We start from the raw sequence: 57,671 nt of genomic DNA, 5'->3' as shown, positions 1-57,671 counted from the left end.
TGTTTTTGGATTTACGAGTATCGCTTCACCCGATTCCATAAAGGCTGAAGTTAATTTGATTTCGTCAAAATTAAAATAATACTTGTTTTGCTGAACATAAGTTTTCTTTATTTCATCAAGAAGTTTCTTCATATCTGTTTTCTTAATAAATGACCCTTGCAATCGCTTATCCCTTTCATGGGAATCAAAAATCATTTGACCTTTCCCTAATAGTTTATCTGCACCCTTTCTTCCGAGTATTGCTACAGAGTTTTGATAATGGCCACACTTCAACGCTATCCTTGCGGAAATGTTTCCGATGCCACACACCATATGCTTTTTTACCGGATCTTGAGCCGCCAGCACCAAATGAATTTTAGCGTGCCTGCCTCCACTTAACAACTCTGTCATGGCTCCTTTAAGGCTTTCGATAGACCCGTTCACTATATCTGCAAACAATCTCGGAAATTCATCTATAACACAAACGATATACGGCATATTGGGTAAGTTCTTGTCCTGCAATCTTTTTTGCATTTCTTCGTGTAATCTTAGAATGGCTTTTAATCCTACCATTGGGCTTGTTATAACTGGGCAAGATAGAAAGGGCTGATTGTTAAATATTGCAAAATCAGAATCCGTTTTACCTAAAAAGTCCATAATCAATACATTGACGTCGCCTGTCCAATGCTTGTACGCTATGCTCATCAATAAACTCATCATAGCAGTACTTTTACCTGAACGGGTCGCTCCAGCCAATAGAAGGTGTGGAAACTCAGATATATCCTCTATGCATATGTCTCCCGTTTCATCGAAGCCTACGGCATAAGGTATTTCCATCTTGCTATTCGCAAAATCCTTATGTTTCAATATTTCAATCAAACTATTGTCTTCCAATGGCTTCTCAGCCACAATTAGCTTTATCGACTTTTTATCTCGTAAATCTACTCTAAAACATTCGTATTTCTTCATACGCCGTTGAACTGTTCCTATTTTCCCACTAACATCGGTATCTTTCGTTCCCTGTAATGTATCTACAGTGAAGATATATCTGTCTTCTTTTACGGCTGCAAGTGCTACACGGATAAACACTTTCAACGCCCTGTAGTGTTTTTCGATCTGTTTTGCTAATCGTGATGCTTCTTTATCATGAATGCATGCTCCACTCGGAGAAGGAAGATAACGTCGATGAAACTCAACTAGATCATGTTCGGATAGATCGGTCAGCATAGCTATATTTTTTTCTCTGGTTTGTGAAATCATTTCTCCCTTACGCTCAAAGCAAGCAAATTTTTCGTCAAGGGAGAAAGTACACAATCGATTAAAAACCCTCAAATATCCCTTGAAAAAGAAATTTAATAAACCTATATTTTTCGCATTATTTAATGTTACATCCGGATAATTCTGGCTAATATAATTTATGTAAGCCTTTATTTTTCCTGAGAATGGGTGCTTTCTTGATATGCTATATTCATTCATTTGAGGGAACAACCGGTCTTCAGATTCTTTCACAAGATCTAGAACCCATGAAGCTAGCATTTGTTCGTTTTTTCTCAACAGGGTTAAATACGTTTTACTCACTTCTAAATCCGTTAAATCTATGTCAAAGACATTGTCGAAACTTGATTTAATCATTGGGCAGATAAAGATTGGCAGGAAATTAAACCTGTCCTTCAAACCAAGAACATTTTTCTTGTTTGGTATATTTGCGATTTCCCTAAGCAAAGCATTGTAATAACGTTCATTCTCATGACCGGCAATAATAACGGGAATATCTTTATTATTATGAATCAAATCGTCTAAGTCTTTTGCTGTTGATTGGGTAGGGTAATAAGTTTGATGTATATATCCACAATAAGCGTGATCATCATTAGTGCAGTTACTAAATAAACCTGCATTTACATCACATATTTCAACAATTTTCTCTATGAGCTGGTATAGAACAGAATCTCTATCACACGCTATTTGCAGAAAAAACGGCATAGAAAAGCCGTCCTGATTTAGTCTTTTTATAAATAATGCTGTAAGACAGTAGTTGAAAATAAATAATGTTATTTTCCCATATTCTTTATCAAAAAATATGTCATATATTTCACCGAATATGTCCACAGCCATTTCTACGTCGCATACACTGGATTTCCTTTTGCAGTGATTCAAAGGATGAAAACGAAGGCATGAATTGTTTAAAATATATTCATTACCATGCCAACCGTACTCTATTGATTCCAAATAGGACAATATCCTTTTTACATCAGCACAAGAAAGATTCATTAGTGAAACAAAGACCTTCAACTTATCCATATCCATCGCTCTTTCTTTATGACGGCTTATAAAAAGAGAATGAGCATACTCATTTAATTCAACAACGTCTTCTTCTTCCAAATCCTTAATAAATGTAGCAAAAGAGTTGAGGTCTTTATCGATGCCTGTAATAAGCCTTTGGTGGAATCGTTTAATATCACTGTCAGATAACTTACTCATTGTAGCTCTCCTATTTGGTTAAATTTGCAAGGTCAAATTCTGGCTGTTTGAAATATCAGGAACCATAAATGATCGCTTTCTACTTTTCTTCTTCTGCCATTAATCTATCATATAAATTATATCACAATATATATATATGTTTTTTTGATAATCTTATAATAGAATAGCAGAAGAACATAAGTAAGTTTGAAGATTTTTAATATAAGCTACATCTGAAATTAGATAATTCTTATCATGAAACAAAGCAAAAAAACAGTCCCTGTGCTATGGCACAGGGATTCAGCTTATAGTGGAGAGGTTTAGAAAATCGCAATAGTAAGAAGGCAGCTCTACCAGCTTTTCAACAAAAAAATCTTAGATATTCAAATATTCCCCTATTCAACATGTTGACACCATTTAAAGGTATCGCCGTAAGACGTAGGAATCTGATTCCTTAAAGCATCATCTTTACCCCATATATTCAGTATTGCGGCACTTAATGTTTTTTGTAATACGAGGCTACCATTGCGGGCATAGTCAAACCAGTTATACAACGTTTTCCAAAACACAATGGAACGATCCTTGGCTGGGTTACTATTCGAATTTACACTTTTGAGCTGTTCCGCAATGACAGTTCCATCAAGTTACTCGATAGCAACATCAGCAAGCTTTTCAATACTAACAACTATATCATCAAAAGAAATAAGCTCAAAGAGCATATGCCTTACTTGAAGCATATAACCTTGCATTTCCGACAGCGTGCGTCTTGTTACACATTGATTCCCACCCAATCTGGCATTACGGTTAAGCTGAACATCTGGTATTATATTACTCCAACACTTTACCTTGAATAATACATTCTGTACTTTCAGTAATCTTTATAGAAGTAAATTGATCCGATGTATTATCAGGTGTTAAAAATACCCCTTTACTAGATTTACTGTATCTCTTACACATAATGTTTCCATCAACATAAAAAATCCCAATATCGCCATCAAAAAGTTCATTGGCACATTTAACTAGAACAATACTTTCATCTTCGATAGTAGGTTCCATGCTTTTGCCTGAAATTCTAACAGCATAATCGGCTTCCATATTATCAGATGGATAATCTGTTGCAGGAACGCCTTCCTGCCCGAAGGAAAACCCATCGCCTGCGCAAGCCGCCCATTCATAAAGCTGTATAATTTTAGAACTAAGGATATCCGTTCCGTTATTATCAACTAACGCTTCTTCCGTTCCTGAAATTTCTTTTCTAATAGATTCAATAATATCACACAACCAGGTATAGATGTAGATACCTTTTTTTAATGGGTCACTAGAAATATCATTAATCAAATCTATTGCAATAGATTTGTTTTCTCCAGCATAAACGCCATTATAAAAATCCAGAGCTACAAATCGCAAACTACTACCGTCAATCGAAAAGAGAATTTGATTATTCTCTGCAATTGCATACTTTCCATCTTCATATCTAAATGACAGGTGTCTTTTCATAACGTTTCCACCTCTTTCTAATAGAATCTAGTCCGCCATCTATATTCTGAGCAACAATCTCTAAAACATTATACTCCGAACAGACATATTCTAATGCACCAGATTGTACCTCTAATGTATTTCCTGCTTTTGAAAGAAAAATCAAATTATCAACATCCAAATTCACAATGAATTGCGCATTGTGAGAAACCATTAAAATCTGGCGATTTTCGCCCATATTCTTGAAACGTTCTAATAAGTAGTCTCGAATGGCACTTTGTGAAATATTATCTTCTGGCTGATCAATTATATAGATCCCATCTCTGTGCGTTTCATAAGAAAGTAAATCAAAATATATTTTAGCATCAAGTCCAGATGACATTTCGGCATATTTATCCATTCCTTGATATATAATAGAGTTCTTTGGAGCAAAATCATCATCCATAATTGAATTGAGCGCCATTTTAAAAAATTGCAAAACCGGCGTTTCATCATACCTCAATAACATTTCTTGCAATTGTTTTTCTGTAATTGATGCCCAATCAATTTTCTTTCCAGCTTTTAAAACCTTGGCTATGAGCGAATTGATATATTCTGTACCGACCTCGTCAACATTAAGCTTAGAAATAAACTCATAATCATAAATACTTTCGCTGTTAGGTTTTACTTTGATTACGTTGCTGCTAATCACGAATGGCTTAATTTCTTTCGTAAGTCTAATAATATCAGTAAGTCGATTTTTAAGTTCTGATGTATTTTCTGTAAAAGCAGATCTTTTTTTCTGAGTATCGCTTATGCTCCGGCGGTGCCGATCTGCATATTTTTTTACTATTTTTGCAACACTCTCCATTCTAAAATTTTCATTTTCAATAGCACTTGCCCTTTGACTATACCGTTTTTCCATTTTTGTAAATTCATCAACTGTTTGCTTTGTATACTTTTCATCTGATTCATCAATTCCAAGCTCTAATAACTGTTGAAGTTGTAATACTATATTTTTTATTTGCGTAGAAATTGCTATCATAGAATCCGGCTTCTTTTTTGCATCTCTAATATTATTAATAAATGTCATACTTTCAGCATTGTCTTCACTAATAACAATTCCAAATGTCGAAAGTTCTTCTATCTTTGCATCAAGTGTAAACTTTTTTTCTAAGTAGCTTATCATCCGTCCAATTTCAGCATCAATAATATTTCTATAAAGCGATGCATTTACAGGCGGTGGAAAGTAGCTTTTTAAAAAATCAGTTGCATTCAGCTTATTTTCCTCAAATTTCGATCTCACTTCACCCTGCATATCAAAGTTAAATATATTTTCTGACTGCAACTGTGGCTTTATATCTAAATTTATTTTAGATAAATATTTTTTATATCCGGTCTTTATCTTTGAAGGTAAAGCAGCACCTTTCTTCTCATAGCCAGTAATCGCATGTAACAATAATGACTTCCCTATAGAATTGTCTCCTATTATTACATTAATTCCTTTTGAAAGAGGAATAATGATTTCCTTGGCGTTATGACAAAGGGTTATTTTTTCTAACGAATTTTTATCAACATTGAAAAAACTATTAACCCAGTTCAACCTGGTATGATCAGTTATTGCCATTACTAAGCCTTTGAACGTCGGTAAACACTTGGCGTATGTGTATGGAAATGCATCTATAATTTCTGAAGGTGTTTCAGAAGGATATACAGACCAGTCATGACAGTCAGTTCCCGTTACAAAACGCAATTGCTCTTCTAATCCGTTTTGCACCAAAAAACTTTTGTTTAAAACCTCATTGCGTCGATTCTTAAATTCAAATGCCTCAAAATAGTCCGTATAAACAAATTCAAGGAATTTTTTATTACCTAAAGTATTGGCATCGTTTTTCCGTGATTTTTCACTTGTCAACGTATTTTTTTGATGAGCAATCAATATGGTGTTAATATCAATTTTACGAAGGAGAGCTAAAAAATCCTCTTCTTTATATGCACTTTTATAGTTTGGCCGATTCTGACTTAATATTGTTTCAATTTCTTTAACTTTATTATCATCCTCATCCGAAAAAATAGTTACAACATGAATGACACTCTCATTTTGACCTGCAGAAAAGCAAACTGAAAATTCTACTCCGGGAAGAACTTTCTTTATAGAATTTTCATGTTTCTCCGCATTTTTAAGTGTTGAATACATAGCATATGAAAAGGAATCATGATCCGTTATCGAACAAATATTCACACTATTTTTACTAAGCTTATCAATTAACAAAGGAATATTCTCCAATGTATTGTTATTCACTTTTGCACCATCTTTTCCTGATGATGCTTTAGAATGAATATGCAAATCAAGTTTTAAGCCCGTCTTAACAACTTGCTCCATCGTTCTTCACTTCCCTCATAGCTCTACTTGTAATATTTGTTTTACCACGTGAATTCTTTGCCATTATTCGTATATTGCTATCCTTCCAGACATCAGTGGGTTAATTTGTCATATTATTTAAATTATATCACTTATATTGGAGCTATACTATACACTTTATCGAAACAAAGTGGGTTTTGATATAACAGCTATACAAACATAACGGGGCTACAACATCTTTTTAAAAGAACAATTTTATCAAAAGCTAAAAAATAACTGACGCAACCAAATGGTTGCGCCATTAAAATAGATTGCAGATTTAATCCTTATCGTAATCAAAGTCACAAATCATCTTAGCTTGGTTCAAAGGAAAATTCGAGAACAAATTTACTTTACACTGATTTCGGAGAAGCCGTGCTCGTCCCACGGCTTGTTCTAACTGCGATTCAATTATATAAAACTGAATCGCTCTTAACACCTTATCGTCAAAGGATGTAAAACGGAACCTCCATCCGTTGTGTTCGACTGTAGTACCGAACTTTATCTTCGCTTCCGTGTCGAACCCACAGCCAATAGTGTAAGCGAATAATTTGTATATCCAATCAGGTATGTGGGGCGTTCCGATTACATCTAAATTCTTTCCTTTTAAATAATCACACCCCGCAGAGTTACCAAAATGTAAGTCACCCAGATAACATTCCATGAATTGTTTAAAAGAAATGGTATTATCAAACCCCGACCATTTCTTGATTTGCTTAATAATGCCCCTGTTTTTAGAAAGGTAATCCCTGCTCATAGGGCGGCAGTAATCTTGATATAAATCGCCTTCGTACCTAGCTTTTTTGCAATCATGAAACTCCATGTTATCCTTACCAAAAAAATATTCACAGACCGTTTTATCGACAGTTGCCGATACCATGATGTACTTAGTGCTTGGCTTGAATTTCACTGGTTGGATAAAAGTGATGCAGTCTTCACTTATGTTATTTTCCTTATCAGATACCTTACGATAGAGAAATCGCGTGGCGGAACAAAATGATGGTATATCGACCCCAATCGCTATATCATCGTCTGTTTTGTCGTAATCAATAGATGGCAGAGAAAAAAAGTCACTTATTTTTTCATCTGCTTCAATATATTTAAGAACTTTATTAACTTTCGTTCTGACTGTGCTCCTGGGCGCAGTCTTCTTTTTCAATCTTTTTAAGTCGGAAATGCTGATGTCTATTTTATTCTGTATAATGCTGCCGATAAGTATATCCTCATCAATGATAACGAGATCATATTTACTAACATCCATTGTTAGAAATCTTTTGTGAGTCGTAATAACGTGACCATCAAAGTTTCTGAATGCGTCCAACTCCTCTAAGTACTTCTTAAACAATTTAGCACATTCAGGGTGGTCTTCACGTATGAGCTTTTTCAAGTAGGGAATCACCGATTTCCCACAAGCATAAAGGTATTGAATATGTTCCCAAACAACATCCGGGATATAATCTTTTATTTCACGTAGCGACGGGGATTCTATCATCTCAATCCCCATCGATTCTGCTCTTAGACTTCGTATTTCACTTTTCAACTTATTAGTCGGAACGACGATTAGAATTCGTAGAGATGTGTCCTTAATAAGCTTTAAATAAGTCTCTGTTTTTCCTATAGCCGTCTGTGCTTTGATGATAAACCACATCTTTCTAGCGTCATCCATAGCGTTACGAAAAGTTTTCTGAAAATCCTTTTCAGCTTCATCTAATGTATACAGTAGCTCTGTATATCTGGCAATACGCTCCATCTGATGGTACTTCAACTTAGCAGTCGATAGGAGATTTGTAACATGAGAACAGCTATTACAGTATCGGCAGAAGCTATTACAAGACTGAGGCTTATACCCTCCGATGTATTTCTTCAGTTGATGAACCCAATATCCATATTGTCCGATACGACCATCCGCATAGGAATTCGCTTTAAAGATATCTAAAAACAGTTGATTACCAGTTTCTACATTTGTCAGATTAGTTGCTAAACCGAATAATTCATCATGACTTAATCTTATACTACCAGTCTCAAACTCTCGTAATAACTGGCAGACAGAACGAAGTCTAGGGATGTCCCGTGACCTAAGATCTGCATGGTTCCTTGATGTTTTATTCTTCGCTGAGACATTGGTGCCATCACTATATTTAATTAAGTAATATTTTTTTGATAATTCTTCGCCAAATCCTTCTATTATAGATAAAGAATATTCTATAGTAGAGTTTGGCGAGATTTTATCATCATGAGGAACACCAGTAATCTCAGCGATGTTCTCTGTTTCTGGAAGTTCATTAGCAATCGAAACATCAGGCATCCCTTTACTGTTTTCTCTCAAACCATGATTCCTAATGAATTCCGATACTTTTCTTCTATAGTTATTTTTATACCGTTCCTCAAGATAGCTTGTCATACCAGTAATGGCAGATACTACATTCATATGGGAAGCTTCTTTATCAAAAAACAATATTTTATCTTTTCTCCCCCCAAAGTACATCTTGGATATATCTTTGCTACTCTTGTCACACTCGGGAAAAATCGTCACCAAAGCATCTTGAATGACCTCTGCGTCCCTGTTTGATTGAATTGGCACATCGTTGAGAAAGGCTACTCGGAAGCGATCTTTGTTTTTACTGCTAAAACTTTCGTATGCAAATAAAACTGGGAGATTATATCTGTCAGCTCTCTCTTTAACGCTATCAAATGATAGTTGCTTATCCGGAGTATCATTGTCAAAGTCAAGAACAAATAATTGCATTTGCTTAAAGTTTTCTTTATTCCGTTTACCATTCTTAAAGGTCGCAGGGCAGAAGGTATGTCCATCTAAACCCACATCCCCTACAAAACCTCTGATGTTCTCTGAGGTTAGCGGTATTGTTTGCTGAGCTATCCTATCACTTATTTGAGCGATCTCCTTACCCTCTGGCTTCGAATAATAACTTACCCTATCTAGGCAAATCCTTATGCTATTCATTTTATCAACTCCTACAAGAAAAATATTTTTATTTCCCTGTAGGAGTAATTACAAAAAAATATTGTAAAAAATAAAAGACGGTTTTTGGCCGCCCTTTATTTTACGCGTTTGTTTCCTGGGTGATTCTATGCTTATTTTAGTAACATGTTTTCCCGCTATGCTACCACTGAGAAATTTCAAATTTTCTCTGTAAAATATAAATAATATCTAAAGTTTATTACCAATAAAATGGTGGTATAAATGGTACAGTACAAGTGGTATTGTATTGATTTTGAGTTACGAATATCCATAAAAAAATACAGCAGCCATCATAATAAAATAGCTACTGTAATACATTGTTTTTTAATTAGGCAATCCAGTAACTTTAGAAGGTTGCTCCATATTACAACATTCCCCTTTCTTTTAAACTCTCAAATTTCCCCTTGCCGATAATAATATGATCCAAAATGTTAATATCCAATAACTTACCTGCTTCAATCAGTTTTCTAGTAATAGCAATGTCTTCTTGACTTGGCATGGTATCACCGCTTGGATGGTTGTGTACCAAAATGATGGATGCAGCCAATAGGCGCACTGCCCGGCGAAAGAGTTCTCGACATCCTACTATGGTAGAGTTAATTGTGCCTTGGGCAACTACCTCTTCAGCAATAATACCATTTTTGGTGTTCAGGTAAATTACCCGAAACTGTTCGACAGCAAGAAACTGCATATCCTCCATCCGCTTAAAGGCATCGCCAGGAGCCTTGATGACTGGCGGTAACTCATTATTAATTCGGTAGACCCGTTTAGCTATTTCTGCTATACATTGAATTTTTCTGGCTTTAGCATTTCCAATTCCTTTGATTTTTTCTAGCTCTTGTTCTGAGGACTGGAGCAGTATATTCTGAACACTGCCATATTCCGCTATCAATTCACGTACTACCGATTTTTCCAGAATAGCTGTCAGCAGTTCTTCATCAGCCATGCCGGAAAGGTTGGTTTGGTTCAGCATCATATTTCCCTTACTTTCCGATAAAATGTAGATGGTTTCATGTTCAGCCTGCGCATAGCCTCGACCGCTGTCATGCTGCCCGATTTCCACTTAGACACGACCTTATCAAAGTCCTGATGCATGATAGGCTTACGCCCCTTGTATTTTCCCTGCGCTTTGGCAATCGCTATACCCTCCCGCTGGCGCTGCAAGATATACTCGCGTTCCAATTCTGCTACAGCGCCAAATATAGTCAGCATGAACTTTCCTGTCGGTGTTGTCGTATCAATAGCCTCTTTCTTAGATATAAATTCAACATGTTTGACAGCTAGTTGCTCAATGAGTTCCAGTAAGTCGCGTGTATTACGGGCAAAACGGCTGATTGATTCAACGATCACGGTATCACCCTGGCGGACATAGGTGAGCATCCTTTTCAGCTCCGGTCTGTCGGTATTCTTGCCGCTGGCTTTATCGATAAAAAGCTCATCCACACCAAGTTCTTTTAACAGAACCTCCTGTCGCATCGTGTTTTGCTCGGTTGTGCTTACCCTGATATAGCCTATCTTCATTCAAATTCCCCCATAAACATGTGCAATTAGACTGTAGCCTAACGGCACATTGGAAAAGTGTCCCAATAACATTGTTTTCGGATTTTTGGCATGTGCCATTGCTACAGACCACCCTATTGGTCCAAATAAAATAAGCCTCCCGATAGGGAAGGCGCTGAGTGAATATCAATATTCGGAAGGCAATAGGATAACCCCATCAATCAGGTACAGCTTTACTTCTCCGGGCGGGAAGTCGGTGTATGGTATCTTTTGCATAACAATAAGCGTCCTATCATTATACCCTCGAACAACCGCCGTACTGTTGTTATCTGTATTGACATTCAATGTCCATACCTGGAAAGCCTTATCCAGCTTCCCGTTGCTCTGATAGCTTCCGATAATGTCAAGAAGCCAATAATACCCTGCCGCTTCCGCCAGAGCAAGAACACCGTCTGTAATAACCGGAAAGCCGGGTATTGGCGAAAACTTGTGATAGTTCTCCGTGCCTGTGGAGTTATTGCTCATATCAAGTATCGTTTCTATTGATTTCATCGGCTGCAATTCTCCCTTATTTTCAGACATAAAAGAACAGAGCTTTCCTCAGTGGGAAGCTCTGTTTTAGGCTGTTTTGCCGGAATGATATGGAATAAAAGTTTACGCAGTTTCTGTCTTCAACTTATTGATACAACCAATAAAGTCGATGACAGCTTTTGCTGCAGTGAGTACCGCCGACAATGCCGACAGTATAATCCTCGCTATTTTGATTTTGCCCATGGTAATATCCCTCCTCTGTTTTATGCTTTTTTATGCTTGAATAGCATAGGGAAGCTGTTGATTTGGCTTGCGCCTACTCATCTTCATAATATATAAAGGAAAGAAAGGGGGATGCGATTACCGAAACAGAAATGGTCAGACAGTTACACCAAAATAGTCAAAAAAAGACGAGACCAATGAACGGTCCCGCCCTAATCGTTATTAGCCTACCTTTGTAAACACAATGTTGCCATTATTACCGAAAATGATAAGCTTAAAGTTTTCCATAGTATAATCAAATACACGTTCTTGGATATACGTTCTCGTTAAATATCCATCTTCTGTTGACCAAGTAAATTTTCCCAAACGATTAATTTGGTCATTTCCTGTCTTGTCTTCAAAGAACTGAATACCACCGCCACCGCTATCAATAGGCATCCACGTTCCGTATAGTCCATTTGTACCCTCTGTACGTTTGAAATTCCCATAATGATCCATAGTTAAAACATCACCATATCCTTGCTTTCCTAATGAATATTTACTCTTTACGGTGCGCTTTGCTGCAATTATTAAACGACCATTTTCTGTTCTCCAAGTTATATTTTTATCCCCAAGCCCAAATTCATAAGACCATAAATCTAGGTTGGTTATTCCGATTCCATTACTGGAAAAATCCAGTCTGGCACCATCGTCTGCTACCCATCTACCAGCCAAACGTGAATCAGTTGAAGTCTTATTTGCACCCTTATAATCTTTCCGATACTGACTATACCATGTGTTTAGTGAGTATGGTTTAATCCCTACATCATTGAAGAGTAAATCTCCTGTATAAGGATCTACAAGAATATCCACCGCACGAGGTAATCCTGTTAATGTAAATAAGTAGTATTTCTTACCATCCGTTTCATAGAAGCTGCCATCTGATTTTCCTTTACTGATAGAAACTGTGGGGTTATTGGGAAATTGATGTTCCATGCACCAATCTCCAACACGCATCTCTGCGCTGTCATATGTATATTTTGTTTCCGATTCTTTATTTACTGCCTCTTTAGCAGATTTGCTTCCATCAGGACTACTAGCTTTTTCACTATTGGGGCTTCCCGTCATTCCCAGGACTATTAGAAAAACTATAAATAAACCACCATAAATCACCAGTACCCTCGGTCTTGTTTTCTTTTCTCCCCACCGAATTACCAGACCTGGTTTGACAAGACCAACAACCATAGCAATTAAAGAAACCAATAGCAATATTACTAATAACGTGTTCATATTCTTCTTGCCCCTCCTATATAATATAATCCGATGGATTATTTCCAAATTTAATTGAATCGTCTATTTAAGAATCCAATCCGGCAAATGAAATTCCACCTCGGTAAGCCAGACATAGCGATGTATACTGTACTTGTTCCTTGGGCTTTGGCGCACCAATTTTAACGATACACTTAAGCGGTTCACAAAGAAACGATACAAGGGGACATTCCTTATTTGTCAACCTGTTAGTGACAATTAGTGAACGTCCCCCTTCTCATTCATGTGTGTTACCTTAAATTAGACCGCGTTCTTTTAGCACATGGCATACTGCTGCAAAAGATCCTTTTATGACTATATTTGCCGATGGAGATGCTGCCTTTTCCTTAAGTTCATTGTACTTGAGCTTAAGTTCTTGATTACTCATGTTCTCATATTCTCTCTTAAGCCCATCTGAGCCGGAGAGTGCTGAACTGAAAAACCCCATATAAATAACCTCCTTTCGTTCATTTGTTGCCGCTTTAGAACCAAAAGTTTCATTATAGAGCCACACCAAAATCATAAATTCACAAAATAATAGTAAAGACAGTGCTGCCAGCACCGTCTTTACTTTGCACCCGTTATTAGCGGAACTGTCTAGCTGTTGCGATATAGAGCAGAACTCACAGTAATAACCATAACAGAAGATAAAGAACCAACGCCAAAGGCTTTTAATTCTATAATCTCCCAAGGCAAATAGAACATGCCTTGGATTTTTTAAAATTTATAAGTTACACCAAACCCAAAGCCTTTGGAGCTTGCATCAAACTTTTCGCCGTCAGATTCTAATTCTTTCACTTTGACTCCACGATAGTCTACGTTAAAATCAATGTTAGGGCTAATCTCTTGCGATAGGCCAACTTTCCAATTTGTAAAGTTAGAAGCAACTCCAACAGCAGCATATGCTGTTGTTTTATCAGCTATCTTTGTGCTACCAACAAAACCAAATTGCATTGCCTTTTTAGTTTTGCTAGTATAGGTTTCATTCTCAGTAGGGCTTCCATCAGTATAAGTTATAGTTGCATTTTCCTGTGCTTTAACTGAAACTAGGCCTGTATAAACGGATAGGTTTTTATTTAATTTATAAAGTACATTAAGTTCTTGGTTTTTTAGTTTTAGGTTGGAAATACCAGTTTCATCAGCAGCACTCCAGGAAACTGCATCTTTCGATTTTGCATTAAACCCATTATATTGAATAGCAAAATTATTCCCTAGACCGGTTGTAATTCCCCAATCAAGATTACTTTTTTTACCAAACGATGTTTCCCAGGAGCTTCCATCATCGTTTGTTCCACTCGTTTTAATATCTGAGGATCTCCACGTTAAATCAATGGCGGTTTTTCCTGCTGAATAATCGGTTAGCGGTGCAGCAAAACCAATACTGGTTGTTAAGATAGTAGCTGCCGCCATTGTAAGTATAGCTGTTTTTTTCATTGTTCTTTTGCCCCTTTTCACATATTATATTTGTTATTTAATCGCTTACGCGAATAACATCACCAACTTTATACGGTATCACCTTCAAGAGCCCATAGAAGCGCCTGTGCTAATAATAAGAAATGCATTTTTACTCAGACTCGTTTTCTTTTCTACGTTTGCCCAGTACGCCTTCTATAAACTTTATGGTATATCCGCCGGCTCTGGCTATCTTAGCGCGTTCACGTCTATCTGTTGTTTGGTTTACTAAATCTGCTATAAAATCAGGACGATATAACCTCATAGGGCAGTCAATTTTATCACCACGAAAATATTTGAACAATTTAAGCATAGCCTCACGGCCAATAAGCTCATAAAGTTCTAAGTAGCTGTCATTTAAAGCTTCGGATTCATTGCCATCAACACTGAATGCCTTATAGACAGTTTCTTCATTTTTATTATCTAAATCAATGCTAATTATAATATCGCCTCCCTACGCGTTAAAAGTATAGCAATTCTTATTTCCTTAAATCCATTCGCATGAAGCCCCTTATTAAGAGCCTTTAGATTCTCCTCTGAAAGTCTCTTTTTCATTCCCATATAAAGGAACTTTTAAATTTTACAAGAGCGGATATTTGCTTTTGAAACAATCAGAAGCCCCTTAGGTCTAATCTCGAATAGGCATTTTAAAGTTCCATAAAACGCACCTTTTAGAACCGTAATAAGGATCTATTTATTCTGCTGAAAATCGAAACTTTATTACTGACAATTAGGAAAAACCCTTTCCCATTTAATCGGAAAGGGTTTTGAGTTGACATCTTTACTTTTGTTTATGAGTTCCCTGCTATATGAAGCATGACAATTTGGGCACGCTGCTTTCCATAACAGGCGAACATCCTGCCGCACACCGTGCAATCATCATATTCGTCGTTGACATAGTCTTCTTCAAGCAGAGTCACCAGATCTGCCAGTCTACATGCGATTCTGCTAATTTTCCGTCCTACTATTACCATTTTCTAAACCTCCCAATATAAAATGAATCCCCATGCCGTGATTGGCATGGGGATTGCTATGGTGTCAGTTTAATAATATATCGTTTCAGATACAGCTCATTTGATAGCCCATATTGGTTCAAGCTATTAAATCACTGACATTCGTTGTAAACGATTTGTTTTTATAGCGGAAGAGACAAGCCCGCCTTTTGGTAAATCAATTCACATAGGGGAACAGAAATAATTTTTTAATTTTTCCTGAGAACCAAGTATAACCAAATTGCTTAGAATCATAAAACACTCTTTATCAATAAATCATAAAATTCATGCATAGATACTACTTTACTAAATTGCTATTTAATTGATAGGAATATCGGTCAATTTCCATTTTATAAATATTATCTTTTAAGTGTGTCAATTGTGAATTACTATGAACGAACTTCTTTACTTGATCCTCATCACACCTATGACCACAATAAATCCTGCTAATTGCTTCAGGATTCAATCTAAACAAATTTATGTTGTTCGCATTCTCTGAAAAAATCTGTAACGCAATCTCTTGCTTTAAGCTTTGATCCCCCATGTCTTCATGCATTTCATATCCACTCGGATATATTATCTGTATCTTATCTTGATCAGGATTCTTTACTTTAATAGTTTTATCTTTAGCTAAAGTCTTAGAAAGAAGCTCATTTTTTCTACATATAATACTATCCGCATCGCTTAACTGGACGATAGACCTCCACTCTTTTTCATATAACCAATCATTTGATTTAGTGAAAAATAAATCGTGAAGAAATTCTCTAAAAGGATATTCTCCATTTACTTGTACTTGCTCATATCGTTCAAAGCTAAGAATTTCCCTTCGATACATAACCTTCTCAGGAAATTCGTAAAAACCCCCAAGATAATTCTCTCCAAACCGTGATTCTCGTTTTCCTAATTTTCTTGTTGAATCTTGAAAAAGAGGTTTATCATAATCAAATTCCAACACAATTCCACGATGTTGATCTGCATAATGTGCCCACATTAATGAGCTTGTATAATCTTCTGTGAAGGATAAGACGCCTACAGCATCAAAATCCAATTGAATAAAATCCATAACTCCGTTCAGAAAATTGTCTGAAACATCTTCGACAGGAATACCTTGTTTTTTTGCAAACTTCTGCACCCCTTTGTTTGCAGTTTTAAATTGTTCATCATTATAAAGTCCCTCATACGGATCATTAAGAGCTGCAAAAGGCGTTGCTCTTATCATTAAATTATCAAAAAACTCTTTTCTTAATGGCATATATTTATAAAGATATTTCATCACAAAGCTACTTCCTTTCATCAACTATAATTTTTTGTTTATATCACAAACAAAAACACAATAAAAATATTTGTAAAAATTTTCTCAATTTAATTATATCGTGTTTATTATTCCATTAATTCAAAACCGCCCGTAAATAAGCTTATTTTACCATCAAATTGACATTTTCACAAACGAAGCATAAAAAAGAACGATAAAAATGATTCAACAACTTACAATGTTTTAATACGTTCACCATTCTTATACAATCATTGACTAATTTACAGCAAGTGCAGTATCTGCCCAGCAAGCTCACTCTCTGCATAATCAGGAATATACGCCAGACAAGCTTCAAAGTCCTCACGGCGCATATTCGTCAAATCCCGTACCTTGCGCCATGTCAAAGTGACACCACGATCTTCTACCTGACGTGCAGCCCAAGTTACTTCTCTAGCCCAATATTGCTCCTGTGATTCCTCCTGCCGCTGTATGTCAGCAAGGCATTTTGGTAGATGCAAAGATATTTTTTTACTGGAAAGATGCAAGATTTTCTCAACAGCAAAAGTAGTAACCTTTTTAGGTCTGGTTGATCCATCACCCTGTAGCTGGCTGATAGCTTCTTTTACAAGTGGTAGGGTATTCTCATCAATCTGATCCCAGTTTTGAGGCTTCGCGCCGCTTTTAAGTGACGCTTTAGGTGGCTTATGATAAGTTCCATACCTCCGTTCACCGATAGCTTTAACAGTCGCATATGGGGCACTGAGAGCTTTCGCAATAGCTGGATACTTCAAACCTTGTTCATGAAGTCTGTAAACCTCTTCATCAAAGAGCTGTTGTTGTGTTTTCTCCGGCAGTTCCATATGTACCAGTTCATCAGCGGTAATACCAAGAAACATAGCCATGAGACAGATTTCATAGAAGTTCACCCTATCATTCGTCAACACCTTCTGTGTCTGCCATAACTCCGTAAACCAGTTTTGGGACAAATCCCTATAATACTCTGTAAAATCTGCATGAAAGAGTGCAATATTACGCTGTTCTCCACGTACAGACCGATATTGGGTATTAGCCATTTGAGAATGAAGAAAATCACCAACCGTAACACATGAATCCATGTCAACATCAGCCTGAAAAACCTCTGCCATATAAACAACTACGCGGATTTCAATTTCGTTATCCGCAAATATGCACAATTCCGATTGTGGTATTATTTCCTCTGCTGTTTTTAAAGAGGGCGTAGCTTTCCCACGGATCATCACACTGCCATCCATCAAGTAACATCTATGAGCAGGGCAAACATGAATCCCTATTAGTTGATGAATCCGATGCCAATATGCTTCTCCATATTGTTCTCTGTCATTAGCTGCACAAGCCGGACAGTAGCGCAAACAGCGAACTTTGCCATTCTTGCTTTGAGGTATCGGCAAGAGATTATAGTAATTTCCCATCATAGATACCAATGATTGAAATGCTTTTTGTCTGCGTTTTCTCGGCAAAAACCGCCCATAGCAAGGGAACATGGTATGCTTTTCAATGACTGCTTCCATGGGCATATTCCTTGTTATGAACTGTACTGCGGCGGGCGTGTAACTATTGATAAAATCCATATCCGGGCGTACAGTCTTTGATGTAAACAGTTCTTCAGCCGCAAAGGTGTAGGCCATATATCCTGATTTCGTGTAGTATCGTGCCAACTGGCTATAAAGTAGCTCATCTGGATATGCGGTAGGAAAATAAGCTATCATACAGCTACTTCCACAACAGGCATATTGGACTTTAAAAGCTGCATAATATCTATACTTTCATTCTTAGCTTTGGCAACCAAATCAGCAATACTAATACGATCATCTGAAGTTTCATTCTCAGCAGTAGGGACAGGCGCTTTTCTCTTGATTTTAGAAGTCTGCTTGCCTTGAGAAATAGATGGTTGAATATACCCATGAAGGAAAGATAGCCGCTGTTGATAGGCTGCGTTTAAAGATTCCAGATTCAAGATTTCTTTGCCACTCAAGATAGCGATTTCCTGTGCATCATGAATCAACGCTACCACAACCGATGCAATTCCTGCGCTATGTTCATAAAGCCATGCAATGATTCCATCCGTGATTTCCGTTCGTTGCTTCACGTACTGATATCTGAATATGACCTTGCAGAATTCTTGAAAATATTTATCATAGCCCATAGTCGCATACTGCAATCCCACTGAACGTCGTGCAAGCTGCATCGCCGATTCAAAAAACCTGCTGCTTTCAAGAGTGCCTACCATGCAGATACTGATTCCGCTATTATTGATGAGCTGCGTTAAAGATCCTATCAGGCTTTTGCCATTTTTGCTGTTGGCTACGTTTTGAATCTCATCAACCACCAACATACCGATATGATTAAGAGCAACTTGGCTGACAGAGCCAATAAGCATATCCGTTGTAGCCCTTGCCCTTAAAGCATTCTGATAGTACTTACTATCTAAAACTTCATCAACTTTACGCAGAACCTCTAGCAACAACCCTTTTACTGACGAATCAAAAGGGCATTGCACAATCACACATGGTACAACCTTGGTATAGGGATTATCAGCTTCAATTACTCGATTCCCTGTAATTAAATTAATCGCCTTGCTAATAGCAGAGCTCTTACCTATTCCAGATGTGCCGATAATGGTAAAGCTATCAGATCCGCCCATGATGCCGCTGTATTCCTGTTGCATGATGGCTTTGTAGTTCTGGTTCTGCTGCTGTACCGCCAGCCTCGTTCCCTTCTTCTGCATAGAGCGTAAGAGAGCCAAGTACAATTTGCTATAGATTTCTAGCGACATTTGCGAGGGGATATACACCTTATATAAGTCCGATAACGCCATAAGCCTTACGGAAGCATCACCATTACAGCGTTCAGGATTGTACCCTGGCAATACTTCCAATGCATTCCTCAACGAGTCCCCTGATTTCATACGAGGCAGGATGTTGATGATATCTGAAAGATTTATCATGGCTTGGCTCCTTTCATATAGTTTCTATGGTGCTTACGCTGTTCACGCTTGCGGCTATCTTGGATATTCTTAACGCTTACATCGGCACTGCTCCTGACGCTGCCAGCGATTGCCTCAATATGCCGCGCAAGATTAATCTGAGCCTGTAGATTATCCTGGTTGGCTCCTTTTGCAATGTCTCTCTGAGCTATCTGTAAACTCTGTACAGCAGTCAAATCTTTACCCTCAAATCTGGATTCAATAATGGTAAACTTAGCATATATTCCATTTTTCAATAGCCATACAGAAGTAACATCCGCTGGATTATAAGCAACTGTAGCCTCACCGCCTTTAAGATACTGCTCTGTATACCCGTCACAGTGATAGCGCATTTTATTGACTTTCAGGCCAAACCTGCTGAACTTACCCGTAGTTCTCGGCAGAAGGGTAAGAACAAGCTCTTTAGTGCCTACTTCAATTAAATAGGCTCCCATTTGGGATTTACCCCAGTTCCAGATACAGCTTGCATATGGTTTCACATTCGCGGCAATCATGGCTTCGGTATAGGGAAAATTTTCAACGATTCGTTGGGAATTGTAATAGATAATACAATGAATGATAATTTTCTCAAAGTCCGTCATGGTCATGCAGGCACCTTTCCTATAATCATGTGCTCCCCGTTCTTGATAATCAGGCTCAATCACACCTTTGCCTTTCAGGTGCTTTTTATATGTTGCCTGAATCACATCAAAGAATTTTTCCACCATGCCTTTCAATTCAGGTCTATACGAGGGAAGATTAATTACTTTAATGCCCAACTCTACAATTTGCTCAAAGTTTTCAGATTTGTATTCACTCCCCATATCGGTGACCAACGTAGCAGGAAGTTTATCACAAGACCAATCCTCTGCATTTATAGAAATACCAAACTGCTTACACCAAGCGGCTTTATCCGCTATAATGTTCAACATCAGCCCTCTAAGGCTATACACGCCACCCGCCCATGATAGGACATACCCGCAACATAAACCGCTGTAAGCGTCAATACAGGCCGTTAGAATGGGTCTGCCTACAAGATTGCCCGCATCATTGATGAGGTAAATATCGCATATAGTAGAATCCAGCATACCAACGCCAATGGCAGGAGCAAACGACTGTATCCCATCGCCAATAAGAGGCCTGTTGTTTCTCTGGTAATTCTTTAATCCGTCTCTGGAAATGTAAAAGTTCTGCATCTTTTTTGTTTTACGATAGAAGTAACGGAATTGATAGAAAGACGGATATGTATCTCTCAGAATGCTCATACCATCACAATATTTTTCTTTCAGCATCATGGTATATGCAGTCATAAGAGATTGCTTTTTCGTGGTATAAAAGAATTTATTCAAAGCCCATCGTATGTTTTTTTCATCTTTTGTGAGCTCTGCATCATCATCCAGCCGCTTCCTTGAGGCAAGAACTGTTATATTCATATAGGCCAGATACAGGCATAAATAGATCCTAATGGTTTGCTTTGATATGTTGTGTTCTATAGCAGTGGAACCGATAACTTTAGAACGCATTCTTTCATCCGCTATAAAAGGGAGACTCGGTGCAATCAACGTGTAACGGTCATACATTGCTTTTCTCTGGTCAGCATCCAAAGCATCAATGAAAGTGACTTTAAAATTCGTTACCTCGTTCAGCACCTCATCAATGCAGCCAGAGAAGGAATCCAAAGCCGAAGATTCCACCCATACAGGCATAGTCCTTTTGATGCAGTCGATAATGAGGATTTTATCAGGCTTTACCTCTAAAACCCTGATAATGTTGTCACCGTCCTTCAACAAATCATGCTTCTTCATCAATGACTAACCCCCAATCTGTGACCCCATGCCTTAACCAGTATTCCCTTGAAGCATCTAGCAGTTTGACCGTAAGTGGCTTTGTCAGAAACTTGCGGAACACACATTCACGCACCATCAAATCATTGTCAGACTTGACGCAGACAAAATCCGATGTGTATTCGCTAATGTCCCGCCCATTAAGCGGAACATTACACCTGATTTCTTTTACTTCATCACTTGCTTGCAAAATATCCGCATAAGCGTACTGGATGGCGTCATATGTCCTGCATACATCACTGCACTTGGTAATGACGCGCTTCTCACAACGACCTTTAAAGTTTTTCTTCCTCACCTTGCAAAACCTCCTTGTATGGAACGCTCCGCTGCTTGACCCCCTTTTCCCAAAAACACTTCCCAAAAATAAAAATGGGCGATTTTGGGGGAATTGGAGATTCGGTTTTGGGGAAACAGAAAATCATGAATATACTCTCCCGCCCCATGTTACGGGCGTTTCAGTGCAATGTTCATGAAAGTCATAGCGCTATGCCTTTTCCCAAAAAGCATAAAAGAAAATATCACCATGTCGTGGGGCACTGCCATTTATTCTCCAAAGGGCATTTTCCTGTATTCTCCCTGGCTTTGCCAGGAATGCCCGCCACTCCATGGTGCCCGCCTCTTTTAGCAAGCAGAAATTCCTGTATTTACGCGGGTTGAGGATAAAAAAAGGACCTTGCACAAGCTTCGAAAAGCTTTAATGCAAGGTCGTTTTTTCTATGTCGGCAGGTTAAGCCATTTTGCCCTTTGGCGAATAAATGGCAGTGCCCTACGACAATCTAAATTATTCCCATTCGATTGTGGAAGGTGGTTTGGAGGTAATATCGTAAACAATCCGGTTTACACCTTTAACCTCATTAACAATTCTGCGCGAGATGCTGTCAAGGACTTCGTACGGCAGACGCACCCAGTCTGCCGTCATGCCGTCTTCACTTTCTACAATTCTAAGGCCAACGGTATAGGCATAGGTACGTTCGTCCCCCATGACACCCACACTCTTCATAGCAGGCAGCACGGCGAAAGATTGCCATACTTTACGGTAAAGATCGGCATTTTTTATCTCCTGGTAGACGATTGAATCGGCTTCACGCAGAATTTCCAGGCGTTCTTCGGTAATCTCGCCAATAATCCGGATCGCCAGCCCCGGGCCCGGGAATGGCTGACGATAGACAATATCATCAGTCAGACCAATTTCACGGCCTAACGCCCGCACTTCATCTTTGAATAAGTCTCTAAGCGGTTCGACAAGCTCAAATTTCATGTCTTCCGGCAGCCCGCCCACATTATGGTGACTCTTGATAACAGCGGCAGTGGCCGTACCGCTCTCGATAACGTCAGGGTATAGCGTGCCCTGTACAAGGTAATCAATTTCACCCAGTTTGGCGGCCTCAGCTTCAAATACCCGGATGAACTCTTCGCCGATTATTTTACGCTTCTGTTCCGGTTCAGTTACACCATTCAGGCGGGCCATAAACCGGTCCACTGCATCTACATACACAAGATTCATCTTGAAGCCGTCACGGAACGTTTTTACCACCTGCTCCGCTTCGCCTTTACGCAGAAAACCATGATTTACAAATACACAAGTCAATTGTTCCCCTATGGCCCGGTGCACCAAAACAGCGGCTACCGAAGAATCAACACCGCCGCTCAGGGCACAAAGCACCCGTTTATTGCCCACCTGAGCCTGAATCTTGGCAACGGACTGATCAACGAAAGAACCCATATTCCAGTCACCGGTACAGCCGCAAATAGTAAACAGGAAGTTTTTCAGCATTTTCATGCCTTCAGGGGTATGTACCACTTCCGGGTGGAATTGTACGCCATATATACGGCGCTCATTGTTTTCCATAGCTGCCACCGGCGTGCTATTGGTATGGGCCGTAACGGTAAAACCGGCGGGGGGCTCGGCAATATAATCCCCGTGGCTCATCCAGACCTGAGTCTCGGCCGTAATCGCTGCAAAAACGCCTGCAGTTTTATCAACATACAGTTTGGTGTTGCCATATTCACGCGAATTAGCATGAGCTACCTTGCCGCCAAGAGTATGAGCGGTAAGCTGCATGCCATAGCATATACCCAAAACCGGCAGATTAATTTCAAACACCTGCGGGTCGCATTTAGGCGCTCCTTCTCCATAAACGCTGGAAGGTCCGCCGGAAAAAACAATTCCCTTAGGAGCCATCTCACGAATTTTATCAACACTGATATTAAAAGGCACTATCTCGCAATATACTCCGCATTCGCGGATTCTTCTGGCTATTAGCTGGCTGTATTGGCCGCCAAAGTCCATGACCAAAATCATTTCTTGTTTGCCGGTCGTCATTAGAAATCCTCCTTTAATTTGCTCCAATTATTGTATAAGGCTGTTGTTAAGCCTTTGGCAGCAGTTTTTGTTTTTAACCTGCCACGGGATTACAACCGTTACTAAGTAATAGCAGCAACTACTCTACCGAAGCAAAGTTAAGTTCCGGGACGCCGTCAATAAATCCCATCTCCTGTGCCAGCTCATAATAGGTTAACAGCGCCTGCAGATGAGCCGGTGTTAACGTATAGTTTAACAACTGCAAGTAATCGGTTATTTGTCCTGCTGAAAATGGGGAAACATAGGTTTCGCACGCTGCTGCAGCCTGAATATTAGCAAGGCCATGCGCAAAACCGGCAGTCAAGCGTTCATAAACCTTTTGCAGCAAGCCGGGCTGGCTTTCGGCAAATTCCCTGGTTACCACCCACAAGGCATATACCATGGCTTGTCCGGTAAGCTTCCGCCATTCCTGTCCAATATCATAATAATAGCAGCCCGGAATTTTGTTGTGATAGGCATATAAGGCATCATCCCCGATAAACAAAGCCGCATCCGCTTCTTTGAGAACCTCTGTTTGGAGTCCCACCTCGCTTGGGAAATATTCGGGCGTAAGCTGATAGGCCTTATTCAGGATGATTTTCAATAGTATGCGCGAAGTAGCCGATTTGGTTGTCAGCGCAACCCGGGCATTGTTCAATTCAGTAATAGGTCGTTTCGAGGCTAGTAAAATACTTTGCAAAAAACCACTGGCGCTTATGGACAGATTAGGCAATATAAAAAGTTTATCCCTATTTAGGGCGTAGATAATCGAAGATACCGGGCTGATATCAAGCCGGCCCTCTATTATCAATCCATTCAGCACAGCAGGTGCAGCAGCAATCATATCTACCCCTTGCTCCATGCCCCTGTATTTAAGGCCATAAGCTAATGGTAAACAATTTATAAAATTAATGTTGCCTAATCGTACCTGGATACTTTGTACCATTAGCCACTCCACAATACAATATTACTGACGGCATACGAAATCACGCATGAAAATAGTTTGCGGCATTAGCAGTGAACTTTATGCAATCACATCAATTTCGCCGTATATCGTCAAATTCCTGCTATACAAAGAAAATATATGTAAAGAAAAAACGGCTCGCATCTACCTTTGCGGAAAATGCACGCCGCCGTTATACTTATCCGGGCCAAAAGATCATTGGGAACAGGATAAAAACAAGATTGCCTTATTTGTCCTCACCGGTCTTCATTGAATCAGGAGAACGAGTCGTGGCAATTCCAGCCTTTCTAATGTCGCTGTATACCCTTTTCACTGCATTTTTCCAGTAACTCTCCCACCGTTACAAAAGTATACCCCTCAGCTTTGATCTTCTCAATGAGAATAGGTAACGCGTCAGCTGTCTGTACCGGGGTATCGGAGGCATGCATAAGAATAATGGCTCCCGGTTTAAGGCGTTTCATGACCCGATCGACAATAACATCCCGCCCGGGATTTTTCCAGTCCAGAGAGTCCACATTCCAGATAATAGTCTTATAGCCAAGTTCATCGGTAACCTGCAGCGATTTCTGGCTGTAATGACCGTTGGGCGGCCGGAGCAACCGTGGTTCAACACCTGTTACCTCTTTAATCTGCTCATGCGCCTTGCTAATGTCTTCTTTTACCCATTCCGGCGACATGTCACCGTAGTTTTCATGACGGTACCCGTGGCTGGCAATTTCGTGCCCGTCTTGTACCATCCGCTGAGCCACCTCAGGAAACTTCTTAGACCAGGGCCCCATAATGAAAAAGGTACACTTAATATTATTCGTTTTCAATGTATCTAAGATCGGCGGAGTATATTTGTTGCCCCAGGAATGATCAAACGTGAGCGCTACTACTTTCTGCTCAGTTCGAGTCCCCGCAATAGCAATCGGTCCGCCAGAAATTACATCAGCCACTTGTACATACAGGGCCGATATGGCGAACAGGCCGATAATACTATAAAAAATATTCCGGTGATCAAACAGGCGACGCAAGCTGATAATCATATATTTCCCTCCTTCCGCAGCTACAGTAGTATGTATGCGTAAGAAGGAACGTTTATGCTACCGGTCTTGCCACTTTACGTATGGGTATTTTTCCATACAAAAGAGTATCAGTTTGTCAGATACAGTATAGGCCAAACGCAACGTGATAACAACCGTTGCAGCCGTTATCCACCATAGCCATTCACTGTGCCTTATATGACTGGGAATAAGCAAGCCGGCTGCCGCCATAACAAAAATAAACATGCTGCCGAGGGGAATAGCTGTTTGAATCACGCCAAAGCCAAGACGGGTATAAAGCAATGTGTTGAATGTCTCTTTGCGCTCTGTAAACAATGTCATACAGTTATGAAAATGTTTATCTACCCATTCTTCTTCCTGGCCAGTAACTATGAGCTTACCCCCTAGCGGAACATAATTTTTCAGTGACAATGCCATAGTTCCCTTGCCCTCCACTTCTACGGTCAGCGACAATTGATCAATGCGCGGCAGTGACCGCGCCATTTGAATCAAATCTTGCCAATCGCTGACAGTCTGGGTGGGATGCTCTTCCAGCTTGCCTAAAGGATCGCTGCTGTGCCCCACTTCAGCGTGCCACAAAAACTCACCATCCTTGGAAAAGACATCCCAAAGCCTGGTAAAAAACCGTTCATCCAGAGTGCATGCCGGTATGCGGCTTTGTTCAATATGCTTGTATTCCAGATCAATACCCCCTTAACCTGTAAATGAGTTTTCTCTCTTAGTATGTCAATTTATAAAAAAAACACGGCTTGTGCCAAGCCTCTGATGAAAACAGAAGCCGATCTTTTATTTATTCAGGCGAAAGTATAATTCTAGGAGGATAAGAAATCCCCTTCACAGGGAAGGGGATAACATAAACTTGGCACTACTTATTTATAACGGGCTACATATTTTTCCAGCAGTTTGGCACTGGCATTAATCCGCTCCAATACAGCGGTTATTTCCTGTGTGGTTGCGGCTTGTTCCTGGCTGATTGCCCCTGTCGCCTCAATCGATTTATTCAGTTCAGTAACGGCACCATTCATTTCCTGTAGTGTACTCTGGATTTTTTTTGTGGCCTCCTGAGATTGATCGGCAAGTTTTCTTACTTCTTCGGCGACAACCGCAAATCCCCGGCCGTGCTCACCCGCTCTGGCTGCTTCAATAGCCGCATTTAAGCCCAGTAAGTTCGTCTGGGCAGCTATATTTTTGATAAAATCCAGAACTTCGGCTGTATGCTTGTTTTTTTCCGCCAGATCTTTGGCTAGTTGCAGCACTTGTTGACTTGATGAAGCCAGTTCGCCGGCGCTTTGCGCAATCTGCCGCACACTTTCAGTCGTTTGCGCTGTTGAGCTGGCCATCTCTTCCACGTTATTCACCAATTCAAGACTATGCTCCAGATCAATACCTGAGCTCAAGGTACCTATAATTTCGCGATTAATACCATAGATAGGAGTAAATATCGTCTTTATCGTCCGCCCGTATACTTCAGGAGGAACATCTGCATAAGTAGCCTTCCCGGTGCGAATACACTCCTCAATCGTACTGATTCCTTTTATCGGTTTCCCGGCGGGGAGGTCGAGTTCAAATTCTTTTGCCCGGTGATAAGCTAGATATTCATTTAAATTAGTCAACCCAACAGCCATATCTTCTCTGACTATCTGGTTGAGGTAAGGAAGAACCAATTTAAACGCAGCCATAATCTCCTCGTTGGTCTGTAGCGCTCTTTCATCCCGCATCGGAATTCCTCCTTTTGCTATATTTGACAAGAGTTCGACACGGTTTGGCAAATCCCTCTATAACTCATCCTTAGCAGTAAAAATAGTGGTAATATTCGCTACTTAGCCAAAAAACTTAAAGGAATAGGTAGTTATGCTCCGACAAAACCTAAAGCAGGAGGTGACGATATGCGTAAAAAAACACCAATGGAATCCTTCACCAGTGAATATGCGATGAGCGCCGGCGACAATGCTCTGTCTCGAGAGCAAATAAATAATTCCATTGTATCCAAAGCTACCACTAACGAAATTGAATATATCAAGGCCCTGGAACAGGTGACAAAAGACCGGGCGGAAGGCTAACTGCAAAGCACCAAAAAGAGGCTTTTCAAAAGTTCAATGAACTAGTGAAAAGCCTCTACTCTTTTGGATTATAACCTGTGAGCAATTGGGTGCTGCGCGACTCGCAAAATTCCTTAACTAAGGAATTCTCAAGGAGTCTTACATCATGCCGCCCATTCTCTGGGCCACCTGTCATATGTTTATATTTAAATAAAAACATACCCTCCGGTCCCGGGGTTAGGCAACACTTTAATTGTAATATCTATAATCCTAAACAGATAATAAAAATAGTTACGTGCCCAAATTTGTGACCAAGATCGAAAAAAATAGCTTCATTAATATATAGGAGTGCGGGCTAGAGGCTTTCTCACTGCTCCAAGAACCACTTCCTATCGACGTCATCATAAAAGAGCTTAACCTCCCGATTCAATACCCGGCATATGTACCGCATCCCCCATTCACCCGCTTTGAGCGATGCCGCCACGCGTACGTCAAGTACCTTGTCAACCTCGTATCTACGCCCGTCTGTCCAATGTAGGCAGAGAGGTTTTATTTTTCCGTCTTTATCATGGTAAGCGGTTACACCGACAGGTATCTTATGTTTGTTTTCCATTCCGCACCTCGTAATAGAACATCTGTTTGTCCATAGCACAGAACGCACGTTCGAAAATTACAAGCGGCAATAAACGGAAAATAAAAAAGGACCCGGCACTAGGTAGCCGGGAAAAACTAGGTAATGTATGGTTTTATTATGGGGTTGTTCTTATTATATTGGGCCGACATTTGAATTGCCTTTAAATAAAACCGCACCCCGGAGGATGCGGCAAAGTACAAATTCAAAAACGATTTCTAAACTGTTCCGAAATTATAAAATTCAGGTATGTATGGCTCTTTTCTAGCAATATACATTAATTCATCATAGCAAGACTTAATGAAAGAATTGGATATAACTTCAGGATAATTTTAAGTATCTATGTATTCCCCATCATATATTATTCAAATACTCAGCAATTACGTTACTTAAATACCCTAATATATTTAAAATTTATCACAGGATAGCATCTTGAACGCTATGACAACTGAATTGATACGATTTTAAAGAATGTATTTAAATTATAAGATGCAATATGACCTGGTAAGCCGGTAAACCGTTTTATTTTTCTGCCCAAAATAGAAATGCCCGGCAGCCGAAGCTACCGAGCGATTCTTTATTTGTTATGCGTGTACTCTCATTGTAAAAATCTATTTATAGTATTTTCACCATTGTCTTTCTGATTGTCTTTTTGGATGTCTTTTTGTGGTACTGCTTTTGTACTTGTTTTTTTATGATGATGTTTTTCCCTGCATTCAGGCGTTACGCCATTGGCACACTTTTTCATGCAAGCGGGATCTCCACAGCACTCTTCTACTGCTGGCGGTTCTTCGACTCTGGGAGCTGCTGATGCTACAGTTGCGAATAAGCCGACCTGCATCAGTCCTAACATGGAATAAATCATAAGTTTTTTCAACATACCTTTCATCTGGAAACCTCCTTTAATTATGTATATCGAATGCACAATTTATATAATACAATCTCTTTCTTAAATTTTTTTTAAATTGCATAGGTAAATTGCACTAATCCATAAAAAAAAGCCGCCCACCTGGACGAACCCGGTACCCGATAGGAATAAAAATCCCGTCCCCGGCCATTAAAGGGCTGAGAGACGGGCTATAAATTATATGGTCCTGCCCTGATCCGCGTTATTTGCCGGACAAATGCCAATGATAAGCGCGATGTCTATTTATGTAAAGATACTCTTTCAAGATTCTTATTTGAATCATTAGGCTTAGCAAAGTAATACATATAATGTCTCTCATGGACAACAGGCTGTTATTTTACATGATTCAATGTCTCAGTCTGTTTTGCCAACGTACCATCGATAATCCCTGTGAGCCGTTCCTCACGTTTCCCACTGTCCCTCATAACATAAATAACTAACACTATGGCCAACAGCGCCCATGCACTATTTGGGCTAGCCATTATCTCTTTATATGGCAAAAATTGTTCCATACCCCACCCCCAAATGAAAATAACGCCCTAAGTATCTTGAAAAAGAGCAGCTTGCCTTGTTTCTCAAAAACGCTCAGAACAGAGGTTTAGAGGACGACTACGCGCTTTTTGTTGTTTTAGCTTACACTGCCAGAGTGGGTGAAATGTGCGCCTTAAAATGGTCAGACATTGATTTCGATGCGCACATGATCACCATCACCTAGACATGAAAAAAGAGGCGCCAAGAAGTTTGATAACCTCATGGACAACCTCTAATTTTTTTAATCGTTTTCGGTACTAAAATGGTACTATTTGCGGTTTGGCATATGTCGGAGCCGCGTATTTAAACGGCTCGCGGCACTTACTACATCATGCCGCCCATGCCGCCCATACCGCCCATGCCACCCATACCGCCCATACCAGCAGCAGCGCCGGCGTCTTTCTCAGGCTTATCAGCAACAAGGGTTTCGGTAGTCAGCACCATAGCTGCAATGCTGGCAGCATTTTGCAGTGCGGAGCGGGTAACTTTAGCCGGGTCAACGATACCGGCTGCAATCATGTCAACATACTCTTCAGTCAGAGCGTTGAAACCTTGGCCTTTGCCGGCTTTCTTAACGTTTTCTACGACAACGGAGCCTTCCAGACCGGCATTGTCAGCAATTTGACGAACTGGTTCTTCAATGGCGCGTTTTACGATTTGAACACCGGTTTGTTCGTCACCGGCAAGTTTCAGGCTTTCCAGGCTGGCTTGAATATCGATGAAAGTAGTACCGCCGCCGGCGACAATACCTTCTTCAACAGCAGCGCGGGTTGCATTTAAAGCGTCTTCAATGCGCAGCTTTTTCTCTTTGAGTTCAACTTCGGTAGCCGCGCCAACTTGGATAACGGCAACGCCGCCAGCGAGTTTAGCCAAGCGCTCTTGCAGTTTTTCTTTATCGAAATCGGAAGTGGTTTCTTCGATTTGAGCGCGAATTTGGTTAACGCGTTTTTTGATTTCATCGGCTGCACCGCTGCCGTCAACAACAGTGGTTTCTTCTTTGGAAACGCGGATCTGACGGGCACGACCGAGATCTTCCATAGTTACGCTGTCAAGTTTGCGGCCCAGTTCTTCGGTAATAACAGCACCGCCGGTAATGATAGCGATATCTTCCAGCATAGCTTTTCTGCGGTCGCCAAAGCCAGGAGCTTTTACGGCAACGGCGCGGAAGGTGCCACGGAGTTTATTTACAACCAAGGTAGCCAGAGCTTCGCCTTCTACGTCTTCAGCAATGATCAGTAGTTCTTTACCTTGTTGAACTACTTTTTCAAGTACAGGCAGCAAATCGGCGATAGCGCCAATTTTACGGTCGGTAATTAAAACATAAGGATCGTTCAGCACAGCTTCCATTTTGTCAGGGTCAGTAATCATGTACGGCGAGATGTAGCCGCGGTCAAACTGCATACCTTCAACAACATCCAGGTCGGTACCCATAGTCTTGGATTCTTCAACAGTGATAACACCGTCTTTGCCGACTTTCTCCATAGCTTCAGCAATCAGTGTGCCGATTTCTTCGTCAGCAGCCGAAATGGAAGCGACCTGAGCAATAGCGTCTTTGGTTTCCACTTTTTTGGCGCTTTTCTTAATTTCATCGACAAGTACGTTAACAGCTTGCTGGATGCCTTTTTTGATGATCATCGGATTGGCCCCGGCAGCTACGTTTTTCATGCCTTCGCGAATCATAGCCTGAGCTAATAGGGTAGCTGTAGTGGTACCGTCACCGGCAACATCATTGGTTTTGGTAGCAACTTCTTTAACAAGCTGCGCACCCATATTTTCAAACGGATCTTCCAGTTCGATATCGCGAGCGATTGTTACGCCGTCATTAGTGATGGCCGGAGCGCCGAATTTTTTGTCAAGCACTACGTTGCGGCCTTTAGGTCCTAAGGTAACTTTAACAGCATTAGCCAGCGCGTTTACACCTCTCTCGAGTGCGCGGCGTGCTTCTTCATCAAACAAAATTTGTTTAGCCATTTATGTATTACCTACCTTTCGCTTTATAATATTAGCTGATTATTCGATTACAGCCAGGATGTCTCTTTCACTGATAATGAGATATTCTTTGCCATCGAATTTGACTTCAGTTCCAGCGTACTTGGAAAAAATCACTTTGTCGCCAGACTTAACATCCAAGGCAACTTTTTGGCCATTTTCCAATGTTTTGCCTGAACCAACGGCCACAACTTTACCTTCTTGCGGCTTCTCCTTGACTGTGTCCGGAAGAACAATCCCGCTCTTAGTAACTTCCTCCTTTGCCAAAGCTTCAATCACAACTCTGTCGCCCAATGGCTTAATCATGTAAAGAACCTCCCTTTATGGTGTGTTTAATATTTTAGCTTTTTTGTTAGCACTCGCTTAAGTTGAGTGCTAATTCCATAATTTATAATATAAAATTCGCTTAAAAAAATCAAGTGCATTTACGCAAAAATACGTATTTTTTTTAAAAAAAGCAAGAAATTTTTCAGGGCAGAGACATCCAGTCCTCTGCCCTGAAAGAAAATCGCCTATTTATCTTTTGCGTGTCGCAGATTCCACAATAGCGGCCGCCACATCCCGGATCGATTTACGTTTGCTCATACTGTACTGCTGAATGCGACGATAGGCTTCGCTTTCGGTCAAACTGTAGGCATCCATCAGAATGCCTTTGGCCCGGTCAAGGACTTTTCTGGTTTCCAGTGAATTCTTTACTTCTTCCAGTTCACGTTCCAGTTCGGCGAATTCCTGGAACCGCGATAAGGCAATTTCCATTGCCGGAAACAAATTCGCTTCTTTGACAGGCTTGACTAAGTAGGCTAAAACACCGGAGTCTTTGGCTTTTTCCACAATCTCTTTCTGACTGAAAGCAGTTAAAAGCAACACTGGCGAGAGTTTTTCGTTAGAAATAATTTTGGCCGCTGTAATACCATCCATCTCCGGCATTTTGATGTCCATAATGACAAGATCGGGCCGGTATTTGCGGGCTAATTCAACTGCCTTCAAACCGTCAGGGGCTTCCCCCACTACAGTGTGTCCGGCTTCTTCTAATAATTCTTTTAAATCCATGCGTATGATTGATTCATTATCAGCAATTACTATCCGCAAAGCGTCCATGTTATTCCTCCTTCGCCTCTTTAGCGCCTTCCATCTGCCGGGGAATGGTAATAAAAGCGTGGGTGCCGGCACGGGAAAATAGGCGGAATTTACCCCCAAGGTCGCTTTCCACCAATGTCCTTACAATTTGTAACCCCAGGCTATTGGTATTCTGGAGATTAAAATCCTTAGGGAGGCCAATACCATCATCGTAAATATCTATTTGATAGGTCTCAGGTGTTGTCGCAATGTCCACACCGATTAACCCTTCTTTGCGACCGACAAAGCCATGTTCAATGGAATTCTGAATAAGTTCATTAATAACTAATGCTAAACTGCTGGCATGTTCAGACGGTAAAATGACGGTTTGGCCATTAAGCACTGTCTCAATGTTAAAATCCGGCTCAAGCATATTTTGAATGACCAAATCCAGGATGTTTCTAGTGACTTCCGCCACATCAATAAATTCCCTGTCCTGCTGGGACAAAAATTCGTGAACAACCGATATGCTTAAAATCCGGTTGACGCTTTCCCTAAGCGCCGCTTTTACTTCCGGGGTTTTGGTGCGTCTGGCCTGCAGTCTGAGCAAACTGGCAATTGTCTGCAAATTATTCTTGACCCGGTGATGTATTTCCTGTATGACTGCCGACTTTACCAGCAGTTCTTTTTCTTTTTTTCTAAGCTCGGTAACATCGGCAATAATAAATACAGCCCGTACTGCCAGTCCGCTGGCAAAAACAGGAATTGCCCGCTGGACTAAAATCATATTGCCAGCCTCAATTTCCTTTTCCAGCGATTGACCGGAGGCAAACGCCTGCTGCGCCAGTCGCATGTTAACCTGTCTGTCAGACACCCGTCTGCCGACAACCCGGTTAATGCCTAATACTTTATAGATAGCTTCGGCAGCCGAATTCGCAAAAATCACGTATCCGCGTTCATCGATAATAACAATGCCATCCCGGGTGCCCAGCGGCCGGTACATTTTAGGGCCTAGCGGCGGGGAAACCGTCGCCATATTTAAAAGCATATTGGCTGTTTCCACCAGCATGCCGTGCCCGTCGGCAACAGCCTCCTGGTTATTGGTTTCAAAACTGGCAGCCGCTATCGTTTTGCCGTCTGAATCCACAATCGGATAAACACGCATTTCCAGCGCATCCATGCCAAGCTCCCACTCCCGCTGTCCGGCTATATTGGTACCGGAAAGCAAAGTCCTCCATACCAATGGTTCTTCACTGGATTGCACCGTACTGCCCAGGATATTGGTCTTAAACTCAATATAACTGGTGTTAGGCTTAGCCTGAGCGACAATGGCCAAAAAATTCTCGCTGCGGGCCGGCGCATACAACGTAACCTGAGCATGAGCTAAATCAGCAGCCAAACCCAATACGCTGGCCGTGTTATCAATAATTTGCATTTGGGCAGCAGTCAAAGCTGTCATTTTCCGGCATATATCGGCGGCTACACCCATATAGAAACTTCCCCCGTTCCACTAAAGCAAAACCTATAGCTGTTAATCAATCATGTATTCAACTGCAAGCTGAAAAATTCCTTGTTATCTGGTCATAAATTTACAAAGTTACAATTTCTTTCTTTATCCACAAAAAACGCCATAGTTATCCCCGGATTTATCCACATTATCCACAGCATTATACACAGGCAAACCCCAGGGCTAGTACCGAATTAACACTCCCATAACAAAACTTACCCACATTATCCACAATTGTAGTTTGTTTGGTTTTCCACATGAGTATTATCCCAATTTGAGAGCAGGAACGGCATTCAAGTTCAGATCGGCAAAATCCCCGGCCAGGAATTGATAATACGCCCGGCAGGCAATCATGGCAGCATTATCTGTACAAAGAACAGCTGGCGGATAGTATAGTGAAAGCCCTCTTTTTGCGGCCTCTGCCGTAAGCTTGTCCTGCAGTGACGAATTGGCCGCAACCCCGCCGGCCAGTACGATTTTACTTGTCCCTGTATACTCTGCGGCATCTATTGTTTTTCTAACCAGAACATCTACAACGGCAGCCTGGAAACTTGCCGCCACGTCAGGAATGCTTATTTCCTCCTTGCGCTGACCGGCGCTGTTTAAATAGTTCAACACGGCTGATTTTAAACCGCTGAAGCTAAACGCAAACCGGTTCTCGCCTTCCAGTACGTTAAAAGCACGCGGAAAGGCTATGGCTTCCGGATTGCCCTCTCTGGCCGTCTTGTCGATATGCGGTCCGCCGGGATAAGGAAAATTCATTACCCTGGCAATTTTGTCAAAGGCCTCGCCAGCTGCGTCATCCCGGGTCTGCCCCAAGAGTTCAAGGTCATTATAATCTTTGAGATGAATCAGGGAAGTATGCCCCCCGGAAACTACCAAGGCCACAAAAGGTGGTTTTAGTTCCCGGTGCGCTAAAAAGTTGGCGAAAATATGGCCCTCCAAATGGTTTACGCCTATAAGCGGTTTATTCAGAGCAAACGCCAACGTTTTGGCTGTAGCCACCCCGACAAGCAGCGCTCCTACCAAACCGGGCCCGTAGGTAACACCAATGGCATTCACATCTGCCAGCGTAGTCCCGGCTGCAGTTAAAGCCTGGTCAATGACAGGTATCACATTCTCGATATGTTTACGGGAAGCAATTTCCGGCACAACGCCGCCAAATTTTTGATGTGTGGGAATTTGTGAGGAAATAATATTGGCTAAGATTGTCCGCCCGTCAGAGACAACGGCTGCGGAAGTTTCATCACAGCTTGTTTCTAAAGCCAGCGTTACGTTTTGAGTCATAAAGGCAAACCTCCGTCTTATGTCTGCTAATTATTACATGATTTACGAATGTATTTTAATGTTGAAAGTAAGGCAAATTAAAACCAGGACAACAAGATACCGTCCGCGAAAGGAGGTGCTGAATATGGCACGCTCGAATAAACCTGTAAATCCCGGTGCCGAGAACGCTCTTGACCGCATGAAAATGGAAGTTGCTAACGAGTTAGGTATTTCCGAGCGCGTTCGTAGCCAGGGTTGGTCAACTATGACCTCGGCCGACTGCGGTCGTGTAGGTGGTCATATGGTTCGCAAAATGATCGAGCAGTATGAATCTACTCTCCAATAGATTTTAAAGTACAGGGCGGCTGCAGCCGCCCTGTACTTTTGTCCTGATAGAAAGTATAACTTTCGGCTGGATAAGGGTAACATCAGGCTTACACCTTCGTCAAAGATGCGGCACGACCTGTATTTTCGTTATCACCCTTTCACGCGCTAGTGCATATGCTATTTTACACAATCACCCTTGGAGGCTGCGAATCTATCACGTAGCCTCCTCTTTTTTATAGATTATCCAGCCACATGATGATGGCGTCTTCGTTTAGTTCGGCATAGTAGTTGGGGCGGATGCCGCGTTCGACGAAACCGCGGCGGGAGTACAGGTTACGCGCGGCTGCGTTGCTGGGCCGAACTTCCAGCGTCATGCTTGCAGCCCCAAGAACTTTGGCCGTAAGTATCATGTTTTCTAATAAGAGGGAGCCCAGGCCGCAGCCATGATATTCAGACATAAGCGCGACATTGGTGACATGGGCCTCGTCAACAATCAGCCAGAAACCGGCATAGCCCACAACCTGACCGTCAGCCACCAGCACCAGATAATGCGCCAATTCATTATTGTATACTTCTTCCTCAAAAGCGGCGCGTGACCAGGGGGTGGAAAACGCCTGCCGTTCCACTGTCAAAACTGTGTCAATGTCCCCCGGCAGCATACGCCGGATACTGAATTCGGCCATCAGCGGCACTCCCGGGCTTGTCTTCGCTCCCATAATTCTTCGGCCTCTGAACGCCTGATATATAGCGGTTCCAGTGTATTGACATCATGCCGGACTCCCTCAGCGTACAGTTGCTGGGCCAGAACGGCGACACTGCCGGCCCGGGGCATGATCACATGGGGCGGCGCGGCCTCAGGAATTTCTGCGGCATACTGCGCAGCAGCCTCTCCCAGCATCAGCACAGGACGTCCCAGTTGCGCCAACTTGGTGCGCGCTCCGGCAAACGCCACTACCTGGGGAGGTTCTATCTCCACAATAGACCGGTTCTGCCATTCGTAGATCCCTAAATAGACATTCCCCTTTTGCGCATCTAACATAGGCGCCAGAATACAGCCCGGAGCGGGGCACGAAAACGCCAGCGCGGCCAGGGTAGGCACACCGATAAGCGGAATATTAAGCGCATAAGCAAACGCTTTGGCTGTTGCCAGACCAATCCTAAGCCCGGTGAATGAGCCGGGTCCGATACTAATGGCAACGGCCTTTAGCTTGGACTGCGGCATTTCCGCCATTTCGAGCAAACTGGCGATATGCGGCATCAGCCGCTCAGAATGGGTTTTCCGGGTTTGAATCGTAAGTTCAGCAACCAGTGTATCAGGTGTGGCAATGGCCACACTGGACACAAGGGTAGCCGTATCAATCGCAAGAATGGGCAACCTGTTTCAACTCCTCACAAAGCTCTCTGTACCGCGCACCTACTGGCAAAAGCTCAAAAACCCGCCCAGTGGCAGATTCCCCTTGCTTTAATGACAGCCAAAGGTGTTTTTCCGGCAGAAACTCGGCAAATTTCTCCGGCCATTCAATAATAGCAATACCGCCGGCATCCACATAATGATCAAAGCCAATTTCAGCCAGTTCGGCCGGATGTTCTAGACGGTATAAATCAAAATGATATATTGGGAGATCCCGGCCATCGGCAGTGGTTCCCTCGTAAACATTAAGTACGGTAAAAGTCGGGCTGGCCACTTGGCCGGCAACCTTAAGCCCGGCGGTAATCCCCTGTGTCAGCAGCGTCTTGCCGGCCCCAAGATCCCCCGCCAGGCATAATACATCACCTGGTTGCAGTACACCGGCCAGAATCTCGCCAAAGGTATGCGTTCCTTCCGGCGAAGTTGTTTCAAATGACAGAGGCGGCTCTTCCGCCTCACGAAAATGATTATAACCGCGGGCCTCCAATGCTTCGGCATAGCCGGTCTTGTCCACCAGACTCACGCCCTGGCTGGCGTCAACCACCTCGCCGACTTTAGCCAGCGGCAAATCGGGGTACGCAGCCAGCAAGGCTGCAAAGTTGCTGCTTTCCATAGTAAATACCAGTTGAAAATCCTCGCCGCCGTACAAAGCATACTCAAGCACCGGTTTACGCAGCACCTGCGCCGCTTCTTTGAGTTCAGGAGCCAGCGGAATCTGCTCCGCATACACTTTTATCCCTACATTACTGGCTTTAGCTATCTCGTGAGCCTCGCTGGCCAGTCCGTCGCTAATGTCATCCATGCTGGTAGCACCGGCAGCGGCCACCAATTGGCCAAGCTTCACCTGCGGCTGCGGCGTTAAATGCGAAGTGACTAACGGCCAGGCAAAATCAAATTCTTCCCAGTCATTAACATTAAGTAACTCCAAGCCTGCCGCCGAATTTCCCAGCCAGCCGGTAACAGCTACAATATCGCCAGGCTGAGCGCCGGAACGCCGCACCAAATTAGCCGGCTCGACTTCACCGGCCACCGTTACGTTGATAACTATCCCCTGCGGGCTCGAAACGGTATCACCGCCAACAATATTAACACCATACTCCCGGCATATTTCCTTCATCCCCTTATAGAGGTTGACCACAAATTCGGCTGGCGTTGACTGGGGTAAGGCAACGGAAATTACGGCATGACGGGGTATCCCCCCCATCGCGGCAATGTCGCTTAAGTTCACGGCAATGGCTTTGTAGCCAAGCTGCCACGGTGTTGTTGTCGCTAAATCAAAATGCACTGACTCAACCAGCATATCTGTGGTAAGAAGCTGCAGTTGACGGGGGGTCGGCAACAACACGGCAGAGTCATCACCAATACCGACAACCACGCTGCCAGTATCATGAATCGTACCTTCTTTAATTAAATCAATCAGGCCAAATTCGCCCAGTTTGTTAAGTTCACTCATCGGAAACCTCACCCTCTATGGCTGCATAATGTTTCTAATAATTTCTCTTTTATGCAGGCATTTCCTGCAAGGCTAGTATACCACAACCAGAAAAAAAGTTGTATGCAACAAAGGATTTAATACCGTCAACAGCAAATTTATCTCTCAACAGCTTTAAATGCCAGGAGGTCTCCGGATGGATAACCTGCGCCTAAGAATAACCAATATCGACAGACTCGGCCTTGTCCTCGACGTTTCACAGATACTGGCCACCCGCCAGCTCAACATTATTTCCATGGAACTGGAGATCAGCACAATCTATCTGGAAATCAAGGCACTTACTCCGGCCGAAAAACAGACTCTTCTGCATGAACTTAGTTCTATCCCGCAGGTTACGGCAATATCCGAAATAAGCCTTATGCCCCACCAGGTGCGTTCCGAACAGCTTAATGCCGTATTAACCTCCATGAGTGAAGGCATTATCGGGATAGACCTGGAAAGGCGAATTACGCAATACAATCCTGCCGCCGAAAAAATTGTCCGCTTACCGGCAAAAGATGTCCTGGGCCGTCAGTTTGAAGAAATATTTCCCGCCGACAGTCCTTTGCTCGATACCTTAAAATACGGCACACTGTATAACAACCGGGAAATTGTCCTGGAACAGACCAAAAGCCACTATTTATCAAGCGGACGCCCCATTATCGACAGAATCGGCCGCATTATCGGCGCTGTGACCATTATTAAGGATATCGGTGCTGTGCGCGAACTGGTTTATACTGTGACTGGCCAGTTGCAGATAACCTTTGACGAAATTTTGTACACCAGCCAGGCGATGCAGCGGGTAGTCACTCTGGCCAAATCTATTGCCAAAGGGGAATCAACCGTACTGATCCGCGGGGAAACCGGTACAGGTAAAGAACTGATTGCCCGGGCGCTCCACGCCGCCTCTCCCCGGAGCAGCAAAATATTTGTCCCTTTAAACTGCGCCGCCATTCCGGATACCTTGCTGGAAAGTGAGCTATTCGGCTACGAAGACGGAGCATTTACCGGCGCTGTCAAGGGCGGCAAACAGGGCCTGTTTGAATTCGCCAATGGCGGAACCATCTTTTTGGATGAGATCGGGGAAATCCCCTCCCACCTGCAGGCCAAATTGCTCCGCGTATTACAGGAGGGAAAGGTACGCCGTATCGGCGGCACACGGGAACTCCCGGTTGATGTCCGCATTCTGGCGGCTACCAACCGTAACCTGGAGAACATGATTACCAACCGTATCTTCCGTGAAGACCTCTACTACCGCCTTAACGTAATTCCGCTGTTTATTCCGCCGCTCAGGGAACGGCGCGATGATATACCGCTTTTGGTACAGTTTTTCCTAAAGCGGTGTGCAGCCCGGCTCCATAAGAACGTGGACGACCTAAGCCAGACCGCCTTGGAAAAAATGTGCAACTATCATTGGCCCGGCAATATCCGCGAACTTGAGAATGTCATTGAACGCGCCGTCAATATAGTTTCCGGCGACATAATTCTGGGTGAACATATCATTTTTGACCAGGACTACACACCGCCAAGCACCTCTACCGCACCGGCCTGCAACCGTACCTTAGAGCAGATCATCAAAGAGGTTGAACGCGATGTGCTTATTAAGGCTATGAATAGCCATACTACCTCACGTCAATTGGGGGCAGTATTAGGCTTATCGCATACGGCTGTATTGAAAAAATTGCGCAAACACGGCCTGGCATTAAAACATAATGAGAACTGAGAGATAAAAGACGGCAGTTCTTCTGTTGAAGAACTGCCGTCTTTCTTATTTCTTTATAATCTGCTCTGAGCGGCTCAGCGGCTCACTGACGTCAAGATGTCCTGTAATGGTATCAATCTTTTTGCCGTCAACCATAATCTGCACCTTTTGGATATCAGGGAACTCAGTAAGAGTATTGACAATAGCTCCTACCAGCAAAATCTCACTAACCGATCCGCCGTTACCTTTTTTAATTAGCTTATCGTCAAAATCGGCGTAAGCAACGTGGTCTTTAACCGTGACATTCTTTACTTTTACCCCCGGCGGCATCACGCCTACCAGGTTGGCATTCTTAGTGCCGGCAATAAGAAGCTCAATAGCGGTGCGGGCCGGATGGCTGTTGACCGGCACTTTATGAGTTTCCGGCACAAGATACATAGCATCCTTGGTCGCATGATAAATAGTAAGCTGCATAGTTTGCCCTGCCCCCGGGGCAGTTCCCGGATTCTGAGACTGCTCCGCTGATTTAGCCGGTGTTTCGGCAGGCGTTTGGCCTGTCGCGGGAGCAGCGCTGTCACAGCCGGCTATCAGTAAGGTTACGGCCAGTACCAGAGCGGCCAGCAACCATGTAATTTTGTTACTTCGCATAGTACCCACCTCTCTAGTTTAGCTTAGAGGCCTGGTCAAAGAACCGATCCAGGCCCCGCACTATTCCTTGAGCCATTTTTTGCTGAAAATCAGGTGAGCTTAATAAGGTTTCTTCATTTTGGTTGGAGATAAAGGCTAGTTCAACAAGAGCCGCCGGCATAGCCGTCCTTTTAATCACATAAAAGTTAGCGGGATTAGCTCGCCGGTCCTGAAGATTGCCGGCTTCAAGCAGGCTTACTTGCAGAGCTTTTGCCAGCATTGGGTCATAGCGTGTTTTTTGATAGTAGTATGTAGACGTTCCTCCAGCGCTACGGTCGGAAAATGAATCGGCGTGAATACTGATAAACACATCCGCTTTGCGGCTGTTGCCCACCGTTGCCCGGGCCTTAAGCTCATCGACGGCAGTTGCATTCGGACCATATACATCCCGGTCATCCTGCCGGGTCATCACTACCCTGGCGCCTTCCTTCTCCAGTAATTTTTTTACATTCAAAGCTACGGCAAGGGTAGCTGTTTTTTCCTGATACCGGGTAGGACCAATCGCTCCCGGGTCACTTCCGCCATGGCCTGGATCGATGGCAATGACTTTGTTCTTCAGCCCGGAGGTAAAAGAAAAGTCCGGCAGCGGGACAGGTTTATTGACATCGACAACAACCCGGAATGATTTATTGGCCGCAGTATCACTCGGCAGTGTAAAAACCCGGTAATCCGTATCATCCAGCACCTGCGGCAGGTCAAAAATCACTTTAGTATCTTTACCGCTGACATTGAAGGCAACTTTGTCTACAATTTTACCGTCAAAACTAAGATTGTCGACAGATTTCCCAGGGGTTGTCTCCTTGATTGTAACCACAAGGCGCGGTGTAGGCTCTGCAACAATTACGCCGCTGGCCTCTACCGGTCCGGATACATCCATAACCAACCGCATAGTGGCGGCGCCGGTAACAGCATCAGTGTGGTTAGCCCATCTAACCTGGCGCAGCTCTGAAAAATTACTGGCGGCCAGGGTCTGTACTTTTTTTGCGCTTGCCAGCTTGGGCATGGCAATTGCCGCCTTAGCTCCCGGTACAGGCGGAGGAGCAGGAGCAGCTTGTACAGTTGTCCAGGTTGTCATAAGCATAACAAGCAGACAAAACAAAAACAACTTTCGCATAAAGGCACCTCCAGACAGCGAAGTGTCCTTTACCTATTCGAGTTTCTTGTCAAAATTCCTGCAGGACTTAAGTCACTTATCGTGCAAAAATAAAAATATATGCAATTATTCTGCAGGATATTCCTGCTATTTTCCGTCCTGGCTATTGTTTTGTCGAATGATTTGCTCGAACAAGTCTTCCACTTCCTGTTTGGCTTTTTGGGTGGCAGCACTATCCACGGTAATGTTAATAGCCAAAATATCGCTTTCCCGGCATTCCGGCAATAACTGCCGGGGCCAGATTATGCTGGTTTCCTGTTCGCCTACCAGCAGTACGGCCTTATCTTCTTCAAACCTGTCAACTACAGCCCGTATATTCATGCCTGTCTATCTCTCCTTAGTAATGTTATACGTCGAGCCATCAGTAGTAACGGTCAGTGTACCGTCGGTATCTGTACGATATACTTTAATTTTTCTCTCATTATATTTTTTTAGAGTGGACGGATGGGGATGATGGTATTCGTTATCGGCCCCCAGTGAAATAAGCGCCGCTTCCGGTTTAACCGCCTGTAAGAACGGTATGGTCGAAGAGGTACGGCTGCCATGATGCCCGCTCTTTAAAAGCGTACTTTTCAGACCGGCGGCATCCCGTTTCAGCATCCGCTGTTCCGACTCTTCTTCCGCATCGCCTGTCAGCAGCAGAGAAAAACTGCGATACACCAGTTTGGCCACAATCGAATTGTTGTTTAAATCAGAATCCGTACCGCTAAAGAATGGCTTCTCCGGCGCCAAAACTTTAAGGACAACCTCCTGCCCCAAGTCAATGGTTGTACCGACTTCCACTACGGTAAACGGAATTTTTTTCTTTTGAATCTGTGTTAAATACTGCTTATATAAATTGGTTGTAGTTTTTTGGCCACTATCATATATCTGCTTGACGGCAAAATTGTCCAGAACGGCAATTGCCCCACCAAGATGGTCGGCGTGCGGATGAGTAATAATCAGCTTATCAATGGTGCTGATTCCCTGACTTTTCAGCATACTGACCAGTTTCTCCCTGGCTGGCACATCGCCGGTATCCACCAGCACCACCTGCTCACCGGTACGGATCAGAATGGAATCCCCCTGGCCAACATCAAGAACTTTGACCGTAAGCGGCGCACCGGCCACGGCCGCCGCCGGCGCCTTATTATTACCTGCATTGCTGCAGCCGGTTATCAGGAATAATGAAAAGATAGTCATGACGACTAACAGCCATGACCCTTTACGAATTTGATACATTATTTTTCCTCCTATGTATGCAAACTAAAAATAGGCAGTTTCCCGCCTACACCTAGCCTTACAACTGAACCAAGCCTACACTGATACGAATAGCTTCGTCCACTTTATTCATGATTTCCTCACTCAGATGCGTCACCTTTTCCCGTAAACGGCGCTTGTCAATGGTACGCAGTTGTTCAAGAAGAACCACCGAATCCTTTTCAAGGTTATATTGTTTGGCATTTACCTCCACATGCGTAGGCAGTTTTGCCTTAGATATCTGGGAAGTAATCGCTGCAACAATAACCGTCGGGCTGTATTTGTTGCCGACATCATTTTGTATAACCAGTACCGGTCGGTGTCCACCCTGCTCCGATCCAACTACCGGACTCAAGTTAGCGTAATATATATCCCCGCGCTTGACAATCATTGCTATTCACGCTCCGCCAGCAGGCCAGGCAATAGTTCAAACGTATCCACGTCGGCCAGTAAACCTTCTTCGGCTAAGGTTAGGTTAATGACGGCCATCTCCTGATACCCTTTTTTCATCATATCACGTACTGCTTTCCGCTTGCGCTCTTCTATATATAAACGCATGGCTTCTCTGACAAACTGGCTTCTGCTCAATTTGTCCATAGCTATTATGCCATCCACTTCCTGTAATAATGCATTCGGAATACTAATCATTATGCGCCGTAATTCTGCCACACCTTCACCCCCGCCAGTATGGAGCATATTAAAAGATACTATTATTATATAAGCAGTTATATACCGATGTCAACTTTTTTATATACTTTAATAGTTATTTATGCCGTATAATGCAGCCGGTACTGCTTTAAGCAAATCGGTCGCCGTCAGCCCCACCATTCCGGACTGAGCGGCAATATTTCCGGCCAAGCCATGGATATAGACGCCTGCAACAGCCGCATCATGGCTGGACATGCCCTGGGCAATCAGTCCGGCAATGACGCCTGTGAGCACATCCCCTGTGCCACCGGTTGCCATGCCAGCATTACCTGTAGGATTAATATATACTTCTCCGTCCGGAAAAGCAACTACTGTCCTTGCTCCTTTTAATACGACAATGCTGCCCCATTCTCCTGCCGCTTTTCGGGTAATATTGATACGGTCAGAATTTACCAATTGAATTGAGTGACCGGTTAATCTTGCCATCTCGCCCGGATGCGGCGTCAATACCGGCAACGCGGCACATTCTGTCAGAAGACCGGTAAAACCGGCCAGCACGTATAACGCATCGGCATCAAGAACCAGCGGGCATTCGACGGCCGTAATGGTCTCACGCACGGCAGCCGCCGTATCTTCACTGCGGCCAATGCCAGGACCAATGGCCAGCACATCACAGCCGGCCGCCAGCTCAATCATATCGGCAACTGCCTCCCGGCTGATGCCGCCAGCGTCTATTTCACTAAGCGGCTTAGTCATTACTTCAGTAAGTTTGGTTGCCAATATGTCCTGGAGACTGGCCGGCGCTGCCAGTGTTACCAAACCGGCCCCAGCTCTGAGGGCGCCTTCGGCAGCCATGGCGGCAGCACCGCTCAGGCCGCGCGAACCGGCAATAACCAAAGTCCGGCCATTAGTACCTTTGTGAGCGGCGGGATTGCGCCTTGGCAAAACAGCGCGAACATTCTCCGCCATAACTATATTCTGCTTGATATTTTGCCCCGCAACGACAGCGGCGGGTATGCCGATGTCAGTGACTGTAATCTCACCGGCATATTCTGCGCCGGGATACAAAAACAGGCCGGGTTTCGGCAAGCCAAACGTAATAGTGCAGGCGGCTGCCACCGCCGTACCGCAGATCCGGCCGGCATCAGCATCCACACCGGAAGGGATATCAACTGCGACCACCGGCTTGCCGGCAGCGTTTATCATATCGATAAGACGCGCCATTTCACCGCTCACTTCACCCCGTACGCCTGTGCCCAGCAAGGCATCCACGATGTAGTCGGTAAAACTTGCCGCCACTCTTGCCTTATCCCAATCCCGCTCACTGCTTATTTCGAGGATATCCAAATTCATTTTTTCAATTATATCAAGATTAATCCGGGCATCACCACTTACAGCGGCTTTTTCACCCAGCAAAAATACTTTTACTTTGGCGCCCTGGTTAGCCAAATGCCTGGCGATAACATAGCCGTCGCCGCCATTATTGCCTTTACCGGCAAAAATACAAAACCGCCGCTCCTGTAACTGTCCTGCCAGTACCTCAAGCTGCCGGACGACAGCCCGGCCGGCGTTTTCCATCAGCACAACGCCCGGTATCCCATATTCATGAATCGCGATGCGGTCAATCTCCCGCATCTCAGCTGCAGTTGTCGCTTTCAACCGGCTCGCCTCCCTCTAATACTGCCTGCGCAGCTGCATATTCCCGCGCATGGGTCAAAGAAATGTGGATACGCTTCATACCCAGCTTGTTCGCCAGATCAGCAAAACTGCCGTGCAATGCAATGTCCGGCTTGCCGTTTGCCGCTACCCGGACTTCAATATCAATAACATTGCCACCGGCAAAGCCACTCCCGAGCGCTTTGGCAACCGCTTCCTTAGCAGCGAACCGCGCGGCAAACGAGGCCGCCTGCTGCACACCCCGGCTGCGGCAATAGGCCGCCTCCGCCGCCGTAAACACCCGTTTGACAAAGGCTTCCCGCTCAATGGCGGCCTTGATCCTGCTAATTTCAATAATATCGATACCTATACCGATTACCACGTTAACACCTGCCACAAATTTACAATTACACATTTATTATATACTAAATATACAAAAAGCCAAGAAAAAAGAATGAGATTGCGATAGAAACCGCAATCTCAGCCTAACACAGTTCTGACAGTAAAGCAAATTATGACTTGAGACTATTTCTGGCCGCTCTCAGCTTAGGCACCATTACGAGAGCCTCATTAAATATACCTGACGACATCTTGGATTGCCCCTCGGCCCGTTCTTCGAAAACGATAGGCACCTCCCTGATCGCAAAACCCAATAAAAAAGCGCGGTAAGTCATTTCTATCTGAAAACAATATCCGTTAGACTTAACAGCGCTCAAATCAATTTTTTCCAGGACCTGACGGCGGAAGCATTTAAATCCGCCAGTCAGGTCACGAAACGGCATGTTGAGAATAACCCGGGAGTACAGACTGCCGCCAAGACTGATCAGCCGGCGCAGTCGGCTCCAGTTGGTTACCCCGCCGCCCTGTACGTAGCGGCTTCCCAAAACGACATCACAGCATGTTATGGCATCCAAAAAATGCGGCAAATATTTGGGATTGTGGGAAAAATCGGCATCCATTTCAAAAATGTATTCATAATCACGTGCCAGCGCCCACTTAAACCCTTCAATATAGGCTGTACCTAATCCCAGTTTTCCAGACCGCTGCAAAAGAAACAGCCGGCTCTCAAATTCTCCTGCTATCAAACCTTCAACAAGTTCGCCGGTTCCATCCGGTGAACTGTCATCAACAACCAGCACATGCATGTCGGGAACATAGCTGCATACCAATTGAACCAATTCGGCAATATTGCTTTTTTCATTGTATGTCGGAATGATGACAAGTTTCATAAATAAGCCTGCGCCTCCCCGCGCTGATCGAACATGAGATTAAATTACACGGCGCTTAGCACCTACATCCATCCGCCCGGCTTTTATTAAGACTTAACAACGTTTATAGTATAACCAAGGAAAAACAAGTCATTAGTGAATATTCATTTTTTTCAGGCGAACCACAAAGCATTGGACAAAAATAAAAATGAGGCCATTGAATGCCTCATTCTCAAAATAGCATTTATGTAATTTAACGGTAATTCTTAGGGATGGTAGTTGCGCTGGATCAACACTTCAACCCGCCGGTTTGACGAGCGACCCTCAGTGGTATTGTTACCGGCGAGCGGCCGGAATTCACCATAGCCGGTAGCACTAAACCTCGCCGGCATAAGTCCGGTGTCCTGCGCCAGGAGGAACCGCATAAAGTTTACAGCCCGCCGGGAGCTCAGCTCCCAGTTTGACGGAAACTCCCGGGTATTGATCGGCATATTGTCAGTGTGACCGGAAACTGTCACTCTTTGTGTAAGCGGCGACAAGAGCTTGGCTATCTGCTCGCCAAGGCGGCGAGACTCGGGTCTGAGTTCGGCGCTGCCTGACGGAAATAAAGCGGCATCCTTAATGCGAATCAACAATCCGTCCTCGGTTAAAGCAGTGCTTAAATCCCCCTGTAAGCCGTTTTCCGAAATATATTTATCCAGAGTCTTCTTTAACTCCACCAGTTGAGCCGTCTCCTGCATATATGCTTTTTCATTGGCGCCTTGCATAGGCTCAATGATAGTTGGCAATTGCGGAATTGACGGCGAATTCGGGTTATCCGGCTGTGGCGGCTTAGGACTGTTAAGCAGGGCCGGACTGCCGCTAAACGCCACATTAAACTGTGTTCTTATTTCTTCAAACTTCTTCTCATCAACCTGGGCTGACGCAAACAGAACGATGAACAGCGCAAGCAGTAAGGTTAAAAGATCGGAATACGGTATCAGCCAGGTTTCATCGGCATGCTCTTCATGATGTTCTTTCTTTTTTTTGCTCATTATTTATCCTCCGGTTTAGGCTTTAATAACTCCCGGATTCTTTGCGGAATAAATACCAGCAGCTTGGATTCAATAGCCATCGGTGAATCACCGGCCTGGAGAGACAATATCCCCTCGACCATCATGCGTTTCAGTTCAGCTTCTTCTTTGGAAAGCTGTTTCAGTTTGTTGGCAAATGGATGCCATAATACATAGCCTGTAAAAATACCGAGCAGTGTCGCAACAAACGCAGCGGCAATGGAGTGACCCAGCACTTCAATATCGTTCAAATTTCCCAAGGCGGCAATAAGACCGATAACCGCGCCTAAAACGCCGAGTGTAGGCGCATACATGCCTGCCTGCGAAAAAATAAGCGCTCCAGCCCGGTGCCGTTCTTCCATGGCATCAATATCAGCATCAAGCACGTCACGGACAAAATCTACGTCCATACCGTCGATGACCATGCTCATGCCGTTTTTCAAAAACGGGTCCTTGATCTCTTCCAGTCTGCTCTCCAAAGCCAAAATACCTTCCCGGCGCGCAATCTGGGACAGTTCAACAAATAATTTAAGCAGTTCAGGCTTGGGGATTAATTCTTGCTGTTTAAATAATTTCTTAACCAAAACTGGGAATTGCTTGATTTGTTCCAGCGAAAAAGCGTTAAATAACGCCGCAGCCGTACCAACAAAAATAATCATGAATGCAGCAGGGTTTATAAGTGCAGTCGGACTAGCGCCTTTGAGCGCCATACCGACAAGAACTGCCACAATTCCCATTACCATACCAATAACTGTCGACTTCTCCAATGAAAGCCCTCCCTATACCTCAACAAAAGTATCACTATAATATATATCGCAAATTCTTGCATGTAATTAAGGGGATTCTCTAAACATAAAAAAAAGTCCTGCCAAATACCTGGCAGGATGGGAATATTTATTGTAAACAAAAACCAAATATTCTCTTAAACAAAATACTCTATTTGGGCATGCGGAAATACGCTGAAAAGCTTGTTTTTCATGAATTCCTTGAGCTCGGCCATGACCTCAGGCCGGTACACATACTTACCATAACCAAACTGCCCATACTTATATTTGCGATCCTCTTCTTCCATTGGTAAAGTGGTTTCCGGAAACAAATCCAAAATATTATTTTTGGCTCTTTTTGTAAAACGGTGCGAAATAAGCTCGAAAGTTAGATCTTTCCGGGCGGCTGCCGGCAGTTGCGCATCAAGCGCCATGATGAGTTCTTCATATTGCCGCCGCCAGTCGGCAAAGTAAAAAACCGGCGCAATAATAAATCCTAACGGGTACCCGGCGTGGGCGACTTTGCCTGCGGCGGCCACCCTGTCAGCCATCGGCGGCGTAATGTGTTCATACTTTTCAATGACGGCCGCCGCATTCAGACTAAAACGGAAACGGGTATGCCCATTATGCCTGCACAAGAGCAAACTATCCACCTTATCATGCTTGGTAACAAAACGAAACCTCCCCAGTTCCTGCCGGCCAAAAAATTCAATGGTTTTGTACAGGATACCCGTCAGGTGTTCGGTAGGAATAGGATCGGAAGTGGCAGCCCCCTCAAACCAGGTAATTTCCGGGGCGCGCTGCGCAATATAATTTTCGGCCTGGTTAAAAATGTCGTCAAGATTTACATAGACCCGCAAGTAAGGCTTTTTTCCCAGTGTGGTGGCCAGATAACAGTATTCACACATGCTCGGACAACTGGTATTGAGCGGCAGTTGATAGTGCGCCGATGGTTTACAGCCGGCAAAGTCAGTTCCCTTTCTTACCCCCACCACCAGCGTGCGCTTAGCCTCCCGGAATGCCTCCCGCGGCGTTTTCCCGGGTATACCTGACACCCTGTTGTGCGAACCGGTAAAAGTTATAGGTACCTCCATACCCTTGAGCTTCTCATATAGTTCCTTGCCCATAGGATAATCCAATGCCCGGGGTTCAAAAATAGCACGTTTCGGGATAAAAAAACTCATGACAACAACTCACCTCAAGCTTAGTGTGAGCTGCTGTCATGTTTTTTACGCTACGCGAATAGTTCCGCGAAAAAAATGAGCGCTGTTAGGACCCTTGCCGCCTTGCAAGCTCGTCCAGTTTATTCATTGCCGCATTGGCCGCCACGGCCACATTGTCAATAGGGCTGCTATATGGCGGCGCATAGACCAGATCCATATCAAACAAGTCGTCTATCGTAGCTCCCATTGTAAGGGCGGCTGCCAAAACGTCGATACGTTTCACAACCTCTCCCTGGCCAAACAGCTGCGCTCCCAGCACTTTGCGGGTAGCGGCCTCAACAATCAGCTTAACGGTAATTCGTTGGGAACCCGGCATATAATGTGGCTTGTCCGGATTTGTCACCACAACAGTTATATAATCAAACCCAAGCTCACCGGCTTCCCGTTCGGTAAGCCCGGTCTTACCAACATGGAGATCCAGCACTCTGACCCCCACCGTATTCAGAACACCGCCGAATTTGACCCTCTTCCCGGCGATATTTTCGCCGATAACCCGGCCATGTTTGTTAGCTGTTGATCCCATAGGCGCAAATACTTTTTTCCCGGAAATAATATTGGTATTTTCCGCACAGTCCCCGCCGGCATAAATATCCGGATCGCTTGTCTGCAGATATTCATTCACGGCAATAGCGCCGGTAGGCCCGATAGTCAGGCCGGCAGCTTTGGCAAGCTCAACATTGGGACGCACACCGATTGCCAGAACAACGGCCTCGGCCGGGACGACGCGTTTGTTGGTTACTACTTCCCGAACCATCTCGTCACCATTAAAACGCTCCACTTTTTCGCCCAGTAGCAGCTCAATCCCCTTCTTGGCGGCGTATTTGCCCACTGCGGCTGCTACCTCCGGATCTAAAAAAGCCGGAAACACACGGTCTTGCATCTCGACAACCGTTGTCTTAACACCGCGGGTGACAAAGGCTTCCGCCAGTTCCATACCAACAAGCCCGGCGCCGATAACCACCGCGTTTTTAATTTGGCCGTTATCAATCCCGGAACGTACGGCAACAGCATCGTCCGGATGCCAGAACTGGTGGATGCCTTTTAAATCAACACCGTCAAGCGGCGGTCTTACAGGAGTAGCGCCGGTGCCTATAACCAGCTTATCATAGGGAAGCGTGAATTCTTCGTTTGTTGCCAGATTGCGGCCTGTCACCATTTTTTCTGTCCGGTCAATAGCTGTCACCAGCATTTTGGTATGAACGTCTATCTTTTTTTCCTTAAAAAACTCCGGATTGCGCATATGACCTGAAGGGGTCTTCATAAAATTATTAATATCGGCAACCAAGCCACCGACATAATACGGCATTCCACAGGCTCCGTACGAAATGAGCGAGCCTTTTTCCAATACCGTAATTTGCGCATCGGGATCTTCCCGGCGTACTTTGGCGGCCGTTTTCATTCCTGCCGCCACCCCACCGATTATGACTACTCTCACCCGCTTCCTCCTCCCCTCAAAGGCAGCATTGCCTTAAATAAAAGACCCCTCTCAGGGGTCTTTTTGGTGCCGCACCTTTATCAGCCTTGGGCGTCTGCAGGCGGCTGGTAGGTTCTTGAAGCCAGTTCTTTATCAAGATAGAATATGCCGGATTTCTCGTCGCCAAGCATGCGAAGCTGCTCTAACACTTCACTGGCGGAAGCTTCTTCCTCGACTTGTTCGGTTACAAACCACTGCAGGAAGATTTGGGCAGCGACATCTTTTTCGGCAACAGCCACTTCGTAAAGCTTGTTGATCAAACTGGTAACATGCTCTTCATGAGCCAGGATTTTCTCAAATACTTCAACAGGTTTACCAAAATCAGCCGGCGTAGCGTCAATCGCTTTCAGTTTTAATTCGCCGCCGCGTTCCAGAATATAATCAACGAATTTTAGCGCATGCATGGTTTCTTCCTGATACTGCACCCGCAGCCAATTGGCAAACCCTTTAAGATTCTTGCTCATACAGTAGCCTGACATTGCCAGATAGAGGTTGGCCGAGTACATTTCCGCCTGAATTTGACTGTTGATAGCTTCTTGCAATTTTGCACTGATCATGATATAACCCCTTTTCCTCTTCGATTTTATATACAATTATTCGTCATTTAACTACATTTTACCAAAGTCACGAACGGTAAACAAGTATTCTGACAGGTGTATTTTAACTAATTGTTAATTAAAACTTATTGTCTAACACTTTCTTTATTTAATAGCTGCTCAAACTCCTCAAGCGTCTGCACCGGCCGCTGGCAGGTAAAGTTTTCGCAAATATAACCGGTAGCTTTTCCGCCCAGGGCTTCCTGACCTGATGCGACAGGCAGCAGTTCCCAATTTTCCGTTTGATACTCCGGATCATTATAGATTACGGCAGTTTCCGGCATAAACTTCCGGCCTGCCATCGCCAGCATGGCCTGAACGTTGCTATCCCGCTTGTCACCGGCAATAACAATATGGCTCGGTGCAGACAGGTAATAATCCAGCGCCAGCAAAAAGTAGGTATAAGCCCGGGGATAATGGGCAATCTCACGGCTGAAGCGGTTAAACATGCTCTCAACCATAGAAATGTAGCTGTCATCTTCCGTTAACCGCGCTAGCTTTAACAGCGCCAACGCCGCTACCGAATTGCCTGACGGCAAAGCGCCGTCATAGATTTCTTTGGGCCGTAGCAGCAACTCTTCGCCATCATGACCTGTAAAGTAAAAACCGCCGTCGTCCTTATCCCAGAACAGGTCGATCATTTCTTTGCTCAACTCAAGCGCCTGGCGCAGATACTGCGGATTGAAGGTAGTTTCATACACCTCAAGCAAGCCCCAGAGCAGGAACGCATAATCATCGATATAACCCAAATAGGCCGCATGCCCGTCCCGGTAACGGGCCAATAGCCGTTTGCCGTCTTCCGCAGTAAGCTTGGCAAAGATAAAATTCACAGCCCGCTGGGCAGCCTGCACGTAATCGTCCCGCTGCAAAACCCTGGCAGCCTTGGCCAACGCAGCAATCATCAGTCCGTTCCAGGCCGTCAGAATCTTATCATCCTTAAACGGATGGACCCGCTGCTTGCGAACCTGGTACAGCTTTTCTCTGGCCGCGCTCATTTTTGTTTCCAAGTCGTTAATATCCAGTGAATGTTTGGCAGCATAGTCATATAAATCTTGGGTAATCAGATTCAAAATGTTGGTCCCGTCTTCGAAATTGCCACCTGGCGTGATATCATAAACAGCGACAAACAGTTCACCAAGCTCCGGTCCCAGGATTTCCAGAATCTCTGCCCGCGACCAGACGTAAAACTTTCCTTCAACCCCTTCGGAATCGGCATCCTCAGCAGAATAAAACGCACCGCCGGTACTGGCCATATCCCGTAGAACATAGGCGATTATTTCCTCGGAAATACGGGCAAGATCCGAATCGCCGGTACACTGGTACGCCTCTATGTATGCGTAGCATAACAGGGCATTGTCATACAGCATCTTCTCAAAATGAGGCGCCAGCCACCGGTTATCGGTCGAATAGCGGGCAAAGCCATACCCCAGATGATCATATATTCCCCCCCGGCTCATGGCGTCCAGGGTCTTGACCACCATGGCAATGGCTTTTTTATCCCCCGACCGCCGCCAGAAGCGCAGCAGGAACAAAAGATTATGCGGTGTGGGAAACTTGGGTGCAGGTCCAAACCCGCCATGGGTAGGATCAAAATCATTTAACAGTTGGGTAAACGCCTGTTCCAGCGTTGCGTGCGACAACTGCCCAGCCTCCGGCCTGGCCGTCTTCTGCTGCAGCGACAAGGCCAGCTTCGCACCGATCTCTTCTATCTTGTCGCGATTGCTGTCCCATTGTTCCTTTAACATGGCCAATACTTCCATAATCCCCGGCCTGCCCCATTTGGCATGCTTGGGCAAATAAGTTCCGGCAAAGAACGGCTTCTTATCTGGAGTCATCACAATTGTCAGCGGCCAGCCGCCCTGACCGGCCACCGCCTGACAAACCGTCATATAAATATGGTCAACATCAGGCCGCTCCTCCCGGTCAACCTTAACAGCCACAAAATAATTATTCAAAAGCGCCGCCACATCTTTATCCTCAAAAGACTCCCGTTCCATAACATGGCACCAATGACAAGTTCATCAATGCAAGTCGTCAGCTATACCCAATAGAAAGGAAAATCGGCTTATCTTCGGCCTCTGCTCTTGCAAAGGCATCTGAGCCCCACGGGTACCAATCCACAGGATTGTAAGCGTGTTGCAGCAGATAAGGCGATTTCTCATTTACCAATCCATTGGGTATTTTCTTATCTGATAACATGCGCGACCACCTCCCTTACTTGAAATTAATTTTTACGTCGATAGTATTTCCCTCACGCAGGTAAACAATGCTTTCAATGACTGTCCTATACAAGTCATTACGCTGTACATTATCGGTCATTGTCCTGATATTAGCAAGAAAATTTATGAAGTTTTGCTTACGTTCCTCGTCGCTTACGTTTTGATTGGATTGGTAAATTTTCTTCATTTCGTATAGTTCGTCTTCGATTTGACTTACGAGCTTTTGCCATTTTCTTTTTCTTGTTTGCCATTCCTCCCGGTTATAATCTCCAAGTTCATAAGCATCATTTACTGTTTCCAATGCTTTTTTATATTTTTGAAGCAGGTTTTCAAGTTCACTGATTTCTGCTTTAATTTTATCGGACTGCTGGTTGTCTATTGGTTCATTGCTATTTATAATTTCGCTCTGATACTTTGATATTTCTTTCAAAATAGTCTCTTCCAAAGTATCCGACAAAATGCCTTTATTACGGCATTTATTGCCTAGAGGGTCTATATACCAACAGGGTCTAACATATGCTTTACCGTCAACTAAATGGAGCGTGTGACTATGTCCACATTTAGCGCATTTGACAAGTCCCGTCAATGCATGTGATTGCTTCCGGCTTTTTGTGGGAACCTTTTTCCTGCTGCTTAGGATGGCAACGATACGATCATGTTCTTCTTTAATTTTCACTGCTTCATGGCAATTCTCAACAACAGTCCATTCACTTTTAGGTAGCCTTTCATATTTTTTCGCATTCGGGCGTTTCTTTTTATGTCCGCTCCCTCTTGTCTTGTTGCTAATAATCTGCCCTAGATGCGTTTCATCAAGCAAAAGCCTTTGTACAGTAACAGCACTCCAATAATTACCCTTTGGAGTAAAAACCCCTCTTTGATTCAGGCTTTGAGCTATTTTCTGTGAAGGTATTCCCGCTAATGCTTTTTCTAGCATTTCACGATATATTGGCAATCTTTCATCGTTAACAACAAGGCCTTTTTCATTATACTTATCACGATAACGCTGATATACATAAGGGAATGGAGGTATACCATTTGTCCATTGTCCGCGCCTGGCACCTATGACCTTCCCTTGCCGTAAGCGCTTAGTAATCATTTTATATTCTTGCCTAGCAAAAAAACCTTTTAGGTCGGCATATGTATCATCTATATCGTTATTTAAATCGTAAATCTTATCCGGCGTAATAATTAGCGTTTCTGACTTTTGAAATGCTTTTTTAAGCCGGTCTTGTTCTCCAAGGTCGCCGCGCCCTAACCTATCGTATTCAACAACGCAAACAGCGTCATATACCCCGCCTTCAACCTCTTTTAAAAGCTTTAAAATCTCTGGACGCATATCAATACTATCGGATGTCCCTACTTCCTTATATTCAACGAACTTAAGGTTGTTTTTGACACACAATTCGTTGAGTACCATCCGATGCTTTTCCAGGTCTTCCATGCTTTCAGCGCGAGACTTTCTAAGATAGTTTGCAACATAGCGAATATCATATTTTCGGTTTTCTAAACTCATCGGATATTCACCACCTATACTCAATCACCGGTGTATCACTGTATCAGTGTATCAGTGTATCCACTCTCAGTATAGTCCATCAGTGATACACCTGTCAAGATGTTTCTTTACATCAGTGCATCAACCTTGCTATAATATTGATAAGTTGAGGTGATAGTATGGCAACAACCAAACCACGATTCATGGTTTCCGTAGATGAAAATATGTTTAAGGAAATAGAAGATTTTCGTTTTGAAAAACGCTATCCGACACGCTCGGAAGCAACGACCGAACTAATTCGTTTGGGCCTGGAAGTCGTCAAAAAACAAAAAAACAAACTGATCCCAAAATGAGTAAAGATTAACGCTCATGCTTTCTTAATGCTAGGACAAGAAAGCATAGTTTTCTTACTCTGCATTTCAAATAATTTTATCCGAAAACTCCGTAGTGCTTTTTCAGACGGAGTATTTGTTATGACTTTTATTGTTAATGCCTTATTATCCATAAAGCCCTCCCCCTCACTGAAATAAAAGAAAACTTTGCGGACGGCATCTATGCCCACGGGAATTCCACCCCTGCACCTCTATGCAGCCGTACCTTTGCCTGCGACAGTTTTTCTCTGCTCGGACTATAGCTATACGGGAGTTTCATTATCTTGTATCCGCAAAGTTTATACTGCGCTTTTGCGCTTTCTTTTTCAAAGATCATCTTCCTTTACATGGCACGGAATTTCAAAATTCCAGCAATCAGCTTATTCTGCAATTCCGTTTTCAACTCATAATCTACACAAATATATAAATTTCCGTACCGATCATATAATTCTTTGGATGCCAGCCGCGTTATATAACGTTCATAGTACGTTAACACCTGCCTGATCGCAGGTTCTTCTCCCCGCATAGCTGCTAAAATAACAGCAAGCGGAAGTAATAAGCGTTTTCGATTAGATTTCTTTAATTTAGCGTTTTCTTTTTTCCTCATTTGTCAAATCCTCCAAATACTTTTTTAATTGCTTTAGCGTAGTGCCTCTGCGATATGACACGGTTCGGCGGATAAGATTCAGGCATGCACCAATCTCGCTGTCCGTCATATCCAAAAAGTACGACAATAGCACGATTGCCCTTCTCTCCTCGGATAATTCTTGCAAAGCTGCGCCGAGAAGTACATCTTCCACACTCACATCCATATCTAATACACGAAATACATAAGTATCTTGAAAAGGATCAACAGAAAAGAAACGCTGAAATCTTGTGTCTTCGCAAATATCTTCCGAGAAACATTCTCTTCTGCTGCGACGACGTACCACTTGATCGTAGTTGCGAGCATGGTTCCGTAAGACGGTTTTACAAAAACTATCAAAACGCTCCTGGCATTCCAACATATTACCTCCTTTCACCAAAGAGAGGTCTATGCGAATGCACGGTTTGTCCTATTTATTGGTGTCCGCAGAGATACTCTCTACATTTTCCCTTCATATAACTAAAACAGTTGAAAACATGGTTTGGGCAAATTTACCAGAAAAGTTTGTCAAATAAAAAAACTGCCTTAGTCTTCACACTTTCCGGAAGACTAAGGCAGTTTTTAGGTTTACCCGATATCAGGTTTCCCTCGTTTATCAGAATATCTAGTTTGACAATCAGGATAACACGAACATCCCCAGAAGAAAGTTCCTTGTTTCTTGCCGCTGCGCCGCTTCAAAATTCCCTTTTTGCAAACCGGGCATAG

General features: G+C 43.4%; 56 protein-coding genes and 1 pseudogene (2 of these 57 only partly in view). 5 read left to right on the top strand and 52 right to left on the bottom strand.

Features of this window, described 5'->3' with window-relative positions; translation table 11 throughout:
• The 21 genes from SATMO3_RS10190 to SATMO3_RS10090 all read right to left on the bottom strand — a co-directional run.
• Window positions 1–2,457, bottom strand: the 5' portion of a protein-coding gene (locus SATMO3_RS10190) for an FtsK/SpoIIIE domain-containing protein (RefSeq protein ID WP_371380593.1). Its footprint begins 306 nt before the window's first position; only the first 2,457 of its 2,763 coding nucleotides appear in the window; its start codon is at window positions 2,455–2,457; its stop codon lies off the left edge, out of view.
• A gap of 807 nt (window positions 2,458–3,264) precedes the next feature.
• Complete coding sequence (locus SATMO3_RS10185) at window positions 3,265–3,933, bottom strand: S24 family peptidase (RefSeq protein WP_371380591.1); 669 nt, start codon at window positions 3,931–3,933, stop codon at window positions 3,265–3,267.
• Complete coding sequence (locus tag SATMO3_RS10180) at window positions 3,911–6,274, bottom strand: hypothetical protein (protein WP_371380589.1); 2,364 nt, start codon at window positions 6,272–6,274, stop codon at window positions 3,911–3,913. Before SATMO3_RS10180 ends, SATMO3_RS10185 begins: the two co-directional genes overlap by 23 nt.
• Window positions 6,275–6,572: 298 nt before the next feature.
• Entirely contained in the window at window positions 6,573–9,254 is a 2,682-nt protein-coding gene (locus SATMO3_RS10175) for a hypothetical protein (RefSeq protein ID WP_371380587.1), read from the bottom strand.
• A 382-nt stretch (window positions 9,255–9,636) separates the two neighbouring features.
• Complete coding sequence (radC, locus tag SATMO3_RS10170) at window positions 9,637–10,335, bottom strand: DNA repair protein RadC (protein WP_371380585.1); 699 nt, start codon at window positions 10,333–10,335, stop codon at window positions 9,637–9,639.
• The gene (locus tag SATMO3_RS10165) at window positions 10,245–10,793 is read right to left on the bottom strand and encodes a recombinase family protein (RefSeq protein WP_371380584.1); all 549 of its coding nucleotides are present in this window, start codon (window positions 10,791–10,793) and stop codon (window positions 10,245–10,247) included. Before SATMO3_RS10165 ends, radC begins: the two co-directional genes overlap by 91 nt.
• 165 nt (window positions 10,794–10,958) lie before the next feature.
• Window positions 10,959–11,324 (bottom strand): DUF6876 family protein, encoded by a 366-nt coding sequence (locus tag SATMO3_RS10160; protein ID WP_371380582.1) that lies wholly within the window; start codon window positions 11,322–11,324, stop codon window positions 10,959–10,961.
• A 423-nt stretch (window positions 11,325–11,747) separates the two neighbouring features.
• On the bottom strand, window positions 11,748–12,794 hold the full coding sequence (locus SATMO3_RS10155) for a hypothetical protein (protein ID WP_371380580.1): 1,047 nt from the start codon (window positions 12,792–12,794) through the stop codon (window positions 11,748–11,750).
• A gap of 274 nt (window positions 12,795–13,068) precedes the next feature.
• Window positions 13,069–13,374 (bottom strand): hypothetical protein, encoded by a 306-nt coding sequence (locus SATMO3_RS10150; protein ID WP_371380579.1) that lies wholly within the window; start codon window positions 13,372–13,374, stop codon window positions 13,069–13,071.
• A gap of 155 nt (window positions 13,375–13,529) precedes the next feature.
• The gene (locus tag SATMO3_RS10145; protein ID WP_371380577.1) at window positions 13,530–14,246 is read right to left on the bottom strand and encodes a hypothetical protein; all 717 of its coding nucleotides are present in this window, start codon (window positions 14,244–14,246) and stop codon (window positions 13,530–13,532) included.
• 809 nt (window positions 14,247–15,055) lie between these two features.
• Window positions 15,056–15,238, bottom strand: coding sequence for a hypothetical protein (locus SATMO3_RS10140; protein WP_371380575.1), 183 nt, complete (start codon window positions 15,236–15,238; stop codon window positions 15,056–15,058).
• A 316-nt stretch (window positions 15,239–15,554) separates the two neighbouring features.
• Window positions 15,555–16,529, bottom strand: a complete 975-nt coding sequence (locus tag SATMO3_RS10135; protein WP_371381700.1) for a DUF2971 domain-containing protein — start codon at window positions 16,527–16,529, stop codon at window positions 15,555–15,557.
• 260 nt (window positions 16,530–16,789) lie between these two features.
• Window positions 16,790–18,253: a TniQ family protein gene (locus tag SATMO3_RS10130; RefSeq protein WP_371380574.1), complete on the bottom strand. Its 1,464-nt coding sequence runs from the start codon at window positions 18,251–18,253 to the stop codon at window positions 16,790–16,792.
• On the bottom strand, window positions 18,250–19,491 hold the full coding sequence (locus tag SATMO3_RS10125) for a TniB family NTP-binding protein (RefSeq protein WP_371380573.1): 1,242 nt from the start codon (window positions 19,489–19,491) through the stop codon (window positions 18,250–18,252). The genes SATMO3_RS10130 and SATMO3_RS10125 overlap by 4 nt, the downstream gene beginning before the upstream one ends.
• Window positions 19,488–21,314 carry a hypothetical protein gene (locus SATMO3_RS10120; protein ID WP_371381699.1) on the bottom strand — a complete coding sequence of 609 codons (1,827 nt, stop codon included), beginning with the start codon at window positions 21,312–21,314 and terminating at the stop codon, window positions 19,488–19,490. The genes SATMO3_RS10125 and SATMO3_RS10120 overlap by 4 nt, the downstream gene beginning before the upstream one ends.
• Window positions 21,301–21,648, bottom strand: coding sequence for a hypothetical protein (locus SATMO3_RS10115; protein WP_371380571.1), 348 nt, complete (start codon window positions 21,646–21,648; stop codon window positions 21,301–21,303). Before SATMO3_RS10115 ends, SATMO3_RS10120 begins: the two co-directional genes overlap by 14 nt.
• 486 nt (window positions 21,649–22,134) lie before the next feature.
• Window positions 22,135–23,676, bottom strand: a complete 1,542-nt coding sequence (guaA, locus tag SATMO3_RS10110; protein ID WP_371380570.1) for a glutamine-hydrolyzing GMP synthase — start codon at window positions 23,674–23,676, stop codon at window positions 22,135–22,137.
• A gap of 118 nt (window positions 23,677–23,794) precedes the next feature.
• Window positions 23,795–24,640, bottom strand: coding sequence for a menaquinone biosynthetic enzyme MqnA/MqnD family protein (locus tag SATMO3_RS10105; protein ID WP_371380568.1), 846 nt, complete (start codon window positions 24,638–24,640; stop codon window positions 23,795–23,797).
• 305 nt (window positions 24,641–24,945) lie between these two features.
• Window positions 24,946–25,686 carry a polysaccharide deacetylase family sporulation protein PdaB gene (gene pdaB, locus SATMO3_RS10100; protein ID WP_371380566.1) on the bottom strand — a complete coding sequence of 247 codons (741 nt, stop codon included), beginning with the start codon at window positions 25,684–25,686 and terminating at the stop codon, window positions 24,946–24,948.
• Between the two features lie 57 nt (window positions 25,687–25,743).
• On the bottom strand, window positions 25,744–26,283 hold the full coding sequence (locus tag SATMO3_RS10095) for a hypothetical protein (RefSeq protein WP_371380564.1): 540 nt from the start codon (window positions 26,281–26,283) through the stop codon (window positions 25,744–25,746).
• A gap of 290 nt (window positions 26,284–26,573) precedes the next feature.
• Window positions 26,574–27,422: a methyl-accepting chemotaxis protein gene (locus SATMO3_RS10090; RefSeq protein ID WP_371380563.1), complete on the bottom strand. Its 849-nt coding sequence runs from the start codon at window positions 27,420–27,422 to the stop codon at window positions 26,574–26,576.
• Window positions 27,423–27,590: 168 nt separating this feature from the next.
• Between SATMO3_RS10090 and SATMO3_RS10085 the strand changes: the two genes are divergently transcribed.
• Window positions 27,591–27,764: a hypothetical protein gene (locus tag SATMO3_RS10085; RefSeq protein ID WP_371380561.1), complete on the top strand. Its 174-nt coding sequence runs from the start codon at window positions 27,591–27,593 to the stop codon at window positions 27,762–27,764.
• 346 nt (window positions 27,765–28,110) lie between these two features.
• Here SATMO3_RS10085 and SATMO3_RS10080 read toward each other — a convergent pair whose 3' ends face one another.
• From SATMO3_RS10080 to SATMO3_RS10070, 3 genes are all read right to left on the bottom strand, one after another.
• Window positions 28,111–28,356: a hypothetical protein gene (locus tag SATMO3_RS10080; protein ID WP_371380560.1), complete on the bottom strand. Its 246-nt coding sequence runs from the start codon at window positions 28,354–28,356 to the stop codon at window positions 28,111–28,113.
• Window positions 28,357–28,972: 616 nt separating this feature from the next.
• A complete protein-coding gene (locus tag SATMO3_RS10075; RefSeq protein ID WP_371380558.1) occupies window positions 28,973–29,263 on the bottom strand; it encodes a hypothetical protein in 291 nt (96 codons plus the stop codon).
• 350 nt (window positions 29,264–29,613) lie between these two features.
• Window positions 29,614–29,793, bottom strand: coding sequence for a BhlA/UviB family holin-like peptide (locus SATMO3_RS10070; RefSeq protein ID WP_371380556.1), 180 nt, complete (start codon window positions 29,791–29,793; stop codon window positions 29,614–29,616).
• Window positions 29,794–29,834: 41 nt separating this feature from the next.
• On the opposite strand from SATMO3_RS10070, the pseudogene SATMO3_RS10065 reads away from it, so the two are divergent.
• A pseudogene (locus tag SATMO3_RS10065) lies at window positions 29,835–29,996 on the top strand (site-specific integrase); the annotation flags it as partial.
• Window positions 29,997–30,136: 140 nt separating this feature from the next.
• On the opposite strand, the gene groL reads toward SATMO3_RS10065, so the two are convergent.
• The 5 genes from groL to tsaD all read right to left on the bottom strand — a co-directional run bounded on the left by groL (window position 30,137) and on the right by tsaD (window position 35,651).
• Entirely contained in the window at window positions 30,137–31,783 is a 1,647-nt protein-coding gene (gene groL, locus SATMO3_RS10060; RefSeq protein WP_371380555.1) for a chaperonin GroEL, read from the bottom strand.
• 39 nt (window positions 31,784–31,822) lie between these two features.
• Window positions 31,823–32,107, bottom strand: coding sequence for a co-chaperone GroES (gene groES, locus SATMO3_RS10055; protein WP_371380554.1), 285 nt, complete (start codon window positions 32,105–32,107; stop codon window positions 31,823–31,825).
• A 210-nt stretch (window positions 32,108–32,317) separates the two neighbouring features.
• On the bottom strand, window positions 32,318–32,899 hold the full coding sequence (locus tag SATMO3_RS10050; RefSeq protein ID WP_371380552.1) for an ANTAR domain-containing response regulator: 582 nt from the start codon (window positions 32,897–32,899) through the stop codon (window positions 32,318–32,320).
• A gap of 1 nt (window position 32,900) precedes the next feature.
• Window positions 32,901–34,346, bottom strand: a complete 1,446-nt coding sequence (locus SATMO3_RS10045; RefSeq protein WP_371380550.1) for a sensor histidine kinase — start codon at window positions 34,344–34,346, stop codon at window positions 32,901–32,903.
• A gap of 282 nt (window positions 34,347–34,628) precedes the next feature.
• Window positions 34,629–35,651 carry a tRNA (adenosine(37)-N6)-threonylcarbamoyltransferase complex transferase subunit TsaD gene (tsaD, locus tag SATMO3_RS10040; RefSeq protein ID WP_371380548.1) on the bottom strand — a complete coding sequence of 341 codons (1,023 nt, stop codon included), beginning with the start codon at window positions 35,649–35,651 and terminating at the stop codon, window positions 34,629–34,631.
• A 124-nt stretch (window positions 35,652–35,775) separates the two neighbouring features.
• Here tsaD and SATMO3_RS10035 point away from each other — a divergent pair, with 124 nt between their 5' ends.
• Window positions 35,776–35,976, top strand: a complete 201-nt coding sequence (locus tag SATMO3_RS10035) for an alpha/beta-type small acid-soluble spore protein (protein ID WP_075754166.1) — start codon at window positions 35,776–35,778, stop codon at window positions 35,974–35,976.
• Between the two features lie 214 nt (window positions 35,977–36,190).
• Here the strand turns inward: SATMO3_RS10035 and rimI are convergent, their stop codons facing one another.
• From rimI to thiL, 3 genes are read right to left on the bottom strand one after another with little or no spacing between them, the layout of a single operon-like run.
• Window positions 36,191–36,640 (bottom strand): ribosomal protein S18-alanine N-acetyltransferase, encoded by a 450-nt coding sequence (gene rimI / locus SATMO3_RS10030; protein WP_371380546.1) that lies wholly within the window; start codon window positions 36,638–36,640, stop codon window positions 36,191–36,193.
• Entirely contained in the window at window positions 36,640–37,332 is a 693-nt protein-coding gene (gene tsaB / locus SATMO3_RS10025; protein WP_371380545.1) for a tRNA (adenosine(37)-N6)-threonylcarbamoyltransferase complex dimerization subunit type 1 TsaB, read from the bottom strand. Before tsaB ends, rimI begins: the two co-directional genes overlap by 1 nt.
• Window positions 37,313–38,818: a thiamine-phosphate kinase gene (thiL, locus tag SATMO3_RS10020; RefSeq protein ID WP_371380543.1), complete on the bottom strand. Its 1,506-nt coding sequence runs from the start codon at window positions 38,816–38,818 to the stop codon at window positions 37,313–37,315. The genes tsaB and thiL overlap by 20 nt, the downstream gene beginning before the upstream one ends.
• 175 nt (window positions 38,819–38,993) lie before the next feature.
• On the opposite strand from thiL, the gene SATMO3_RS10015 reads away from it, so the two are divergent.
• Window positions 38,994–40,559, top strand: a complete 1,566-nt coding sequence (locus SATMO3_RS10015) for a sigma 54-interacting transcriptional regulator (RefSeq protein WP_371380541.1) — start codon at window positions 38,994–38,996, stop codon at window positions 40,557–40,559.
• Between the two features lie 45 nt (window positions 40,560–40,604).
• Here the strand turns inward: SATMO3_RS10015 and SATMO3_RS10010 are convergent, their stop codons facing one another.
• The 17 genes from SATMO3_RS10010 to SATMO3_RS09930 form a co-directional block, all read right to left on the bottom strand.
• The gene (locus tag SATMO3_RS10010; RefSeq protein WP_371380540.1) at window positions 40,605–41,186 is read right to left on the bottom strand and encodes a GerMN domain-containing protein; all 582 of its coding nucleotides are present in this window, start codon (window positions 41,184–41,186) and stop codon (window positions 40,605–40,607) included.
• A gap of 13 nt (window positions 41,187–41,199) precedes the next feature.
• On the bottom strand, window positions 41,200–42,339 hold the full coding sequence (locus SATMO3_RS10005; RefSeq protein WP_371380538.1) for an N-acetylmuramoyl-L-alanine amidase: 1,140 nt from the start codon (window positions 42,337–42,339) through the stop codon (window positions 41,200–41,202).
• 126 nt (window positions 42,340–42,465) lie between these two features.
• Complete coding sequence (locus tag SATMO3_RS10000) at window positions 42,466–42,699, bottom strand: DUF3006 domain-containing protein (protein ID WP_371380537.1); 234 nt, start codon at window positions 42,697–42,699, stop codon at window positions 42,466–42,468.
• Window positions 42,700–42,705: 6 nt separating this feature from the next.
• Complete coding sequence (locus SATMO3_RS09995) at window positions 42,706–43,599, bottom strand: ComEC/Rec2 family competence protein (protein ID WP_371380535.1); 894 nt, start codon at window positions 43,597–43,599, stop codon at window positions 42,706–42,708.
• A 58-nt stretch (window positions 43,600–43,657) separates the two neighbouring features.
• Window positions 43,658–44,008, bottom strand: coding sequence for a type II toxin-antitoxin system PemK/MazF family toxin (locus SATMO3_RS09990; RefSeq protein WP_371380533.1), 351 nt, complete (start codon window positions 44,006–44,008; stop codon window positions 43,658–43,660).
• A 2-nt stretch (window positions 44,009–44,010) separates the two neighbouring features.
• Window positions 44,011–44,286 (bottom strand): CopG family ribbon-helix-helix protein, encoded by a 276-nt coding sequence (locus tag SATMO3_RS09985; protein ID WP_371380531.1) that lies wholly within the window; start codon window positions 44,284–44,286, stop codon window positions 44,011–44,013.
• Between the two features lie 87 nt (window positions 44,287–44,373).
• Window positions 44,374–45,924, bottom strand: coding sequence for an NAD(P)H-hydrate dehydratase (locus SATMO3_RS09980; RefSeq protein ID WP_371380529.1), 1,551 nt, complete (start codon window positions 45,922–45,924; stop codon window positions 44,374–44,376).
• On the bottom strand, window positions 45,902–46,303 hold the full coding sequence (gene acpS / locus SATMO3_RS09975) for a holo-ACP synthase (protein ID WP_371380527.1): 402 nt from the start codon (window positions 46,301–46,303) through the stop codon (window positions 45,902–45,904). The genes SATMO3_RS09980 and acpS overlap by 23 nt, the downstream gene beginning before the upstream one ends.
• A 130-nt stretch (window positions 46,304–46,433) precedes the next feature.
• Complete coding sequence (locus SATMO3_RS09970; protein ID WP_371380525.1) at window positions 46,434–47,150, bottom strand: polyprenol monophosphomannose synthase; 717 nt, start codon at window positions 47,148–47,150, stop codon at window positions 46,434–46,436.
• A gap of 245 nt (window positions 47,151–47,395) precedes the next feature.
• Entirely contained in the window at window positions 47,396–48,163 is a 768-nt protein-coding gene (locus SATMO3_RS09965) for a flagellar motor protein MotB (RefSeq protein WP_371380524.1), read from the bottom strand.
• Complete coding sequence (gene motA / locus SATMO3_RS09960) at window positions 48,163–48,948, bottom strand: flagellar motor stator protein MotA (RefSeq protein ID WP_371380522.1); 786 nt, start codon at window positions 48,946–48,948, stop codon at window positions 48,163–48,165. Before motA ends, SATMO3_RS09965 begins: the two co-directional genes overlap by 1 nt.
• A gap of 155 nt (window positions 48,949–49,103) precedes the next feature.
• Window positions 49,104–50,129 carry a spore photoproduct lyase gene (gene splB / locus SATMO3_RS09955; protein ID WP_371380520.1) on the bottom strand — a complete coding sequence of 342 codons (1,026 nt, stop codon included), beginning with the start codon at window positions 50,127–50,129 and terminating at the stop codon, window positions 49,104–49,106.
• Window positions 50,130–50,214: 85 nt separating this feature from the next.
• Window positions 50,215–51,603: an FAD-dependent oxidoreductase gene (locus tag SATMO3_RS09950; protein ID WP_371380518.1), complete on the bottom strand. Its 1,389-nt coding sequence runs from the start codon at window positions 51,601–51,603 to the stop codon at window positions 50,215–50,217.
• A gap of 80 nt (window positions 51,604–51,683) precedes the next feature.
• A complete protein-coding gene (locus tag SATMO3_RS09945) occupies window positions 51,684–52,199 on the bottom strand; it encodes a ferritin (protein ID WP_371380517.1) in 516 nt (171 codons plus the stop codon).
• A 125-nt stretch (window positions 52,200–52,324) separates the two neighbouring features.
• Complete coding sequence (locus SATMO3_RS09940; protein ID WP_371380515.1) at window positions 52,325–54,235, bottom strand: thioredoxin domain-containing protein; 1,911 nt, start codon at window positions 54,233–54,235, stop codon at window positions 52,325–52,327.
• A gap of 37 nt (window positions 54,236–54,272) precedes the next feature.
• Window positions 54,273–54,437 (bottom strand): DUF255 domain-containing protein, encoded by a 165-nt coding sequence (locus SATMO3_RS09935; protein ID WP_371380513.1) that lies wholly within the window; start codon window positions 54,435–54,437, stop codon window positions 54,273–54,275.
• Window positions 54,438–54,452: 15 nt separating this feature from the next.
• Window positions 54,453–55,970 (bottom strand): recombinase family protein, encoded by a 1,518-nt coding sequence (locus tag SATMO3_RS09930; protein ID WP_371380511.1) that lies wholly within the window; start codon window positions 55,968–55,970, stop codon window positions 54,453–54,455.
• Window positions 55,971–56,128: 158 nt separating this feature from the next.
• Between SATMO3_RS09930 and SATMO3_RS09925 the strand changes: the two genes are divergently transcribed.
• The gene (locus SATMO3_RS09925; protein WP_371380509.1) at window positions 56,129–56,302 is read left to right on the top strand and encodes a ribbon-helix-helix domain-containing protein; all 174 of its coding nucleotides are present in this window, start codon (window positions 56,129–56,131) and stop codon (window positions 56,300–56,302) included.
• 361 nt (window positions 56,303–56,663) lie between these two features.
• On the opposite strand, the gene SATMO3_RS09920 is transcribed toward SATMO3_RS09925, so the two are convergent.
• From SATMO3_RS09920 to SATMO3_RS09910, 3 genes are all read right to left on the bottom strand, one after another.
• Window positions 56,664–56,927, bottom strand: a complete 264-nt coding sequence (locus SATMO3_RS09920; protein WP_371380508.1) for a helix-turn-helix domain-containing protein — start codon at window positions 56,925–56,927, stop codon at window positions 56,664–56,666.
• Complete coding sequence (locus tag SATMO3_RS09915) at window positions 56,905–57,327, bottom strand: RNA polymerase sigma factor (protein WP_371380506.1); 423 nt, start codon at window positions 57,325–57,327, stop codon at window positions 56,905–56,907. Before SATMO3_RS09915 ends, SATMO3_RS09920 begins: the two co-directional genes overlap by 23 nt.
• 206 nt (window positions 57,328–57,533) lie before the next feature.
• Window positions 57,534–57,671: the 3' end of a DNA topoisomerase 3 gene (locus SATMO3_RS09910; protein ID WP_371380504.1), read on the bottom strand. The gene runs 1,848 nt beyond the window's last position; 138 of the gene's 1,986 nt are visible here — the last part of the coding sequence; the start codon falls outside the window, past its right edge; it ends in the stop codon at window positions 57,534–57,536.

The organism is Sporomusa aerivorans (genome assembly GCF_041428895.1).
Lineage (GTDB): Bacteria > Bacillota > Negativicutes > Sporomusales > Sporomusaceae > Sporomusa > Sporomusa aerivorans.
The sequence above is the reverse complement of the archived record's forward strand: the minus strand, read 5'-3'. Positions and strand labels throughout refer to the sequence as shown.

Bases quoted from the DNA above. Each gene is read 5' to 3' on its own strand.
- SATMO3_RS10050 (WP_371380552.1), bottom strand. From the start codon at position 32,899: ATGGACGCTTTGCGGATAGTAATTGCTGATAATGAATCAATCATACGC.
- SATMO3_RS10080 (WP_371380560.1), bottom strand. From the start codon at position 28,356: ATGGAAAACAAACATAAGATACCTGTCGGTGTAACCGCTTACCATGAT.
- splB (WP_371380520.1), bottom strand. From the start codon at position 50,129: ATGAGTTTTTTTATCCCGAAACGTGCTATTTTTGAACCCCGGGCATTG.
- SATMO3_RS09940 (WP_371380515.1), bottom strand. From the start codon at position 54,235: ATGGAACGGGAGTCTTTTGAGGATAAAGATGTGGCGGCGCTTTTGAAT.
- groES (WP_371380554.1), bottom strand. From the start codon at position 32,107: ATGATTAAGCCATTGGGCGACAGAGTTGTGATTGAAGCTTTGGCAAAG.
- SATMO3_RS09945 (WP_371380517.1), bottom strand. From the start codon at position 52,199: ATGATCAGTGCAAAATTGCAAGAAGCTATCAACAGTCAAATTCAGGCG.
- SATMO3_RS10070 (WP_371380556.1), bottom strand. From the start codon at position 29,793: ATGGAACAATTTTTGCCATATAAAGAGATAATGGCTAGCCCAAATAGT.
- SATMO3_RS10145 (WP_371380577.1), bottom strand. From the start codon at position 14,246: ATGAAAAAAACAGCTATACTTACAATGGCGGCAGCTACTATCTTAACA.
- SATMO3_RS10045 (WP_371380550.1), bottom strand. From the start codon at position 34,346: ATGGGTGTAGCCGCCGATATATGCCGGAAAATGACAGCTTTGACTGCT.
- SATMO3_RS09925 (WP_371380509.1), top strand. From the start codon at position 56,129: ATGGCAACAACCAAACCACGATTCATGGTTTCCGTAGATGAAAATATG.
- SATMO3_RS10125 (WP_371380573.1), bottom strand. From the start codon at position 19,491: ATGATAAATCTTTCAGATATCATCAACATCCTGCCTCGTATGAAATCA.
- SATMO3_RS10075 (WP_371380558.1), bottom strand. From the start codon at position 29,263: ATGAAAGGTATGTTGAAAAAACTTATGATTTATTCCATGTTAGGACTG.
- SATMO3_RS09965 (WP_371380524.1), bottom strand. From the start codon at position 48,163: ATGAGCAAAAAAAAGAAAGAACATCATGAAGAGCATGCCGATGAAACC.
- SATMO3_RS09915 (WP_371380506.1), bottom strand. From the start codon at position 57,327: ATGTTGGAATGCCAGGAGCGTTTTGATAGTTTTTGTAAAACCGTCTTA.
- guaA (WP_371380570.1), bottom strand. From the start codon at position 23,676: ATGACGACCGGCAAACAAGAAATGATTTTGGTCATGGACTTTGGCGGC.
- SATMO3_RS09920 (WP_371380508.1), bottom strand. From the start codon at position 56,927: ATGAGGAAAAAAGAAAACGCTAAATTAAAGAAATCTAATCGAAAACGC.
- pdaB (WP_371380566.1), bottom strand. From the start codon at position 25,686: ATGATTATCAGCTTGCGTCGCCTGTTTGATCACCGGAATATTTTTTAT.
- SATMO3_RS10165 (WP_371380584.1), bottom strand. From the start codon at position 10,793: ATGAAGATAGGCTATATCAGGGTAAGCACAACCGAGCAAAACACGATG.
- SATMO3_RS10120 (WP_371381699.1), bottom strand. From the start codon at position 21,314: ATGAAGAAGCATGATTTGTTGAAGGACGGTGACAACATTATCAGGGTT.
- SATMO3_RS10155 (WP_371380580.1), bottom strand. From the start codon at position 12,794: ATGAACACGTTATTAGTAATATTGCTATTGGTTTCTTTAATTGCTATG.
- tsaD (WP_371380548.1), bottom strand. From the start codon at position 35,651: ATGACTCAAAACGTAACGCTGGCTTTAGAAACAAGCTGTGATGAAACT.
- SATMO3_RS09995 (WP_371380535.1), bottom strand. From the start codon at position 43,599: ATGTATCAAATTCGTAAAGGGTCATGGCTGTTAGTCGTCATGACTATC.
- SATMO3_RS10185 (WP_371380591.1), bottom strand. From the start codon at position 3,933: ATGAAAAGACACCTGTCATTTAGATATGAAGATGGAAAGTATGCAATT.
- SATMO3_RS10005 (WP_371380538.1), bottom strand. From the start codon at position 42,339: ATGCGAAAGTTGTTTTTGTTTTGTCTGCTTGTTATGCTTATGACAACC.
- SATMO3_RS10090 (WP_371380563.1), bottom strand. From the start codon at position 27,422: ATGCGGGATGAAAGAGCGCTACAGACCAACGAGGAGATTATGGCTGCG.
- SATMO3_RS10035 (WP_075754166.1), top strand. From the start codon at position 35,776: ATGGCACGCTCGAATAAACCTGTAAATCCCGGTGCCGAGAACGCTCTT.
- SATMO3_RS10135 (WP_371381700.1), bottom strand. From the start codon at position 16,529: ATGAAATATCTTTATAAATATATGCCATTAAGAAAAGAGTTTTTTGAT.
- SATMO3_RS10085 (WP_371380561.1), top strand. From the start codon at position 27,591: ATGCGTAAAAAAACACCAATGGAATCCTTCACCAGTGAATATGCGATG.
- SATMO3_RS10000 (WP_371380537.1), bottom strand. From the start codon at position 42,699: ATGAATATACGGGCTGTAGTTGACAGGTTTGAAGAAGATAAGGCCGTA.
- SATMO3_RS09990 (WP_371380533.1), bottom strand. From the start codon at position 44,008: ATGATTGTCAAGCGCGGGGATATATATTACGCTAACTTGAGTCCGGTA.
- SATMO3_RS10130 (WP_371380574.1), bottom strand. From the start codon at position 18,253: ATGATAGCTTATTTTCCTACCGCATATCCAGATGAGCTACTTTATAGC.
- SATMO3_RS10140 (WP_371380575.1), bottom strand. From the start codon at position 15,238: ATGGTAATAGTAGGACGGAAAATTAGCAGAATCGCATGTAGACTGGCA.
- SATMO3_RS10105 (WP_371380568.1), bottom strand. From the start codon at position 24,640: ATGGTACAAAGTATCCAGGTACGATTAGGCAACATTAATTTTATAAAT.
- SATMO3_RS09930 (WP_371380511.1), bottom strand. From the start codon at position 55,970: ATGAGTTTAGAAAACCGAAAATATGATATTCGCTATGTTGCAAACTAT.
- SATMO3_RS10015 (WP_371380541.1), top strand. From the start codon at position 38,994: ATGGATAACCTGCGCCTAAGAATAACCAATATCGACAGACTCGGCCTT.
- thiL (WP_371380543.1), bottom strand. From the start codon at position 38,818: ATGAGTGAACTTAACAAACTGGGCGAATTTGGCCTGATTGATTTAATT.
- SATMO3_RS10180 (WP_371380589.1), bottom strand. From the start codon at position 6,274: ATGGAGCAAGTTGTTAAGACGGGCTTAAAACTTGATTTGCATATTCAT.
- SATMO3_RS09935 (WP_371380513.1), bottom strand. From the start codon at position 54,437: ATGTTATCAGATAAGAAAATACCCAATGGATTGGTAAATGAGAAATCG.
- groL (WP_371380555.1), bottom strand. From the start codon at position 31,783: ATGGCTAAACAAATTTTGTTTGATGAAGAAGCACGCCGCGCACTCGAG.
- SATMO3_RS09970 (WP_371380525.1), bottom strand. From the start codon at position 47,150: ATGAAACTTGTCATCATTCCGACATACAATGAAAAAAGCAATATTGCC.
- rimI (WP_371380546.1), bottom strand. From the start codon at position 36,640: ATGGCCGAATTCAGTATCCGGCGTATGCTGCCGGGGGACATTGACACA.
- SATMO3_RS10160 (WP_371380582.1), bottom strand. From the start codon at position 11,324: ATGAAATCAATAGAAACGATACTTGATATGAGCAATAACTCCACAGGC.
- SATMO3_RS10010 (WP_371380540.1), bottom strand. From the start codon at position 41,186: ATGCGAAGTAACAAAATTACATGGTTGCTGGCCGCTCTGGTACTGGCC.
- SATMO3_RS10175 (WP_371380587.1), bottom strand. From the start codon at position 9,254: ATGAATAGCATAAGGATTTGCCTAGATAGGGTAAGTTATTATTCGAAG.